Here is a 55,965-nt window from a genome sequence, read left to right as displayed (position 1 = left end):
AATTCCTGTCGATGAGACCTCACCAAAATCAAAGATTGCAAGACCACGACCTTTAGGACGGATACCAAGTCCAAATTTCGCTAATTGCGCATGAAGTGTTTGCCATGTCATTTTTTCGGATTTAAGCAACTTAGGGAGACGCTGATTTATTCTAAAACCCAGCTGTTGCCCCCAGATAAATCAAGGCCTCCAGAGCGTTGCAGGGACGAAAAATCGAATAAATCAGCGCCTCCTTAGCAATTTGCATACGTGGTTCACCACGAGCATAGGAGTGAAGACTTTGTTGATCCGCGTGACGCTCCATGTCAGCAGCCTTCGTTGAAATCTTGCCCTGCTGTTTTGCCTTATTGGAAGCCCACTGAATGATAGGCTTTCCATTTTCATGAACAACGACATTAGGTCCATTGTCGTGTTGCAAGCCGTAACGTAACTCCAGCTCACGCATTGCATAATCCAGACGAAAATAATCACGGTCTGGATACACAGCATTGAACGAATCAGGATGAACTCTGTTTACGGTCATATGGAGATGTACATTATCGGTATCGTGATGAATCGCAAACACGTATTGATGATCTTTCATGCCTACAGCTTCCATGGCGTGAAGACCAGAAGCAAAAGCCTGTTCATCGGTTGGAAATTCGTCAGATGGCCAACTCAAAATAACATGATAAACAGGATCTTTTACTCTAGCATTTTGAGCGGCAACCGCTCTCATTTCAGCTGCTGCTGTCTCAAGGCTCAAACAGTTGTGCTGACAGGAAACGCCTGAAGATGATTTCTCGTTAATTGAGTCACCCAGCAAAATCCCTGATTCAAGTTCGGCTAGAGCTGTTTGCTCATCTGCTCGATCCCTTCGTTGAGTGGCTGAAGCATGAAACGTAATTGCGGTTCGACGGGCTCGGGCTCGTGCCGCAAAGTCAGGATTATTTCTTGTAGCTTGTCGGAGATAACTTGCTGCTGTTGCAAGATGGTTTCGAGCAGCGGCAATGCTTCTTTGATGTTCATCAGAATCTACCTTTTGGAGTTGTTGGTCACCACTTCGGTCAGCGTCTCCTGGAACTTCGTGTTGAGACGTGACATGTCTACGCCCATCGGTATCAAGAGCCCTTCGAGCACTTCCAAGACGCCCTCTGATGGCATCTGCATCAGTAAGGCTAATTCGTCCAGTCGCTCGCAGATTGTCTGCTGCTCTTTCGAGATGCGCTCTAGCAGACTCAAGAATTGCGTTGTCTCTTCGGCTGTAGCCTGGATCGAGCTCATCAGTCAGTTCCTTTTTATCTTCGTCTCGTTGCGTCGCATATTGGACCAAATCCGCAAAGCTGGATTTACCATCAGCCCTGCGCGGTGGGACTTTTGCAAGCATTAAGAACCAATCCTTACGATGGCTTGCTTCAGCTCAACAAGGATCTCTGCCAGCTCCTTGGAATGTCTGCCCCCGCTTTCGTTGTACAGGTGCTTTTGGAGACCACCAAGCCTCCGCAGCTCGTTAAGAATATGCCCGTCAACCTTGCTACGCGTGCGCCTGTTCAACGCAGTGGCAAGCATGAACTGCCCCACACTCTGGCCGCAGTCATGGGCTTTTTGCCTAACGATTTCTTCCTCATCCTGAAAACACCTAATAGGTGGTAGGCGGCCGGTTCGGCGCCGCTGTTCACTCGTGCTCATAAATAGGTCCTTCGCTGTTCAAGGGGTCTCGGGGCGTAGCCCTGAGCAGGGAGGTAGGCCGCGCAAGGGAGTGAAACGACTGCAGCGAGGCCGGTTGTACGTACGCCATTTATGGCGGGAGTACAAACCCTACCCTGTCCTGAATTCTAAACCGCATTTCGTATGCAGGCTATCGTACGGACCTTGACTGCGCAAGAGATGCCCATACAATCAGGGCAAATGCACAATTCGGGGAAAGGCGAATGGCGATCAGCGTTTCGCAGATTGAGATACTGAAAGGAAAGCTTGAGGAGATGCCTCAGGTAGAAGATCCAGATCGAAAAATTTCAAATCTAGAAGCAATAAGGATGATGGCTACGTCAATCCGTGACTTGCAGTCACGGGGATACACCATAGAGAAAATCACAGAGATCCTCAGGGAGAGCGGATTAGAGATCGCTCCAACGACGCTGAAAAGCTATCTCACGAAGGTGAGGGTTTCTCCGGGGAAGTCGAATTCTCGGTCCACCGGTAAACCTCGCCGGAAATCAGTAACCACCAGCAGTGGGGTAAAGAAAAAAGCATCTGAAAAAGCTGCTTCAGAGGTCGAATCCAAACCCGCGAGCAGCACGAGAAATACAACCGGAGTAACTTCGGTTCCACCAGGTAGTTTCAAACCTAAGGAGACGCTGATTTATTGTCAACGCCAACTAAAAAGTGACCCCCTTCCGTGCTAAATCGCCAACTTAGTTTTGACCACCCTCGGGTTCATATTTTCGAGCCGGTTCGGCCCGAGAAGAGTTGGTTCCTGCTTTGCGCTTGTCCTTGAGTCGATAGCTTTCACCTGTCATCTGCACGATATGGGCATGATGTAACAGCCTGTCCAGCATGGCCGCTGTCAGTGTTTGATCATCCGCAAAGGTTCCGGCCCACTGGGTAAACGGCAAGTTACTCGTGAGGATCAGGCTGCCTTGCTCGTAGCGCTTGGCGACAACATTGAAGAACAGGTTGGCTTCATCACGACCAAACGGCAGGTAACCGATTTCATCGATGACCAACAACCCGGGGGCCATCACCACACGACTGAAGTATTCCTTGAGCCGTTCCTGGCGGTGCGCAGCGGTCAGTTGCAGCATCAAGTCAGCCGCAGTGACGAAGCGGGTTTTGATACCGGCCATCACCGCCCGGTAGGCCAGCGCGATGGCCAGGTGGCTCTTGCCTACACCACTAGGCCCCAGGAACACGATGTTCTCGGCACGTCCAACAAAACTCAGTGCTGCCAGCTCCTGGAGCTGTGCCCGAGGGACGCCGGTGGCAAACGCGAAGTCGTATTGCTCCAGCGTTTTCACGGCGGGCAGCGCGGCAGTTTTCAGCAGGGCCTGTCGAGAGCGTTCACTTCGGGCATCGGTCTCGGCAACCAGCAGCTTTTCGAGGAAGTCGGCAAAGCTGTCTTCGCCGCTTGCTGCTTGTTGGGCCAGGTGCGGCCAGTCCACCCCGACGCGCTCAAGCTTTAGCCCCTTGCATAGTTCTGTCAGGCGAGCATGTTGAAGGTTCATGCTCTCACCTCCAGCAGTTGCTCATAAACCGACAGCGGATGCTGCAAGCTCTCGTACGGCAGGACCCGCCCCAGGCGTAGGCCTGGGGCGGGTTGTGGGCGCAGGCTCTGTGTTGGCAGTGGTAATAGTACCTGCTGCTCTTGGGCCAGACGTACCGCCGGTTGAACACCCGTCGTGCCGTGAATCCGCTGATGAGCGACTTCGTCGAGCCATTGGCCGATATGTGCGTTGGCCGTCACCACATCCAGCGTCAGACCCGCACTCTTGAGCGTAGCGGCCAACGGGGTAATGAAACTGCCCTTCAGATACCCGTTGAAGCGCTCAACCTTACCCTTGGTCTGGGCACGGTAAGGGCGGCAGACCTTGGGAATAAAACCAAACTCATCGGCCAGCGCAGCCAATCGGGGATGCCAACGATGCTGGCCCTCCCCAAAAGCATCTCGCTCGGTGATGATGGTTCCGGCGTTATCAAACAATGCCTGCTCGGGCACGCCGCCAAAGTAAGCGAACGCCTCCCGAAGCCCTGTCAGCCAGGCTTCGCTGTCCTCTCGCTCGGAGAAACGGACAAAGCTTGCTCGACTAAAACCAAGTGTCGCCACGAACGCCTTAAGCGGCTGACGGCCTCGTCGAATGGTGGTGAAGTCCACCTGCATCTGCTTACCGGGCAGAGTCTCGAAACGTACCACCGGCTCTTCTGCCTTACGTTTGAAGGGGCGAATATAAGCCTTCAGACGACTGACGCCGCCGCTGTACCCCAATGCCGTGATCTCACGCAGCAGGACGGTCGCCGGAATCCAGTGCGGGCGCGCCGCCTCAATACGCTCGTGCAGGTAGTCCTTGAAGGGGTCGATTTTGCACGGACGTGCGGGTCTCACCTTGTCATTGGGTAGCGACCGGGCCTTTCGCAGGTACTTGCGCACGGTGTTACGCGAAATACCCAGCTCACGGGCGATGAATTTGATGCCATGGCCCTGACGGGCCAACACTTTAATTTCCACAGACTGCTCCTGGGTCAACATATTGGCAGCTCAAAGCCGCCAGTTTTACCCAGGGGGGTCAATTCTAGGTTGGCGTTAGGGGGTCATTTTTACAGTGGCGGTGACATGTAACGCTGGTTGAACATGTCAGTTTGCGTGTTCGCCGGATCTGCCTTCGGGGCATTCAGCGGGTGGCCCAACTGGCGGCGAATCTCGGCAAGCCAAGCTTTGTACGGCGTGTTTTCTCGCTCGCCCCATGGGTATGCATCAGTCAACGCCTTGCGCAGCGCCTTCATGTCGCTCCGGCCCACACGGCGAATCACTTCTGCTACGACCGGTGCTGCTGCATCTGCCCAAGACATGGCCACCTCCACTTTTCCCTCAACTCTCGACGACCAGTAGCGCTGGCACATCTACCCAGTCCGCACGGAACATCCAAAGTCGAAATTCTTCGACAGTTTGCCCGCTTTTGGCGTGTAGTCCGGCAAGCAATCCCGAGAGACGCTGCTCATGGATTTCGTTTTCCTCATCATCTTCCACTGCATAGTCAGCAAAGACGTCGTCCGGATCGAAGACCCTGTATATATGCGACTTATGAAGCCAATGCAGGTAGTCGTGATCCCTCCAGCCTTTGGGGAATTTCGTCGCCAGTTCGCTCCAGTCGGTAATGCTGCAATGGTCGGGGTAGCCGACATCAGCGGGGGTGTAAGCCCAGTAGAGCCGCCCAAGATTCGGGTGGACAGTACTGACAAAAACTTCACTCATGACCGTTTTCCATTCTCGCGTTGCCCCATAGGCATGAGCATCAGCTTCGTCACCAAACAGCATTCGCGTCTGTGTTCCCTTATCATTTCAACCTTGCGCAGGAAGTGGGATATCAGACCTTATGCGCTGCCATCCTACGCAATCCAAGCTGTGCTTGAATGGAGGAGGAGGATTCAAAGCCTCCTTGAGGCAACGATCATGCCTCTCATCATCTACAGCTGCTTTGGCTTCCTTTCGGTGCTCCAGGTAAAACAACAAACCTAAAAGCAGAGCTCCTCCTGCGGCTATATATGCAAGATGTTCCAATAACGCTTTCATTCTTGTCATCCCTTTAGTCATATGCCCTACTCCGCTTCCTTTGCGGCAAGTTTGCTTCGATCAAATTTATTTAAAAAGTTTTCAAACTCCTGCAATAGCAAGTTTGGATCTATCCCTTTTTCACACTTCAATTCTAGCTTTTGACCGGAAAGTTTAATTGTTCCAATTCCAGCTACTGGGCGCGGAACAAATGCCGGTCGACCTTGATTAGAACATGCAGCAATTTTCACGGCAATCTGGCGGAGTGCTTGTTCCTGCTTAGTACCTTTTTCGACCATGCTCAGCACCTGTCTCTCGACGATGTGAACATCCTGCTCCGCTAAATCCACGAACTTTTTAGCGTAGTTGGCAGTAATCAGACCTGGATGCTGATCAAGTACTTGGCGTATCGAAGTCGGGAGCTTCATAAGGTCAAGGCACCGACTTACTACAGAACGGTTGATCCCCAAGCGACGTGCAATGGCGCTTTGGCTCTTATCATTACCATTTTGAAGGTAGCGGTCGTAGCTACGAGCAAGCTCATAGTCAGTCAACTCTTCATGCTCGTTGTCTGCCAGTGCGAGCAACATTGCCATGTCGTCGCTCATTGGCTTCACAACAGCCGGTATCCTGTCCCATCCCAAGATAGTGACAGCTCTCCAACGCCTCTCACCACCTACGAGCTCATGTCTGCCGTTTGGAAGAGGTCTTACAAGAATTGGTTTACCCAGTCCAATTTCACGTATTGACTCCACGAGTAGCGAGATAGCCACCTTGTCAAAGATCATCCGAGGCTGGTATGGCGATACATCGACGCTTGAGACGTCAATATCCTCTAGGGATTGGTCTTTACCTATCCACTCTCCAACCAATGGCTCCTGGGCCTTTTCATCCAGCATTTGGAGCATTGCTGCCCTTCCCTGCGCGCTGGATGGAGTTCCTTCTGGAATCTCTGCTGGCCTGCGAAGGCCAACCACGCCAGTTTTAGGTTTTCCAGGGTAATCGTTTGATTTCATGTGCTGCATCTCCAACATTCAGTGTTGCTAGTAGCAACACGGGTTCTCTTTTGTTGCTACTAGCAACAACTCAGGCCGAAGCAATTTCCCGGATTTTGTTGAGAATTTCCCGGTGTACGCTTCGGACTGGACCAAGACTTTTTGAGGTAGCCCCTTTCCACAGCAGCAGCGGAATGCCGTCATCCAGTGACTTGGCGTACTCCTCAGAGACATAGATTTTTTCTTCCGTTACCCGGCCAGGAAAAAGCTCATTAAGACGGAAAAGATTATTGATTAGAGACGGGCGATTGCGGATAAACATCGTCGGGATCGCGAGCAATTTAGGTGCGTAGCTGTATTCCCGTGCAAATCGGGCGCACCAATCGTTCAGCCGAAGAAGGGCGCGGAATGAAAACTTGTCCATTCGAATCGGACACAGAAGTAAGTCGCTAGCTGCAACTGAATTTTTAGTCAGTCGGGAACCGGCAGGGGCGTTATCGAAGATGATCAGGTCATAGCTCGAAAGATCACAGCCAGGTATTTGGCCGGTTTTGGCCTGTTCAATCCAACGGGCATACCACATATCGGGGTTGTTAGAAGCGTCCAGGGCAACGCCCAAATCCTCGATGTAGGAATCCGCAGGAATCAGGTGAATGCCATCCTCACCAAATGGCTTCTTGATGACCTCATCAAGGGTTTTCGGATCGAATGCACGCATCCGCAACAGAGGACTGATCAGATTGCCGAGGTGGCCGTCTACAAGTCGATCCTGAGGAATACCCATCTCGGTCAGGTCCTCCGGCCCCAAATCAGGGTCGTAGCCCAGCATGCTGGATGTGTCGCCCTGAGGGTCGTTGTCGATGATCAGCGTTTTCATGCCTGCGAACTGAGCAGACAGAGCTAGGTTCACAGCCGTAGTTGTTTTAGCTGTGCCGCCTTTCGGTACAAATGTCGAAGCAACGATTTGGCGCGGAAGTCCTTTCGAATGTCCCAAGCGTCGACGTAGGGCTGCGATAGCGAATAGATCGGCGAGTCCATAAACCCGTGCAGTAGAGGTGCCACGAGGAACACGACGAATCTCAACTCCATTCTCCTCTTCAATATCCTTCAGTCGCCTGGTCGTCAGCCCAAAGCACTCAGCGGCAAACTGTGGAGAAAATGTTAAGGCTCCAAAGTCGACAAAACTCTGTAGCTCCAACTGAGATTCTTCGGTTGAGTTCATGTAAATGCCCTTCTGTAGGTTGAAAATTGATTATAGTTCATGAACACAGCTTGTAAACAGGAGAATTCAGGAATATTATCGTTTTAAGCCATTTGAGCTGAATCGTGTTGTTGCTAGTAGCAACAAACCCGCTCTGCCCAGCTACAAACCGGGCAAGAACGAAACAGCACTAAAAGCTCATTGCTATCTGCCCGCCTTTATCCAAGAAGCTGTCTAGGTTAACGCCGCGCATAGACACAGCCTTGCTCAGCAGCAAGTGGGCCTTGTTGTCGTCAAGATCCATAAGGTATGCATCGTCAATGAGCTCGCTGATCTCATGAGGTTTCAAACCCGCGTCAATGGCCTGGCCCAAAAGTCGCGACGAAAGACGGTCGTACTTCGCCCGTAGGGCAAATTGAGGGTTATCAAGTTGGTTATTTGCCATGAAGAAAGCGTACGAAAATCCCTCGGGGGTTACGCTTCTTGCGTTTTTTGTCGCGAGGCTCCGGCCTCCGTACTTGAGGTGCATTTTGGAACCCTCAACAGGCATGACCGGTGCAACGGGAAGGTCTGCGTTGAAACGGCCCCAGATTAAGGTCTTCTTCGTATAGGGATCTCCAACGTGGCACGGATCGAATGAAAGTCTCCATCCCGGGAGCCCTCCTAATTTTTCGATACGGCCAACTGGATTTTCTACAGCCCACAATGCTGGTTTGTAGTATTCGATTAACCTAAGGGTTTGGTGAACGAGCTCGACGGAGGCTTTGGTACGGCCATCCAGATCCTTACCAACGAAATGCCTGCAGCCTGCACATCCCCGAAAAGCACTTTCGGATGATCCGGTATTTTGGATTTCTGGCCAACCGCGTCTGTGGCCGACAGCTACCCCGGGTGTATGAGGCGCTACGCATGGAAAGGCGTGGCAAAGCGCCAAAACTGTATTTTGCGCAGATGAGCAAAGCGTTCTTGCAGCGGGATCCGTTCAGCTGCGTGCTGTGCGGAGCGCGGATGGTGTACACCGCAGCCATCGCCGGCCTGACGGTGCAGGGCTTGATCAACAACGCTCAAAGCATCGCGCAATTGAGGTACGTGCCGGCCTGATACGGGAGAGGTGCGTCCAAAATCTGGAAAAGGTACAGAAAAGTCGCTTTCAATCCATTTTTCGGCGTGGGTGATGGGTGAAAAAAGCTTTTTGCCGACATCGACGCCACGTTGGCATCACGCAGAGGGTGCCTTTTTAGGAGGATTACCCTGTATAGGAATTATTGAAATTCCTATACATGAACAGGGACTAGACGGTTTGATCGATAAGCCTGGCCGCGGACGTAAGTCATTCTTGCCGCCAGACGCTATGGCTCGAGTGCTTGAGCAAGTGGTTCAACCTCGTATTGGCCAGCCTCGCTGGAGCTGCCGAAGCATGGCGCAAGTCGCGGGTATTTCTCCGGCCAGCGTCCAGCGTATATGGGCTGCCAATGACATAAAGCCGCACCTGACTCGTACGTTCAAGCTGTCCAACGATCCCAACTTCGAAGAGAAATTCTGGGACGTCATCGGATTGTATCTGGACCCGCCAGACAAGGCACTGGTGCTGTGCTGCGATGAAAAAAGTCAGGTTCAGGCCTTGGAGCGTACCCAGCCGGGACTGCCTCTGGGCATCGGCCATATCCGCACGCAATCGCACGATTACATTCGCCATGGCACCGTGACCCTGTTCACTGCGCTCGATTACCTTGAGGGGACGTTGATCAGTTCTATGAACTGAGCAGCCTGCGGCTGCAAATTGTGGGATTTTGAAATCGGTTATCATAGCCGAAATCGAGTCGATCCCTCCTCAGCACAGGCTTACACATGGCGTCAGAGACCAAAAAACGTAAACGGGCGAGCCGGGCAAAAGCCAAGGCAAAGCAGACCCGTCTCCAACGCGCCGGGCATACCACCTTCGTTCCCGATACCGACTTTTTCTTCGATATCGATCCTTTGGGTGATGTCGATCTTTGTAGTTGCTGCCAGACAACGTATCTGAACGACATGTTTCCCGACGCTTCTTGCGTAAGCGTTTCGATGAGAGAAGGGCCAGGCGGATTCGCCATCACCGCCGTCATTCACCACGATGAGGAGCCGCCCTGCTGACGTGGCCTCTGCACCGCCTGCTTACAAACCTCGACCGCTCAAAAACCTCTTCACGGCCAACGGCTGCTGGGCAGATTTGCTGGAGGCCGGCGGTCTGCGCCAAATCGAAGTGGAGTCGATCAGCAAAATGCTCGCCTGCGGCACCTCGATACTGGGCGTCAAACACTACACCTGCGGCAACGACAGCTGCCCGCACGTCAAATACCTGTGCAACACCTGCCATTGCCGGGCCTGTCCTTCCTGCGGCAAAAAGGCCACCGACCAGTGGATCGCCGTGCAAAACAACCGTCTGCCCGACTGCCCCTGGCAGCATCTGGTGTTCACGCTGCCCGACACGCTGTGGTCCCTGTTCTTCTACAACCGCTGGCTGCTTGATGCGCTGTTTCGTCTGGCGGCCGATAACCTGATCTACACCGCCAAGCGGCGCGGTTTGCGCGTCGGGATTTTCGGGGCGCTGCACACCTATGGACGGCGGCTCAACTGGCATCCCCACGTCCACCTGTCGGTGACCGCGGGCGGCCTGGATGAGCAGGGCGTCTGGAAAAATCTGTCGTTCCACAAAGAGGCCCTGCGGCGGCGCTGGATGTGGCTGGTGCGCGATTACCTGCTGGGACAGCCGCTTTCGCAACTGACGATGCCGCCGCCGCTGGCCCACATCCACTGTGAAAACGACTGGCACCGTCTGATACTGACCGCTGGCGGCCAGCACTGGCACATCCACTTGTCGAAGAAGACGGAAAACGGCCGAAAGACCGTCAATTACCTGGGCCGCTACCTGAAAAAACCGCCGATCTCGGGCAGTCGTCTGGCGCATTACACCAACGGGGCCACGTTGAGCTTCACCTACCTGGATCACCGCACACAGACCTATCAGCAGGAAACGCTGAGCCAGGCCGACATGCTGCGCCGGGTGGTGCAGCACATCCCGGAAAAGCATTTCCGGATGATCCGGTATTTTGGTTTTCTGGCCAATCGGGTGTGTGGGAAATACCTGCCGAAGGTGTATGAAGCATTGAAGATGGCGACGCCAGGACCGACACCGAAGCTGTATTTTGTGCAGATGGCCAAAGCCTTTCTAAACGTCGATCCGTTCCGTTGCGTGCTGTGTGGCGCGCGGATGGTATACACGGCGGCAATCAGCGGGCTGACGGTACAGGGACTGGTCCTCAACGCTCAGGCGATCGCGCAGATGAGGTACGTGAAGCCCTGACAGGGGGAAGGTGCGTCCGCACCTAGGCTTCGCGGTGAAATAACCTGCATTAACGCTGATTTATAGGGATTTTCACTGCATAAGTAACGCATCAGCGTCTTCCTACACATCGCTATGAAGGCATGACGCCTCCTTCCAAGCGTCAGCTTGATGCATAGGCATTTTGAAATTCCTATGCATCGAGCGCCAACACCGGCATCAGGAGTGGCTGGACTTCCTCAAGAAAATCAATCGGGAAACGCCCAAGCACCTTCAATTGCACCTGATCGTCGACAACTACGCCACGCACAAACATCCGAAAGTGAAGGCCTGGCTCGAAAATTCCATATCCGACCTCAAGTTCGTGGATGAACATGGTTGAGCGCTTCTTTCGTGACATCACGGTATACCTGCGCGACGGTAGTTTCAGCTCGATTCGCGAATTGGAAAGTTCAATCACCACATTTCTGGCACTGCGAAATGCCCAGCCGACTCGCTACGTTTGGAACGCTAAGGGAGAAGATATTTTGAACAAAATACAGCGAGCCCGCGCGGCAACGACCACGCAGGCATGAGCGAAGTTAATTTTGAGACGGTACACTAGGTGTTCTGCCCCGGAATGAAATGTACAAAATAGCGCTGGTCAGGTCAGACGCGTAACTGGGAGCCTATAGATGTGGTGCGTTCAATCTTACCCGTGGGCAACAAAACCATGATGGAACGCTCAGCATAATGGTTACATTGCTCCACTCAGCACCCAGATCATAAGATCTGGGTGCTGAGTGGACATTGATATGCCAATTATTAGTCACCAGTAACGATAAGGCCCCTGTCCGGCAGCACCGGGCAGGGTGTCGACTCATGAGCCTGTCGCGCGGGTGTCCGAATACTTCTTCAAGTCCTCCAAGTGCGCCAGGCGATTCTCCTTGTTGATGCTCTGGGTGGTGATCCGATCTGGATAGCAACGCATAAACATGTTGGTAAAGTGCTCACCATAATGAATACGCTCATTGGCGCTGGGCTCGAACAACGGATAGGCGGATGCTTCAAAATTAGGCTCATGAAAATAAGCGCAGGCGAAACGTTCGCGGGTATTGAGCTTAACCTTGTGCGGAGTGGAAAGCAGCTGGCCGCCGGTCATGAACTGCAAGATATCACCTGGGAAAACTGTCCACACGCCTGGGGTGGGCGTCACGAAGGTCCAAGGTTCATCGTGCTCAAACATGCCTGCTGAGCTCTCACCAGGCAACCAGTTACGATTACGCTTCTCTCCCTCGACTGGAGGGCGAATATATAAGCCACCAACATCGTCCTGAGCGGCAATTACCAACAACCCATAGTCAGTGTGCGCACCAATTCCACGGGACAGCGTGGATGTTTGGGGCGGGAAGCGTAATACACGCATGTGGTGCCAACCATCGCGAGTTAAGTCGGTGAACGTGTTGATGGGTAGTTCAAAGCCGAGCGCTGTCAGTTTGAGCAACCGTTCGCCCGCTAAACCCAGCTCTTCCATGAAGGTCTTCATGCTTTTCTGATAGGTGTTATTTGGCCATGGCACCGGACCATGGCAAGGCCAGCCGGCTTTTACACGCTGATCGCCTACCGACAAGTCCTTGCAGACAGTGAAGATTTCAGGGAAATCAGGTTTACCAGCTGTGACTTCCTCGCCTGACGCAACATAGCCGCTGTAGGTCAGATCGCTAACGCAGCTACTCTTAAAAGTCAGCGGTTCCTTGCAAAACTGCTTGCTAGCAGCCATTGCTTCCTGCGTTTTGCGATCCTGCTCACTATCGGTCTTGATCTGAAAAATGCCATCTTTTTGCCAGGCTTGGATCAGCGCCCTTCCCAATGAGATATCGGCGGCGCAGCCGGTTACCTCGGTAGGTAACTCGAAAGTCTGTAGGTTGGTCATGCTAGTCTCTTCTTTATCCATATAAAGGGACGGATGCTCATTCCAAACGACGTCGGGAGAACAAAGTCCAAGCGACGGAAAAACACCCCACCTGCTTGGTGCATGAATCATGAGCGTCCCTGCGGCGTTTTTCAAGGTAGTTGTCGCGTCAACCGTCTAACTATGCTGCTTTTTTCTCAACGTCTTGCTCTCGATCCGGGTTTAACAGCACGGTGCCGATCGGTTCCCAGTTGCGTGTCTCCCTCGACCACCGCTCCGGCCTTTTCTCTCTGGCTAGCTCGTACAGCTCATGTCGCTTGGCCAGGATCTGATGATCCAGCCCTCGATGCCGCTCAGCCGGTGTCACGAAGCGGATTCGGCTGTGCCGGTGATCATTGTTGTACCAACGCATGAAATCCCTCACCCAGAGGCGTGCCGCGTCAAGACTGGCAAACCCATCCTGCGGCCATTGCGGGCAGTACTTCAGTGTCCTGAACAGCGACTCCGAGTAAGGATTGTGGTTGCTGACACGCGGTCGCCCACGTGACGGGGTGATGCCCAGTTCATACATCTTGCTTAACAGCGTCACCGATTTCATTGGCGCGCCGTTGTCTGAGTGCAGCACCAGCGGCTCGTGCAAACACTGCTCGCCTATCACACTGCGTTGCAGCAGGGCGGCCGCTTTCTCGCCGCTTTCCATCTCGTAAACTTCCCAGCCAACGGCCTTGCGGCTGTAAATATCCTCGATCAGATAGAGGTAATAATACTTGCCCCTTATGGGTGACGGCAGGTATGTGATGTCCCACGACCACACCTGATTCGGCGCTTTGGCTGCATGTGTCGTCGGTGCTGCATATCGCCTGGGGCGCTGACTACGCCCTCGATGCTGTTGTTGACCTGCGGCCCGCAGGACGCGATAAAACGTGGCCTCCGACGCCAGATAACACCCTTTTTTGTATATACGGCACCAGCCCCAAACAAACAACAATGGAGAGGCGAAAACCCGCGAGGCGATGCAAAGGACATAAATAGTATTGCTTTCAAAACTGCAAATATACGTAACCGAAGCGCGATCACAGGTAATGCATTTGTGGCGTGCGACTATGAGGGTAATAGCAGCGCAGGAATCAGGATGAGTCTTGAAACGTTCAAGGTAGCAACACCTGTGGGAAAAGCTTGGAACAGGGCAGCCTGCGGCTGCAAATCGCCCATTCTTGCGATCGCGTAGCAGCAGAAACATGGATTTGAGCTTTGTCATGAGGCCCATTATTGATCATCATGAAGCCTGCTTACCCACCGTTGCTGCTTCAGATGAGTCCAGCCTACACACCTCGACCACTCAAAAACCTCTTCACCGCCAATCAATGCTGGGCACACCTCCTCGAGGAGGGCGGCTTGCGCGACATTGAAGTCGAGTCCGTCACCAAAATGCTGGCCTGCGGCACCTCGATTTTGGGCGTCAAACACTACACCTGCGGCAACGACAGCTGCCCGCACGCCAAATACCTGTGCAACACCTGCAGCTGCCGCGCCTGTCCATCCTGCGGCAAAAAAGCTACCGATCAGTGGATCGCCAATCAACAGCACCGCTTACCCGAGTGTACCTGGCAACACCTGGTGTTCACATTGCCTGACACCCTGTGGCCGCTGTTCTTTCATAACCGTCACTGGCTCGATGCCTTGTGTCGCCTGGCCGTCGACAACCTGCTCTATGCGGGCCGACGCCGGGGCGTGGAGGTGGGTGTTTTCTGCGCCATCCACACCTACGGCCGGCGACTTAACTGGCACCCCCACATCCATGTCTCGGTCACCTTGGGTGGGATCGATGACGCAGGTGTCTGGAAAGATCTGTCGTTTCATCCATCAGCCTTGCGTCGGCGCTGGATGTGGAATGTACGCCAGTACCTGCTCAGTCAGTGGGAGCACACCACCGTCCCACCTGAAAACGCTCATCTGCAGAGCGAAAATGACTGGCGTCACCTTGTGCTCAACGCCGGTGGTCAGCACTGGCACATCCACTTGTCGAAGAAGACGAAAAACGGCCGAAAGACCGTCAATTACCTGGGCCGCTACCTGAAAAAACCGCCCATCTCGGGCAGTCGTCTGGCGCACTACACCTCCGGTGCCACGTTGAGCTTCACCTACCTGGATCACCGCACCAAGACCTATCAGCAGGAAACGCTGAGCCAGACCGACATGCTGCGCCGGGTGGTGCAGCACATCCCCGAAAAGCACTTTCGGATGATCCGGTATTTTGGATTTCTGGCCAACCGCGTCTGTGGCCGACAGCTACCCCGGGTGTATGAGGCGCTACGCATGGAAAGGCGTGGCAAAGCGCCAAAACTGTATTTTGCGCAGATGAGCAAAGCGTTCTTGCAGCGGGATCCGTTCAGCTGCGTGCTGTGCGGAGCACGGATGGTTTATACCGCAGCCATCGCCGGCCTGACCGTGCAGGGCTTGATCAACAACGCTCAAAGCATCGCGCAATTGAGGTACGTGCCGGCCTGATACGGGAGAGGTGCGTCCAAAATCTGGAAAAGGTACAGAAAAGTCGCTTTCAATCCATTTTTCGGCGTGGGTGATGGGTTAAAAAAGCTTTTTGCCGACATCGACGCCACGTTGGCATCACGCCGAGGGGACCTTTTTCGGCGGATTACCTTGTATAGGAATTATTGAAATTCCTATACATCGAGCGAAGTCTGTGCAAGGACAAGCGGCAAGAATCGCGAATACCTCAAGACCGTAGAAGTCGCCGAACCACTCTATGAAGAACTCGACATTGAAGTTGTTCACGTCACCGAGCTCAGGATCGTCCTGAATGTCGAAGCGATAGACCTGGTAACCGGCCTCTTCCCATGGCCGAGACCATTCACCTGAGGTATCGAAAAGCGAGAGCACCACTTTGTCACTGTTTTGCCTGCCAGCAGCTTGGCTTCTAGCATGATCAATCCATCCCTCTATACGGTCACGGGCATGCGCGGGCTTCATAAACCCCTGAACTTTATCAGCCAAGCGGACTACATCTGCCTTCAATGGATGATCGAAAAGATGGTGAATCCCATTCGAATTTTCAAAAGCTTGAGATTCTTGAAATGCCAAAACCATTGAATCCAAGTCGTACACAGAACCCATGCAATTCGCTCCTAGACCTTTTTCAAAGCAGCACAGCGGTAGCCGCCACTGTCACCAATTCGTAGAGAGAATTCTAACCCATGTGCGTACGCATATACATACGTACGTACGTACGTATAATGGCGTTTGTTGCTAGTAGCAACACTGCATGAGATTTCAAGCTATTTTGCTGCTCTGGTTGTTCGTCTAATCATGTCTCGGTAAGACTCAATTTCCAGATCGACACGCCTTTGCCTGACAGCCTCTTTTGAACACCCAATGATGTTTGCAAGCTCCTGGTCCGGTTGCTGACCCTGCATATGATCGTAAGCCGCAATATCGGGTCGAGGTTGTTGGTACGGAGTTATTCCTAAAGACTGGATGAGTTTTGAGACTTGCTGAAGAGGAACATTGGCCGCACGTGCGAGCATTGTGGCGGGGTAGACGCCAAGAAAAGGTACAAGGAGCGCTAGGGCATCCTGGTGAGGAGGGGGAGGGGAGTACGCAGGTTTGCCGAGCTTGATTCTTCGAGCACGGACAGCTTCAGTAGTGGTTCCAGCCATCTGAGCGATAACTGGATCCGGGACATTTCCCGAAAGCCCGTCGTATCGCTCAAGCTTTGAGTATTTGGGCATACAACTGAATCTAAACCGATAGGCCAGAAATCATTGTTCAATTTTCCACATTTCAGCCAAGGCTTTTTCAATGAGCGCTGAAGCTGTTGTTTTTTGCTTATGAGCTTCGTCGCGCAAGCGTTCGTTGAAATCTGTACGAAGGCTAATAGTCTTATGGGATCGGGTAGGGGCTTCACCCTTTTGGGTTGCAGCGGATGGTTGAGCCTTCATACATGTTCCTCAAAATTGACTGATCACGAGTAGCCATTATACATGTACGCACGTACGCAAATACATACGTACGTACACAAAGTACGACTGCCTACTCAGTTTGCTCTTCCTTGTCGGAACGGTGCTGACCAGATGCTCTACGGTAATCTTGCAGCTGCTGGATGGTGTGGGATAGATTGCGAATCACATAGTCCGGAAACCCCTTTTTACCTGCTAGGTGACGCTGCTCTAGCTCTGCGATTCGAGCAGGGTCTAGCCCTAAACGAATCAGGGTTAGCTCATCACCCAGTTCCAAAGCCCGGTTCGCTTCCAGCATGACGTTTTGAGCCGATTGAAGTTTCTCAATTTCATCTTGCAGGTGCTGGGTGTCATCACGGTCAACAGATCGCAGTGGTATACGCTTCATTTGCAGACTCCTAGACTTCATTCTTCCCCGGTAGCCGCCGGGTGCAGCTCGATTAAGCTGCCTGCTTATTATACGTACGTACGTACGTATGTAAACAACAAGCAAAGAAAAAGGCTGCATCTGCAGCCCCTGAATGTCGGCGATATACGACTAAGCGGGCTTAAATCGCTCCAGCGTTTCAAACCAAGCAGCTTTGTCAGAGGCGACCAGCTCATCGGACAAAAGCTTGGTGTTCCTGGTATAGAACACGATCTTATGAGGCTTACAACTCGTATCCAATGCCATTCTGTAATCAGGTAACGAGTCACGCTTGATGATCTTGCGTACATCAGCCCTGAAATAACGCAGATCTTGCGTAGAACCGCATTTTTGCTGCATTAAGACGATATCTGCCTTCCAAATTGGCTTGTTGCCTACGTGTTTGCGAGCAAGCTCATACAAACGACGCTCCAGGGGCATCCTCAACGCGAAATAGCGCCGGTCAATCGTCAAAACCTCATAGTGGAGGAGGGCTTTGTACATCCAATCTGATATCTGAACGATACCTTCAAGAACACCCTTGCCGTTTCCGGTCTTTTTGGTGATGGTGTAGTCATGTATCCAGCCAAAACCCTTGGTTTGCTCCTCGCCACCGGTGACAATGTTTGTCTCGATCTGCGTACCCTTGAGCCTCCGGAGCATGTCCAGGATGTTCACGTAAGCATTTCCTCCTGGCTCCCTACCTGTGCCGATGAGAAAATCATAAGAGTCAAATTTGACCGTGTTTGAAATCGGCAAACCAGCTTTCCGACCTTCGATAATTTGGGATCCGATAAACAACAGCAGATCTTTGTCGAAAACCGTTGCGGCGCCGATTACGGGAGGAATGATTCGTACGCGCTTGTTGGTACCAGGCTGGTGATACTCGCGGATGGCGGTATCAGGAATTGTGGACAAAGAGAAAAGTGGAAACTCCATACTGGCCAGGTCGTCTTTCACCGGCCACTCAACCATATTGGCCTGGAACATGTCCGTCTGAACGTAAGGGACCAGGTTCGGTTTACGGCCACGTTTGGGTTTCTTTTCGCCTTCATCACTCATAGCTGAATCTTCTTCTCTGAATCACTGCAGTCTACATGGGAACTGAATGGCGGACCGTGCAGCCGCACTCTGTTGAGGTGTCGTCGGGGAATCGCTATCATGGAAGAATCCAGACGCTCCTAGACGAGTTCACCCTGGTAGAAGCCCAGATCGGTAGCCGCCGTCTGGGCTTTGTTTTACCTCGGATCTACAAAGATGAGTGATCCGCTAAAATGACCATCTCGGAGAGCACACAGGTTTCTCCGCGGATTTTAGCCAAAGTACCACGCTGATCACCACGCTCCTTCCTTCCAGCCTCCATTTCTTTGATGTTCTGGTCATAGGTGAAGCTCGATCCTGCCCAGTCGCGAAGTCGAACGAAAGCCCATGCTTCGCCTTCACGATATTCTCGACTGTAAACCGCGCTGGTAACAACATACTCACGGCCGTTTACCTTCACTGTGGGTACAGACGGAACCTTGTCGCCGGCTGAGGAGAACTGCATGCATGACACGGCATTTTCCCACCTGCAATACACCTCAGGAATGACAGAAACGCCGTCACGAAAACTGGGCCGGAAGAAGCAGGAACGCCAAGGCAGAAACTCGGCCCAGTAGCGGCAATCACCAGTACTCAACCATCCGTGAACGATGATTGAACCAACACCTTCCACATAGACGCCTATCACCTTGGATCGAGGTGCAGTACGAACCTTGCATTCCGCACCTGGACCTTCAAAGCTTTTTGCCACGGCGTTCAATTCGAGCCACATGCTGTCATTAAAGTGCGCAACAGCGCGCCACTGAGAAGGCCGCTGATCATCGGTAGATGCTTGAGACAGCGATTGCTCACTAGCCTCAACACCGAGAAGAAAGAAGGCCATCAATTCCTGTGGTACGGAAGAGATGTGTGCACGCGCCTCGGTCACAAGCAATTGATAATCACGGACATTGAAAGAGGGGAAATTCCAAGATCCAGATTCGCTGACAGCGATATCAACACTGGATTCATCAAAGAACAAACCCATTTGTAACTGGTTCATATGATACCTGCTCCTAGAACATTGACCTGGTAGCCGCCAGGTGAGCGTCATGACGAAACTCATAGGACCATGGTATCAAACGTACGTACGTACGTACATACGCAGAGCTAACAAAGACGAATGTTTCTGGTGGTCAGGAAGCTCAGTGTGCCTAACCACTCCCTGTCATGGTTACGAACTGTCACTTGAGACAATCAAAGGATCGATCAAAACAAGCAGGCCGGGGTGCATCTCCCCCTGCGGGGTCGAAACCCCACCAGCAGGTATCTGATTGGCACCATTCTTAACACATGTTGATTTGCTGACCTGGCTCGGCCAGCCTGGTGTTTTCGGTGCTGCAGGTGTCGACGTCGTGAGGGGCGGTTGCAGCGCAACAACAACATTCGAGCGTGTCTCGTTAATGACATGACGGTACTTGGCCACCGTCTGCCTGGTGATCCCTGATAGGGCGGCAATGGTAGCGATCGCTAAAGGTTTAGCCTGGCTATGCAGAGAACGGCACGCAGCGCGGATTTTGGATTCTGTGGCTTTATGACGTACTTCATGGGTACGTTTTGCTGAGAGCTTTTGCCGCTCTGCGAGGGGAATGGATTTGTCCAGCTCCATGACGCCCCTATGACATCTGCTGTTACCTGTGTAGCGATTCCAAGTCCAGCGGCCGACTGATCGGACAGTGGATCTGATCGAGGACAGGGGCAAATCATCACGGAAGGCACCACGACCACCAAACTGATTGCTGTTATGGGCATGTGCGGTAAGACGCTGCATGAAATGGTCGTAGCTACCATGCTCACGCTCGTTGTTGACAATGCTGTATGCAAAAAAACGGAGGTTCTCGAACAGCATGCAATGCCGAGAATGCGACACTGCATCCAGATCCGGCCCTTTGCCCCACGGGGTAACCGGTTCAAGCTCAACGCACTCTGCTAAATCGGCGAGCTCATAGACGTTGCTGTGTAATTCCCTGGTATGCCACCAGGGATGCCCCGGCGTTTTAGCGACGGGGCCACCATGATACTCAGGATCAGCTTTCAACCGGTCAACGAACGCCTTGTAAATGGCTTTCATATAGTGAATTGGCTTGTCCCGGGCGCTATCCGAGGTACACACCGGAATGATCGCGTAGTAGAGGTGGCTAGAGCCTGAATGACGGTTGCGAACGATCAGGTTCGGAGGCGGGAGATTTGCATCGTCCCAAATGAGGGAGTTAGCGTGATCCAAATCAAAGACGAGCCATGAGACACGATCTACCCGATTTACCTGCATGTAGGGATAGCGAATTGCGTGCTCGCGGGGACGCACTCGCATAGCAGTTTTATTGTCGCTGCATCTGGCCAGATACGAAGCCTCCTCAAAGACTCTGTTGAGGGCGGTATCAGCAACAAAAAAACGTGGGTCAACAGGCGTCTGCAGAGCACCAGGTTTACCCTGATTCAAAGCAGATTACCCGTACTGAGGTACAAGGGAATTTCAGCGCGATAAAAATCGCGGTGTACCTTGCACGCAAAGGCGCAGGTGTCCATAATCGAGCTACCTAATCGGTGAGCCTCACGTCGACTATCTGCCAGGATGAGACGTGAAGGCTCTTTTTTTTGCCCGGCGTTCGCCGGGATGCTTGTTCGTACTCTTGTTCTTCAGCCCGAAAGGCCGATCTCCTCAGAGTGGTTTGTTTGGTTTCTAGAGGCCAACGGCATCCACGGAAAAGAGGGGGAGGGGGTCTACATATCCCTGTTAAGCCTCTTAAAAAACACTTCTGTGGTTCTAGATTCCGGCGAAGGCTAGAGCCTGCAAAAGCTTACGTCAACCCTCTGGAACCCGCGTGCGACGTGGCCTCCAGCATTTTTCACCTAGTTATAAAATCTTTTTTTTTGTTAAATCTGTAAAGCAACGTGCGCGTGTTATGCATACCTCATGATCGCTACAGGCCGCGTGGATCTTAACCTTGGGGTTGACGGTGTGTCGGCGATATACGAAAGGGGCGTCGCCGATATACGACAAAAGCGTCGGTGATATACGAAGGGAGGTGTCGGCGATATACGAGTCTATCCACAAGCAAATAAATTTTGTCGCCGATGTACGAACCCCCCTCAAAACACCCTTCCAGAGCATCGGCAAGCCACTCCCCCCCTAATACCCCGGTTCCCCGCGAGCAAACCCCTATTACGCGGGGGCTTTGTCGCCTACCAGCGTATAGAAATGTCGGCGATATACGACTCCTCTAATGAAACGTCGGTGATATACGAATGTCCAAACCGGCGCTTTACCGGCAAAGTGCCACCAGTGGCAATTCCGTATCGTAGTCACCTTGAGAAGGCCGTTATGAACGCGAGCCATGATTTGAGGCTGTCAACATTGAACATTAGCTATTGACCGATTCCGCATCATGGTTAGAATACGGAAAACGGAGGGGATTTAATGACCGAATTGCGAGAGCCTACATCGGACGTTCAGCGCGAAGCTGCAGCAGGCGCCGGCTACGAAGAAGGTCGCACGGAATATGAGAAAGAATTACTCAATCTCGTGAAGACGTTGCACCAGAACGTTGACGCTATTGACCCGATGGTCCAGGAGAAAAAAGACCGCAAGCGCCTCAGCAACATTTCGGGCTCCCTTGCGAAGTCCAACATCGTTTTGACATGGGGTCTCGTTGCATCAATAGCACTCAATGGAATGCTCGGTTGGTTCGCGGTCCATCCAGATCGTCAATATTTTGCAGCTGATGGGACGCGCGTGATTCGTCTGGTACCACTTTCAGAGCCATACCTGAAATCAGCAGACGTAATCCAGTTCGCTCGCGATGCGATCAACCGCTCACTGACCATCAATTTTCAGCAGTACCGCGGCCAGCTGGAGGATGCTCGTGCTGATTGGACTCGCGAAGGCTTTAAGCAATTCCTGGAACAGCTCCAAGCTGGCGGATACCTGGACTCGATCAAGACCAAGCGCATGAACATGACTGTCACAGCAGGTACAGGCGTGATCGTTAGTGACCGGCTTGTCGACAACATCTGGGTTCGGAAGGTAGAGCTTCCAATCGAGATAAAGCTGACCGGGCAGGTAACTGAACAACCAGCTCAGAACTTCATTGCTCTCGTGACTGTAACCCGGATTCCAACACTCGATTCACTTGTAGGCGTGGCCCTTGACAACATCGTCATCAAGCCCCGGTAAGGGAGGACCAATATGAAACCATTTCAGCTTGTAGTGCCGATGCTTGTCTTGGCAATCAACACAGCGTTTGCGCAAGATGCTCAAGCTCCGCAAAGCGGTGCAATGCTCCCTGGAGCCGAGCAACAATCAATGCAGCAACCGCAACCGGGGCAGGGGCAGGGGCAGGGGCAGCAACCAGCACCTCCAGCTCCTGGACAATGGGTGCAAGTGAAAGGCCCGGGAACCCCCGCGAATTTTCCTGCGCAGCCTGGCCAAACAAATGCAAATGTAAATCCGCAGATGCAAAATGCATTTCCGCAAACCAATTACGGCGCTGCGAACTACGCAGTAGGTGGCCAGCCACAGGGCCAGGCACCAACTCAACCGCAGCAGAATGCTGCCCCTCAACCGCAGCAAAATGGTGTTGCGCCCATGCCTCCCTTGGACGCTCCAGAGGGTTCAGCGGATTTTAATGAAGCTATGAAAGTTGTAGCTCCATTCGCTCCAGAACAAATTCGCGAAATGCGGGGAAGCCTTGAGAACACGAGGAAGGCGAAAGCGTATAAGCCCGTCAGAGCCATCCCAAGAATCACTAGCGTTTCTGTCGACCTGAGCCCGGGCGCGTCACTTCCAGTGTTACGTGTAATGCCTGGTGAAATTTCGAACTTGGTTATTCTCGACTCAACAGGCGCACCTTGGCCTTTGGCAATCACACCACGGATCTCCAGAGATGACATCTTCACAGCAGAGTGGATGCAGGGTTCGCACGTAGTTGTGGTCTCAACGACATCCTCCTACGAATCTGGAAACATCGCTCTGTTTCTACAGGGTGCGACGACACCTGTTGTCATAAAACTCGTGACTGGTGAACCTGACAGTGAAGGGGAGAAGTCCAGAATCGTGGATGCTCGCTTGGACGTACGGATACCCGGCCGAGGCCCTTACGCTAAAGCACCGCTGATGGGGCCAGGTAAGATCGCTCTTTAGTAAGTTAGGTGGAATGCTTCTGGGCTACGCTGATTCTGACGACGTTGACCAGTGGGGCTGGGGACGTCTTACGTTCAGGCCCTGCAGAACGCCCAGTCAAATCGAGGGGAAAAAGCCGATAGTCGTGGGCGCTGTGATCTGTTTTTGTAGTTTTACTAAAAGCTACCTGCATTAAGCTGAATAGCTATTTGTAAAATGTATATTATAAAAACATCAATACTCAAACGTGCAGAGGGATGGGTTGCTTTCACTGCAACTGAGTCCGTTCCAAGCTTTCCCCACAGGTGTTGCTACCTTGAGCGTTTCAAGACTCATCCTGATTCCTGCGCTGCTATTACCCTCATAGTCGCACGCCACAAATGCATTACCTGTGATCGCGCTTCGGTTACGTATATTTGCAGTTTTGAAAGCAATACTATTTATGTCCTTTGCATCGCCTCGCGGGTTTTCGCCTCTCCATTGTTGGTTGTTTGGGGCTGGTGCCGTATACACAAAACCTTGCCCTTCCTGATGTTGTTTGATGACGCTGACATCCGGGCACGCGGCAGGAGTAGGAGCGGCATACACCTTGCCCATTAAAAGTGCCAAAGCAACAATGCCTACTGATTTCTTTGAGCGAGCTTTCATTTTACTTTCTCCATCGTGGATCTAAGTTGATTTTATTTTTACAGTGGGTGAGCGAGTTGCTTGCCATGCTTTTAACCGACAGATCACCACCACCGACTTATCTATTCGCTTTTACTTTTACATGTGCCGCGCATGAGTGGTCATCAGTGTCCATCGAGTTCCATTATGCTTTCCAAATATTTAAATAGTCGACAGCGCCTCAATGGCAAAGCTGCGATCAGCGTAAAAAGGTAGGTTCTCTTATCATGTAGCGATTGATCAATCTGAGTCACACCCACCGCATTTGTCACGACACCTATCAGGCTGTGCACGGAGCGGCTCAGGTATCGGCGGAGGGTGCCTGCTTCAAGACGCGTTCCGGTAGTGTGGACGTAGTAATCTCGTCAAGGAACGGAAGACTGGGAGAATAATTTTCCATTCCACATAAATGACGACACCCTTCAAGCCTTTCTAGACGGAATCCCACCCAAGGATGCCCGAGCGGTGGTGGCGCATGGGGAAGTGCCAACGCACACACAAGTATGGCAATACAACGGCGACATCTTCGTGCGCACGCAGCAAGATATTCAAACAGCGTTTGATCAAAGTCTGTCCTCAGGAGATGGAACCAAAGTTTATCGGCTTCCAGCAACTCCGTTCGTAACCCTGTCTCAAATGGGCCAGTCAGTTACCCTCCAACTAGACATCAACTGAGGTCCATATGAGTACTCAAGCTGATATTGGTCGCCAAACCAAAGTTATCGTAGCCGTAGTAGCTGTCGTGCTCATTGGTGGCGGCTATCTGGCGTATACATGGCTGCAAAATCACAATACAAGTAACTCTTCCGTTCGGGGTATCACCACGGACGCAAAAGGCACTAAAACAGAAGAAAGCGAACAATACAGACAGGTACTTAATAGATATAACCAGGCGAACGCGGAACAAGCCGAATCAAACGGTGGTTCGTACATGTCTGTAATGTCAGCACAGTCTGTTAAACCTGCCTCGTCCGGTTCAGGACAGCAGCAGCAACCTCAGCAGGTAAATTACTATTACCAGCAACCCCAGCAACCTCAACAAGTCGTTACTCGGAACAAAGAGTACGACAAGCAAATCGCAGAACAGGTAAAAGGCTTAATGTCCGCTTGGGGAGAGAAGCCCCACGGGTTGGGTAAGTCGAGCGAAGACGCCACTCTTACGCCATCTGCTTATGCTCAATCAATCATGCCAGCATCTATGGCCGGTGCTGGTGGCTCGGTTGCAAGCAATCAACGCGGAGCAAATGGGGCCGCGAGTCAAAAAGAGCCCGACGTAGTGGTAGTACCAGGGTTTACCCTTGCCCCGTCTATTCTCAAGACTGAGATCGACACTGACGAAAACTCGATGGTACGTGCGGAGATCGCAACCGGGCCATTCGCAGGTGCAGTATGTTTCGCCATGGGCTACAAACGTATAAACGAAACGGTAGACATGACGTTTAGCTACATGGAGTGGAAGGGTCACTCATACAAAATTAGCGCAAAAGCCGTTGATCCAGACAGCATGAGAACCGCACTCTCCGGCGAAGTAAACAATCGATACTTCGAAAGAATTATCCTCCCAGCACTTGCTATAGCAATCGGCAAGACAGGTCAACTTTATGAGCAAGGAAGCGCCCAAAATATTATCACCAGCCAAGGTGCTGTCATTTCGACCTATCCAGAAACTCCGAACGGTGCAGCAGTAGCCGGAACCTTTGCGGGTGGTATTGGCCAGCAGGCAGGCAAGGTTCTCGCAAATGACGGCGCAAACATGCCTCAAAAGCAAGTTATTAGACCTTTGGGCTCGACTATCGGTATCCAGTTTATTGGCCCTGTGATGGCTAGTGATGCCCTGGACAAAAATGCCATTCAAGCAAATCAGAAAGAAGAGTTGAATACCCTTAGTCAACCTGCAGGACAGCCAAAGCAACAATATCGCTTGTCACCTAGCGCAACTGGTAGCGGTGATCAAGAAGGTATGAGCAGCGGGTATCCGGGCTTTACACCTGGCCTTGGCCAACCCAACACAATGAACTCGACTCGCTACTGAGTCAGCGCTGAAAGGATGCCAACATGACGACACAGACAGCGGCCGATATTGATGTATTTGCATCACCGGCCCCAAAAGCAGGCGTTGCTCAACCAGAGCCGGATTCGAAACAGGAGCAGGAGCCTTTGCAAAAAAGGAACCAGAATTCGTTTGTAGAAAAAGTGAAGCCATGGCACTTCTTTGTTGTGCTTGCACTTATAGCAGCGGTCTGGATCTTCGCACCTAAGCTGTTCCGCTCGAACTCTACGGTCACGCAAGGGCAACAGTTTGGGGCCCAAAACACAAAAGCTGATTACGGGGCGTATGAACGGCAAAAACCGGTCCAACCGGTTGAGGAACCTGCGAACACAATTCCGCCAGTCAGCCAACAGGTTGAGCTGATTCAGGTTCAAGGCCAATTGGAAACATTTTCTAAAATCACCTCCGAGCTGCAGAGCCAGGTTCGTGAGCTGCAGAGCCAGGTTCCTGAGCTTCAGGCGAAAATCGCAATGCTGGAATCACGGCCGACTGACAATACTTCCAAGACAAAGGAGAGAATCCAGGCGACGCGAAACCAGCCTGCCGTACCCGCCGTCACAACTTCCAAGGCTCTGACTGGATATAGCATCAATACCATTTATACCGATCAAGCTTGGTTGGCACATGACCAACGAACAATAGTTGTTCAGGTAGGTGATGCCTTTGACGGTATCCGCGTTCTTCGCATAGACCCGGTATCCCGCCAGGTTGTCACAAACCTCGGCGTGATCCGCTAGGGAGTAGGGTATGGATCTCGCGAGCATGATTATTGCGGCAGCTAATTCGCTGACCGTAGTTATGTGGGGCCTACTGTGGAGCCTCGGAGCATTGGTTGGCTTCGTGTACGCAGGGACAGTGCTTCGCAGGATGCAGCTCGCCAGTATTCAACCAGGCCGACGCCCAATGTCCGCTGGCGGCACAGTGATGGTGCTGATCATCGGGGCTTTACTCTTTAACCTTTCGGGAACAATCGGAACAGTCTGGACGACCTTTTCCAGCGGTCAGGCGAGCTACGGAGCAATTTCCTGGAGCGGAGCGGACCAGTTCGGTAAGTTCAAAGAAGCTGTAAATGCTGTTCTGACACTCGCGAGTCTTGCTGGTGGATTTTTCTGCTTTAAGGGATTACTGCTACTAAAGAAGGCAAGCATTGATGGAGAGTCTTCCAACGGAGCAGATGATCTAATATGGCGTGCTTTAAGGAGGCGCTGATTTATTCGATTTTTCGTCCCTGCAACGCTCTGGAGGCCTTGATTTATCTGGGGGCAACAGCTGGGCTTTAGAATAAATCAGCGTCTCCTTAACTCACATGATTGCAGGTGCTGGACTGGTTCACGTAGACAAGATGATTGATGCGTTTCAAGAAACATTCAAACTTTACTGGTAAGTCAAAACGGAGCGTTGCTATGAAAATTAAACCTTTCGCAGTAGTTGGTGATGTTGTACGTAAAGCCCACGTACACCTGATCACTAAAACTGACGAATACAGTCAGCACCCAGTACAGCGTCGCATTATGTTGGCAAGCGCCGGCATTACCATGGGAACCATGTTTGTCGCTCAAGCTCATGCAGCAGGCTTTGCAGACATGGGGAACACGGCAGCGGAACAGGGCGATTCACTGAAGGAAAGTTTCGGAAAACTCTTTGCCGTATTGGGGTTTGGCGGTGCTGGCTGGGGTGGCATGAACATGTGGAAAAAAACCCAACAAGGCGAGAACAGCCGAATCACCGGCACTCAAATCTGGGGTCCACTTTTAGGTGGGGCCGCTCTCGGCGCAACTGGTTTCATGATGACTACTGCTGGTGAAACTGTCGGTATCGCTGCTGGCCAGCAGGGCGTTGTACCTGGTTAACAACTTGCAAGAACAGGCAGTCTTAAAGACTGCCTTGGAGGTTTAATGAGCAGCGCAGATATCCAGCCAGACATGGTAGTCCCCGATGTTACGCTCGGCCGTAATTTCGAACGTCCGGCACTACCCGGTATGAGCTTGTCGACTAAGGCAAAGGTTTGGGGTGATAAAGAGCCGAACGCTATTGAGCCTAGTAAAAAAACGTTGAGCCTCGAATTGCGCACTGAAGTTCTACGCGATAGCAAACATCGGTGCTTCTTCTGTGGTTTTCCGTCGCAAAGTCTGGAAATTCATAACGTTAACCACAACCACCAGGACGTACGAAAGGACAATTTGCGGGCTGTAGACTCTTTGTGTCACGGATGGCAGCATCTTGGGGAATTGGGGGAGGGGAACGCTTTTATAGGATACCTTCCTGGACTCGTTGCGCAGGATGTTAACAATCTACAGCGATGCATCTTAGTAGCCTTGGAAACAGGCGACGAATCGACTAAAGCTGATGCTAAGAAATTGTTGAATTGGCTCGCTTCGCACAGACAATATACAGAAGCAGCTTGGGGCACATTTGAACCAAGTGTATTCGCTAGCGCATTAGTGAAAATGGAGGGTGTTGGTGCTGATGTTCATGCCGTTGTATTTAGAGATCTTGCGGTGATATTCAACCCTGGTACCTACAGCGCAAACGCAAAACAATGGGCTCAAGATGCTTACAAATCTTCACCTACAGCATCTTGGCCAAATGTGCATCACAACATAATGAATGCGCCAAGCTGAGGGGAAGGGTATGGGAGTTCTGGAGAAATGCGTAGATGCAGTTGAAGGTGCGATTGAGTACCTGGCACGACATCTAATTAATAAAGACATGACAAGCTACTGCGAACTGATGACCGCAGTAGGTGTGACCGATGAAGACATTCGGCGTTCTCCAGATCTGAAGGACCCGTACACTTTGGTCAACAATGGATATTCACTCCTGACCGTTTTTGACCTGCAAGGCACATTTCAGATGCTTTCGGAGGCCGAGTTTGCAGCAATGATTGAATCATTGCGAGTACGCATGACTGGATACATGAAACGTTATGGTCATTCGCTGACATTCTCCTTTGAGCGTGATCCCGAGCGCGCTAAGGAGACGCTGAACAATTAACCCGTTCGCACCGTCCCCATTTCCAAGCCGGTTTTTTTCAACCTGCCGGCCTTATTTTACGTTTCTCGAGCAGATTTCTGCCCTCATTTTGCTGAAAGGCGGGCCAGTCCCGCCTTTCAGACGGATTTATCCTGCCGTCTGTTGTAAATACCGCTTGGCCAGCATCAGATTGGCCAACCCAAACAAACTGAACAACTGCGCTGTATTCTTTTCCAGCCCACGGTAGCGAACCTTGCGATGATTGAAGCGCACCTTGATTACCTGGAAGGGGTGCTCGACCTTGGCACGCAGTTGCGCCTTGGCATATTCAATTTTGCGCTTGACCCGATACAGCACGCTGCCTTCGCCGTGCTGCTTGTAACTGCTTGGCCGTTCTGCAATCGACCAGATAACGTCCCGTTCAGCATGCTCCGGTCGCTTGGCCGCACCGGTGTATCCAGCGTCACCCGAAACATAGGTTTCGTCACCGTGAAGCAACTGGCCAACCTGGGTGACATCCGCCACGTTAGCGGCCGTCCCTACTACGCTGTGCACCAGCCCCGACGTGGCGTCTACACCAATGTGGGCCTTCATCCCAAAGTGCCATTGATTGCCTTTCCTGGCCTGATGCATCTCAGGATCACGCTTGCCTTCTCGGTTCTTGACCGAGGGCGGCGCGGCGATCAGAGTAGCGTCGACGATAGTGCCTTCCTTGAGCAGCAGCCCCCGGCTGGCCAGATGCTGGTTAATCGTTTCAAACAGCAGCCGGGTTAGCTGATGGACTTCCAGCAAGCGGCGAAAACGCAGCAAGGTGGTGGCATCCGGTGCAGACTCGCGACCCAGGTCGATACCCATAAAACCGCGGATGGCCTGGCTGTCGTAGACGGCATCTTCGCAACCTTCATCGGAGAAACCGAAACACTGCTGCACGACGTACATGCGCAACATGCGCGACACCCCTATCGCAGGGCGTCCGCGCTTGCCTGCGGTGTTGCTATAAAACGGCGCCACTTGCGCCTCCAGCAGGGCCCAGGGCACCAACTGTTCAAGGTCAGCCAGGAAGCGATCTCGGCGAGTCTGCTTTTTCTTGCCGGTATATTCGAGTTCGGAGAAGGTCTTCTGCACGCGCGTAACGCTCACGGAGAGGGAGGCTGTTGAAGGAACTTAGTGTGCCAAGGGTGGGGACAGTTGGCTATTTTTGCAGCGCCTCCCTAAAGACGAGTTAATGCGCCTTGCGGAGCCATTACTCAATACAGCTCGACGTATTGGTCTCGAAACTGAGGACATCATTCTAGACCGAGTGTTGCGTAATTACCCTCTGTGTTCCTGGGAGCAGAACATTCTCGTTGTGTACACTCACCTTAGCGCTATGAGTTCAGAAGAACAAAAGCGTGAGATGAATACACTTACCAAGAGTTTGGCAAAGCACAACGTTCCACGGACGCAGTTCGGTCAAAATCCTGCATTCGCTTTATCTGCCTTGAAATATCGACACGACACTATGGTCAAGCGTTTGCAGGATGATTTTGCAAACTGCGGTGTCGACGGCCAAAAAGGGATCATGATGAAGCCTCTAACTGCGCACGAGGCAGTGAAGCGCGTCAGAATCATGATTAACCGCGAAGGTACTTCCCAGAAATTCCGTCCTTCCCTACCTGGTGATCGTCACATGCCGAGTGGGCCTGAGCACGCTGACGATTATTCGGATCTCGTGGCTCCACGTTTGAGCTATCAGATTTGCAGCAATAATGTCGAACCGGATGGAAACTACATTCGTACCGACAGACTCTGGCACGGGTCCTTCGGTATGGAATTGGGTCCACAGGATCCGCTTCCATTTAAAGAACTGTTCGGTGCGGTCGATCAGGTGGTTCCATGGCGAATTCGCTTTGACCTGAATCCTTGCGGGCTTAATGAAGTACGTATGCGTCGCATGGTTGCAGGGTTTGTAGGCCTTTTGCCAAGTAACCGCTCGATCCGTGAATCCTTTTCTGAATTGGAAAGTCTTCAAAAGGAGGAAGCCGTCCTTTCAATGAAAGTGTCTGCTTCGACGTGGGCAGAAGACAAAGACACCGTTAAGCAGCGCATGTCCTCCTTGGAGAAGTCTCTTCAATCGTGGGGCACATGTCAGGTAAACCAGAACCACGGCGATCCGATGGCAGGCCTTGCTTCAACCATCCCTGCATTCACTACCAAGAACACAGCGAACAGGTTGCTGCCTCCACTTCAAGATGCCTTAGCTATGCTTCCCCTGCAACGACCTGCAACCCCGTGGGCTGAAACTGGCTCATGGATACTCAGGACGCCTGAGGGCAAGATTTTTCCTGTAGGTTTGGGCAGCAGTATCCAAGACACTTGGATCGAGCTGTTTTCAGGCATACCTGGTTCTGGTAAATCTGTAACTGTAAACACCATGAACAATGCCGCGATCCATCGGCCGGGTGCGATTCAATTGCCGCTGATGACCATTGTGGACGTTGGTCCGTCTTCATCCGGACTGATCCAGGTCATTAGAGACTCACTTCCTGACCATCGCAAAAATGAAGCTGTGTACCTCAAGCTGCAGAACAGCGTTGATTACGCAGTTAACCCCTTTGACACGCAGCTCGGTGCTCGCGAACCCACTACTCGTGAGCGCGAATTCCTCGTCGATTTTCTGAACCTGCTTTGTACCGATACCGATATCGGCCGCGCTCCTGCAGAAGTTTCACGTGTCAACGAGCGTCTACTGACGCTGGTTTACGATGACAGGGCCGAAAACGGGGCAAACCAATACGAACCTGAAGTCGTTCCGTTGGTAGACAAGATACTTTTAGAAACCGGTATTCTGGCTGAGCATGACGAGAAATGGTGGTCCACTGCTACCTGGTACGAAGTGACCGACATGCTGTTCGCTGCTGGCTATATTCAAGAGGCAACAATTGCCCAGCGCCAAGCTTCACCGGTGCTGTCTGATTTCAACGCAATGCTGAATAACGAAAGTATTCGACAGATGTTTGGATCTATCCAAACTAAAAGTCATGAGCCTTTGCTTAACTATATGTCGCGTTGCTTTGTGGTAGCTACCACCAGTTTCGCTTTGTTTTCCGGGCGTACCCGTTTTGACCTTGATGCAACAACGCGTGTTATTTCTATAGATCTTAATGACGTCATCGGTTCCAAAACTGCTGAAGGGGCTATTAAGACCTCATGCATGTATCTTTTTGCTCGACAGTTAGCTGCCAAAAATTACTTTCTGCGTAAAGAAGAGTTGGTGAAAGTCGTTCCTGAGCTGTATGCGGAATATCACATCAAACGTGCAGACGATGTGGCCTCGCAACAAAAGATTATCGCCTATGATGAATGGCACAACACCGACGGCCTTGAAGCGCCGGTTCAAACAGTTATTAAAGATGGACGTGAAGGTCGTAAATGGGGCATCCGAATTATCGCGATCTCGCAGTTCATGAATGACTTCCCTCAACCGCTTTTGGACGCATCAACGTCGGTATACGTTCTGCGCGGCGGCAACCGTAGTGATGAGAAGGTTCTTCGTGATTCCTTTCAGGTGTCCGACCAGACCATCAGCGAGCTTCACCGTAAATGCGTCGGGCCAACTGAAGAAGGCGCGAACATGCTCGCCATCTTCAAAACCAACCAGGGCACCATCACGCAGATCCTCACGAACACCACGGGTGCGTTGGAGTTGTGGGCTTTTTCGACAACCCAACAGGACGTTTCGCTGCGAACAGCGCTGTACAGCCGACTGGGCTCAATGACGGCACGTAGGGTTCTCGCCGCTAGATTCCCCCTCGGTACCGCGAAAACCTACATCGAGCAGCTGGAGCTGAAGGCGGGCGCAGAACAAGCGAAGTCTGTTGTCATGAACCTCGCTGACGAGATGACCGCCGAGTACTGGGCAAGCCGCAAAGCAGGAGCAAATATTTAATGAACGTACTCAAGTTTTCCCCCCTTGCACTTGCAATGCTGACGGTTGGAATGTTCGCCTCTAAGCCAGCTTACGCGATTTGCGACGGTTGCGTGGTTGGTGCTGTGGAAACAGCCAACCTCAGCATCACATTTGCTGTGAACGCGACAACTGCTGCAGTAGGGGCGATGGCCACGTCAGTGAATGCAATGCTGTACCAAGTCGGTACCGCTGTGACTCAAGGCAGTAGCAAAGTCGCAAACACAGTCGAAACCGCGGCTCGCGTGGATCGGGAATTCGCAGCGACTCAGGAAAAGAATCGACGCTATGAGGACGCACGTCAGCGGTACTACGTCTCCAACGCAATTTGCAGTGAATCAGCTTCCGGAGGCGCAATCGACGTCAAAGCTGGTGTTGCTGCAATAAAAACAACCATGAGGTCTGGAGGCGGCGGCAAAACCGAAAACCGCAAAATTGCTCAAGCATTGACTTCGCCGGCCGCGCCCAGCGAGGTCGATTCCATGCGTTCTGCAAGCATTCACGCTGATTACTGCGACACAGATGACTATGCCGCGTACGGCGGTGCCAGCGCGTGCCCGAGTGTTTCAACAACAATGCCCGGGGCTGACAAGCGTCTTGATTCCGTAATGATCGGCGCCGGTCCTAATGGTAAGAGTGCAGATCTCACCTTCTCCCAAGAGCAGACTGACGCAGCGCAGATGTACACCCAAAACTCAGCGCGGAGATCGATCGGCAGTCAGCTGCGCAAGGGCGAAGCTGAAAGCGAAGCCGGCTCGCAGTACATCGGGCTCATGAATCAGTACAACTCGATCCTTTCGGCTGCTACGGATCCGCAGGACCAGCTCGTTGCTGATAGCCAACCCAACCCAGCGACCAAGGATTTGCTGGTAGACACACTCAAGTCGTCCTCGGCCCAGGCCTACTACGCCAAAACTGCGTCACCTCAAGCAAAAGCGACAGGCACGATGTCGGCCAGGGAATTTGAATCGTTTGAGGTTGGACGCCGGTATGCCAATACCGAGTACCAGGCAGACTTGCAAAACATGGAAGGGGACAACCTGCTCCGTGAGCAAATCCGCGTGCAGTCCCAGACCAATTGGTTGCTGCTTGAGCTGCGTAACGACGTCCAGCGCGGGAACGTGATCAACGGATTAAATCTCGCAAGCGGCGCACGTTCAGAGTTTGAGCCCATATTGAGCCAAAAATATCGCGCTGTATCGGGCCACATGGGAGGCAGCAACTGATGACGGAACAACAGCCATCCAAATCGAGGCAGGCGGCTTCAATAGCGCTGCGCATCATTCTCCCATTCTGGTCAATGAGACAGACCGTGCGGCTTGCTAAGGAGACGCTGATTTATTCTAAAACCCAGCTGTTGCCCCCCAGATAAATCAAGGCCTCCAGAGCGTTGCAGGGACGAAAAATCGAATAAATCAGCGCCTCCTTAGCTTCTGCAGACATTTCTTTGATATGCGTCCAATTCTCTTTGGTTTTAGCTGCTTCCTGCTTAGGGAGGCGCTGATTTATTCGATTTTTCGTCCCTGCAACGCTCTGGAGGCCTTGATTTATCTGGGGGGCAACAGCTGGGTTTTAGAATAAATCAGCGTCTCCCTAAGCAGGCTTTGTTGCACAGTGATATCGACGAGTCTACTGAACGTAAGCCGATGTCGTTCGAGGAAGCGATAGCCAACCGTGAACCAGGTGCAATGTCTGTTGAGCAACTGCACCTTTTCTTCTTGCGCCGGAAGCGCGCTGCGCTTTTCGCTGGCTCAATATTTTGGTTGCTGGGGCTGATCGGTCTCACCATGGGGCTCATCAACGGTTCGACGAAAACGGTCATACAAAGCCTACTGTCGATTGCGACTGCATCACCTCTGTTATTCGCGCTCGCATTAAGCGCTCAATTTCGGATGTGGCAATTGACTACCCGTCGCCTGTCTGCGGCAGAGCGCGGCGGGTTCAACGATTTTAAAATCGAAAACCCAGACTGGTTGTTGAAGACGCTGAATCCCCAAATCGGCAAATCCAGCGGAGCTCGGCTATGAAAGCAATCGCGAATAAAAGCTTTTGGCTCTTGGTAGCCTGGTTGGTTTCTGTGCCTGCTCGGGCAGCGGATGGAACAACCATCAGCGAAATTGCTGCAGCTGCGAAAAGGACAGGCGATAAGTCCCGAGAAGCACTGGTGTCGATTTACGGGAATGTGGTCAACAACCCATTGGCAGGGGGAGACACCAGTGGCGATACCATCCTCGCTAGCATCTTCTCGGTATTCAACGGCGCACTGTTGGTGGTTGGGGCGATTTGGGCTTGCTACATCGTTTTTAGAAAGCTAACCCGGACTGCTCATGACGGGTCAGTTTTCGATAAACAGCAATCAAGCATCTGGGGGCCGGTACGGCTTGTCTGGGGCTTGGTGTCGCTGGTACCAACAGCAAGCGGCTGGTCGCTATCGCAACTGCTGATGTTGTGGGGTGCCTCTGTGATGGGTATTGGCATTGCTAACCTCGGCGTCGATAACGCGATGGAAGCTTTCACTGACGGCACGTCGATGGTAGTTCAACCTGTGATGCCGTCGACGGTAGGACTCGCGCATAGCGTTTTCGAGGCAAATCTTTGCCTGCACGGTATCAATGCAGGGATAGCTCAGGCCCAAGCAAGCGGCGCTCTGGTTACCCAAAATGGATACGTCCAGCAGTCTGCAACCCAAAGTGGATTCATACTCAAGAATTCAAGTTTTGTCTGTGGTGGGGCAGACATTCAAGGCGATCTGGAGCCTCAGGCGGTATCAACTAATTGGTTTGGCGGCACCATTGATGTGTCGGACATACGTCAAGCTCACCTTGCGGCGCTTCAGGCCATGCAGGCCTCTCTGAGCACTAGCGCGCAAAACTTCGTCAACGCGGTGATCCAACGACAATCAGGGCAAACTAATTCCCTCCCTGATGTGGAGATGGCAGTTCAGTCAGCAGCGCAGGCATACGAGAACTCCGTCAACAGCGTCGCAGCTACCAAGCAGGGCAACATTGGCGAGCTGGCCAGCAAGATGAACTCAAGCATCAAAGAGGGTGGATGGTGGACTCTGGGTGCCTGGTACCAGACGTTCGCCCAAGCAAACACTAAGCTGTCAGATGCTATGGCAGCAAAAGCATCTGTGTTCGGCATGTCCTCTGGTGGGGATCCTGCAATTGTGAACGTCTACGCCTCCTCAATGGCGGCGTACAAGGCTCAACAGGAAACCTCTACCTGGACAAGCACCTTGGGTACTCAATCCAGCGGTGACTACTCCAAAGGGGCTGGAGGGGCCGATGCGGGTAGCATTATTGGCAGTATTTTTTCCGCGCCAGGTCAACGGATCGTCAACTACCTGGTCGACGTCAATGCCGGCGGCGAAGGCATGGGTCAGCTGAATCCTCTGATCAAGATGAAAAACCTCGGCGATTACACAATGGTCGCGGCCGAGACAGCCCTTGGTGGCTACGTAGCTGCCAAAACTCTTGAAAAGGTCAAGGAGGGCTGGAGTGTTGCCGGTGCGTTCTCGAAAGTTGCGAACGCAGTCTCATCCGTGGGCGATGCACTTTCCGGCGTCCTTGGCGCTGTAGGCCCCTTCATCATCATGCTCATCATCGCCTTGTTTATCCTGGGCGGCACACTCTCTACCTATTTGCCGATGGTTCCTTTCATCATTTGGTTTGGAGCTGCTGTTAATTGGCTGGTTGTGGTTGGCGAGGCTGTTATCGCAGCACCACTCTGGGCTATCACTCACCTGAACGGTGAAGGCGATGGGATGGGGCAAAAGACAACCCACGGCTACATCTTTCTGCTGAATGTGATGGTCCGACCGATCCTGATGGTTCTGGGTTTCTTTCTGGGCGGTGCAGCTCTGATCGCAGGCGGCACACTGCTGAACCAGTTGTTCGGTGTCGCATTAGGAGGGTGTAGACAAAATAAATTAAACTTTCACTCCCTTGTCTGAATAGCCCTCAAGCCATGCCTAAAACCGGACGTCCTCGCTCGATTGCCGCCGAGCACTATCCCGTGCTGGTGAAACTCGCTCATGCACAGCCCTATTCCAGCCAGGCCGAATTGGCGCTCGTATTCTTCGCCGAAACCGGTATCACTGCGCATCCCGACACCTTTGCAAAAGCGTTGAAAATGGCAGGGATTACGCGTGTAAAGCAGCGGGCCAAGGGAAGTTTTCAGTCACCTGAACCTAATAAAGCCTATGGCTACAATGAAACCCACCGCCGCCAACTGCCGGAGCAGCTATATCCGAGTTGCTTGACAGATACCGAGTGGGCACTGGTCGCCGACCTGTTTGAAAGCCAGGGCGGACGAGGAGTGCCACCGCTTCACTCTCGGCGCACGTTGCTGGAAGCCTGTTGCTATGTCGTACGCACGGGGTGCTCATGGCGAATGCTACCCCGCGATTTTCCTCATTGGGACAATGTCTACAAAACGTTCCGCCGGTGGAGCGCTCAAGGCAAGTTCGAGCAAATGCATGATCGCTTGCGAGCTCAATGGCGTGAGCGGGAAGAACGCGCTGACAGCCCGTCAGCAGCGATCCTGGATTCACAGTCGACCCGCAGTTCTCCTCAAGGCGGTGACAGCGGCTACGACGCAGGCAAAAAAGTGAAGGGGCGTAAACGAAGTCTGATTGTCGATACATTGGGCCTGCTGCTGGCTGTCAGTATCAGTGCTGCAAGCGTGCAGGATCGTGACGCGGCGGATGATGCGGTGGCGTACTCGAAGGAAAAATATCCGTCACTGAGCACGCTTTTTGTTGATAGTGCGTACGCAGGAAAATGGGCACAGCGCACCCATCAACTGCACGCTATCGATGTTCAAGTGATCCGTGGCCCGAATAACAGAAGAACAGGGCAATGGCACTCTGAACAAGGCGATCTATTTTCCGTGGAGCCTGTTCAGACTGGATTTGTGGTCATGCCCAAGCGATGGGTAGTGGAGCGAACTCATGCCTGGAATGAGAGAGCTCGGCGACTGATCATGCATCATGATCGCCTTTTTGCGGTAAGCGAGGCATGGGTTTGGTTGGCCGAGGCTCGAATACTCGCGCGCCGACTCACTACATGATTTTGTCTACACCCTCTAGGTATCCTCTGAAAAAGCCCATTTTTTTGGAGAGGAACCGGGCTGGAGCGCCTGTATTTACTGGCTTCGACTTTTGAAGAAAAGGCTTTTTCAGACCTTCCTTAGAGGGTGTAGACAAAATAAATTAAACTTTCACTCCCTTGTCTGAATAGCCCTCAAGCCATGCCTAAAACCGGACGTCCTCGCTCGATTGCCGCCGAGCACTATCCCGTGCTGGTGAAACTCGCTCATGCACAGCCCTATTCCAGCCAGGCCGAATTGGCGCTCGTATTCTTCGCCGAAACCGGTATCACTGCGCATCCCGACACCTTTGCAAAAGCGTTGAAAATGGCAGGGATTACGCGTGTAAAGCAGCGGGCCAAGGGAAGTTTTCAGTCACCTGAACCTAATAAAGCCTATGGCTACAATGAAACCCACCGCCGCCAACTGCCGGAGCAGCTATATCCGAGTTGCTTGACAGATACCGAGTGGGCACTGGTCGCCGACCTGTTTGAAAGCCAGGGCGGACGAGGAGTGCCACCGCTTCACTCTCGGCGCACGTTGCTGGAAGCCTGTTGCTATGTCGTACGCACGGGGTGCTCATGGCGAATGCTACCCCGCGATTTTCCTCACTGGGACAATGTCTACAAAACGTTCCGCCGGTGGAGCGCTCAAGGCAAGTTCGAGCAAATGCATGATCGCTTGCGAGCTCAATGGCGTGAGCGGGAAGAACGCGCTGACAGCCCGTCAGCAGCGATCCTGGATTCACAGTCGACCCGCAGTTCTCCTCAAGGCGGTGACAGCGGCTACGACGCAGGCAAAAAAGTGAAGGGGCGTAAACGAAGTCTGATTGTCGATACATTGGGCCTGCTGCTGGCTGTCAGTATCAGTGCTGCAAGCGTGCAGGATCGTGACGCGGCGGATGATGCGGTGGCGTACTCGAAGGAAAAATATCCGTCACTGAGCACGCTTTTTGTTGATAGTGCGTACGCAGGAAAATGGGCACAGCGCACCCATCAACTGCACGCTATCGATGTTCAAGTGATCCGTGGCCCGAATAACAGAAGAACAGGGCAATGGCACTCTGAACAAGGCGATCTATTTTCCGTGGAGCCTGTTCAGACTGGATTTGTGGTCATGCCCAAGCGATGGGTAGTGGAGCGAACTCATGCCTGGAATGAGAGAGCTCGGCGACTGATCATGCATCATGATCGCCTTTTTGCGGTAAGCGAGGCATGGGTTTGGTTGGCCGAGGCTCGAATACTCGCGCGCCGACTCACTACATGATTTTGTCTACACCCTCTTAGCGAATGCTCAGTTCGACTCGACCACTGGGCTGTTCTCGATCATTTTCTTCCTGACCATCTACTGCTCGATGAGCTTGAACCTGGTCCATAGCTGCTTCAACCTGATCATGATTGTCCCTGACCAAGTGATCAACTGGGTAGGTGGCCACGCATCTGCAACCATGGGCCGTGATGATAACGAGAAGATGAAAAATGCCATGAATGTGTTCGGCAGTAAGCTGGAACATCTCGTACCACGTCCTGGACCTCAAGGAGGACCGAACAGAGGGACAAAAGCAGGTGACGGTATAAAATCTTAGGAATGACGAACGGGGCCTTTTGGCCCCGTTATCAATAGGGCTTTGACCTGTCAAGAGGTCGTGGTAGAATAAAATCATAGATTCCGTATCGTATACCTGATACGAAAGATGGAGATCATTATGAACATTGCATGGTGGATTCTTCGGCCTTTTTACCTGATGGGGCTGGTGCCGGTCGTACCGGTCGCCTTGATCGCATGCTTCGATTACCGCCGTGACCCTGAGGTTGCAGGCATGCTGATCGTGGCTGGATTGTTGTACGTAGCGCTTGGGTACTTTTTGCTTGCTGTCGTGCCAGGTATGTTGCGACGACGCCTGGAGCGCAAGGTAGACAGCTTCAAACGTGCAGGTTTCAAGCCTCGCTATGAAGCTGTTTCCGTTGCCTACAACCGCTACGTAGGTTTCGATCCGGTGGCTAAGCAGGCCTTGTACGTCGACATCAGCACCGGTGGCGTGATGATGGATTTCGATAAGATCGATAGCTGGGAGATCAGTCCCGACAATAGCCCTCATCCGTTACTCAGACTCGTTACAACCCTTCCAAACCTGCGTGAGATTGGTGTGAGAATCAAACGTCCAGGGGCTTGGAAGTCCGATATGCATACTTTGTTCGGATGAGCTGCACGAACGATCTACTCAAAGGAATGGAGCTTTCCATGAAGTTTAAACTGACTGCGCTGTCTCTCGCAGCCTGCTGTCTCATGGTCGGATGCGACAAGCCAAATACAGAACAAGCGCCTAGCGCAGCCTCCTCGGGTTCATCACTGCTGAACAGCCCTAAAGTCAGCAGAACGAGAGATTCTAATACTCCAGTCGAGCCTCAATTTCAGAGACCGGCTGACGCCTCGGTCCCCCTGAGTGGGTACGTAGACCTAAACACTCTTCCTGGGGGTCAGGCACTCACGTACCTGGTGCTGGCCAAGTCTCCGAGCGGCACGACAACCGACCAGAAATTGGGCTGGTTATCTGCGGACTATCAAGCCACCTCTGACGCGTTTAAAAGACGTGACATCGAAAAGGCTAAATGGCCGGCGATACAGGAGCAGCTGAACGAGTACGGCAAAAACGACTACTACTCTCTCCCGATAAAAGCCGCTTCGGTAGCTGAGGGTATGGGTTTGCAAAACGTCATGGTTGGCCCATATGACTTCACCAATTCTTCATTTCCGATCACCAGCTATGGCCAATATTGCTGGGCGAACCCGGTGCGCAATACTGCCGGGATGAACCTGCAGATCAAACCGTCTGGGTTCCCCTGCAGCATAAGAGTCGAAGACCAGGATAGAGCCCGGGAGATCGAGCAGGCGAGGGCGCAGGGCTCCCTCGATCTCAGGGGTACGTTGTACCTGTACATTCCGATTTCATCCGGAATGACTGCCACTGGTGAAGTTGTGCACGGCGTCATCGAGCTGCGCGATCGTCTGTCTTCAAAAGTGCTGACGACCGTCAATTTGTGATGGCCACCGTATAACTCGGAGTTGCATATGAAGAAATTAGTGCACCGCGAGCCTTGGTGGGAGCTTCCTCCTAAGCCAGGGCAAAATGAAACGGATTGCAGTTGGGGCTACCTGGAGCAATACGACGACGGCTCGTTCAACTTCGACAATACGCAAAGGCCCAGCGATGACGAGATCCGTAATCGCAAAGGCTGCAGATCAAACCCAAATCGTGAAGGCGTCACCACTCAGAACGATTGAGCAATTTGAAAGGAGGCACCCATGAGTGCATTGAGCGTTCCAGATTGGCAGGCAGTCCTTAAGGATATCGCAGACCAGAAACGTCACAGGCTGACCGGAAGTGAATACAAGGAGTTGGTGGGGTTGATCGATGCCCAACCCAAGGACGTGGAGCACCTGGTGCAGACGAGAAAGCTCATTGCCCAGTTGGCACAACACCAAGGGCCGGAGGCCCCAGCTCCGTTTCGGGACCGTGGCCATAACCTTGCGTTCCAAGTTGAGTCGTTGCCGGCAGCACCTGCAGAAGGCGACGAACGTCTCCGCGAGCGAGTAATCGCTGGTGAACGGGTTTTCGCATCCCGTGAATTCAAACACACCTCCGAAGCCGCGCAACTCAACGAGCGAGGGGAGATGGGGCGCCTGGTGCACGGACACCGCCTCGATGTCATGCACAAAACTGACGGGCCTGGTGATCGGTTCGACGTGTTCCTCGTCAAAACCGCAACTCATATTCCATACAGCACCGGAATTCCCGGGAAGCCGGTAGACGGTGAGCGAACGGCGCACGGTCAGTTCCACTCATTCGCCGAGGCAGGCGCAAGCATCGATCAGACGGTAGGGGTTAAACGCCATTCTGAGCTGATTCGTGAACGCCAAGCCGAACACGGCATTCACTTCAAAGAAGCTCCACCGGCAATTCCTAAAGCACCCCGGCCAGCGTAGAAACCACCTATCAAACCAAGACTACAGCTACTTCATTAACGATTCGTAAGGAGGGCCACACCATGGCGCGAGGTGTAAACAAAGTCATTCTTGTCGGTACGTGTGGCCAGGATCCCGAAGTTCGCTACTTGCCTAACGGTAACGCCGTGACCAACCTGAGTCTGGCAACCAGCGAACAGTGGACCGACAAGCAGTCCGGTCAGAAAGTCGAAAAGACCGAATGGCACCGTGTATCGATGTTCGGCAAAGTCGCCGAAATCGCTGGCGAATACCTGCGCAAGGGTTCGCAGGTCTACATCGAAGGCAAGCTGCAGACCCGAGAATGGGAAAAAGACGGTATCAAGCGTTACACAACTGAAATCGTCGTCGACATGCAAGGTACGATGCAGCTCCTCGGTGGACGTCCTCAGGGTGACCAACAAGCGCAGGACGCCACGTAATCAACAGCCGCATCCGGTCCCGCAGCAGGCAGCGCCCGGATCAGCTCCGGACTTTAACGAAGACAAAATACCGTTCTGAATGTAGGCTTTTGAACAAAGGAGTTACCACATGGAAGATAGTGAAGCAGACATACCCGCGTTCCTTTTCTACTTGCTCTTTTTTGCAGGATCGTTTGGCCTTGCTGGCAATAATTTGTTCAATGACAACCTTTTCCGCTGGCTTTTTTGGTGCAGCGTTTTGATGACGGTCATTGGCGGCTTGGGAACAGTTTTGAGACTCGGCCTGGCGGCAGCTGCTGAAAAAAAAAGCTGGGCCCAAAGTGAAGACAATCGGCTCGCCGCCGCTGAAACGGGAAAATCGGAGTGACGACTAAAACCTTCAGTCAGTGGCTATATGAGGATGGGCGAAAGGAAGCCCTGCAGGACGTGTATTTCGACGATCAGATGGGTCCTGGGAGCGAGTTTTTGGACTGGGCTCAGTCTGTTTACAACGCGATGCAGAAGCCCTTCAGTCCAAGTGAACCACGTCCACGGATCTGGCCATTTACTGAATGAGCGGTAAGTAAAACGCTCATCATTTAACTCTCTCAAAATTGCCAGTGGCGGTTTTCTTGTCGGCCTCGGATATCTGCTTTATGTAAGCGGCAACCCGAGTGGGTGAGACACCTGCAAGCATTGCGATCAAATTGTTTGGTACCAATCCAAAGAGGTGCCGGTACTGCTCCAATTTGGAAACTCTTCGGTAGGGCTGAACCCTGAGGAAAAGCCGGCGCTGCTCGACAACTGAGATTGGTACGTTGACTGCGCGGCTAATCTTAGAATTAGACATTGATCCAAGCAATGATTCGAACCCAAGCCAAGGGCCGTGAAAATCATGCCAACCGGGCTGTTGGCCTGGTTGAGGATCAGCAGCCAAAACGCGATGCAATCCAAATGCCTCCCGTATCGATGCGATGCTCTCCACGTCGACGCCAGAGAGCCTGGACACGTCTTCATCTGGTACCAGTCCCAAAAGCTGTCTGAAGGGTCTCACAGGGTGACCCAAAGGTAGTCTTTGACGGCGCTGCAGGGGATCAGGACGCAAAAATGGAGCTAAGCCCTCAGTGCGTCGATAGGTTGTGACGCTCTTCACCGATGCCCCACATATCCGGGCGATGGTCAGATCCGAGTTATCATCAAACATATGGCGATAGGGTTTGATCAACTGATTGATCGACCAGACCTCAATGCAGAACAACTCGCGCCGGTGACTAATGACCTTTACCGAGGTGCCGACCAACCCAGCAAGCTTCCTGTCGGTCATCGTTCCTAATTTGCAGTCATACCACCTGGCTAAACCGATCTTCCCCCAGTTGACCATGGCTTACCGGTTCTCGATGTCGGCCAAGGTCTGCGCGAAGGCCTGATCGAGCAAGCTTGGTTTCTTCTTCCAAGGCCTTTTCTCAGGTTCTGGCTCTGCAGCATAAAGTGTCACCGCTTCAGGGTTAGCCTGCAGGTGACGCTCAAACTGCTCCTGCAGCTGCTTTCGCAATTCTTCCTTTGTCACAGATAGATCCTCGTCTTCATCAAGGGGGCTACACCTGGGCCAGGTCCTTGCCTGCAAAATCGCACACCTCAATTCCAGAATGCGCGCTGGTCCCATCCAGGAGAGAAACCCATAATTGTCTCGTCCAACCCAGCTTTTTGTAGAGCACCTGCAGGGCAGCTCTGTACAACAGATTTGAATCGCTGCTTCCAATTAGAGGTGGGGTCGATCACTCTCAATAGCGCAACCAGAGTCACGGCACGAGCAGCAACTCGTCCTCGATCCGCATGGCTTGGGAATTCGGCTTTCAAAGCATTCACTTGTAAGGGCGCGTTCACCAGGTTGTTTTTGTTCCATAGCCGAGAATGGTGTGCACAAACATTACGCAACATGTTGATGCTTTTGAACCAAGTGACAAGCACCTTCTCGTCAAAACCAAAAGCTGTAGCGATTGCCTTCCTGTGAGTAATTTGCAGATTTGCATACAGGTGGGATAGAGGGCCAAATGTGACAGCCTCAAGTATCGCCCAGATCGGCGCATGCGGAGGGGTGTGATAGGTCTTGAGGTAGTGGTCAACTGGCTGGTGTTTAACGGTGTTCGGGTCGCAGACAGCCTTCATGAAGGCTGTGTGGCCAGGTGCGTTAGCAAAATGCATCGCATCCAAGTAGAAGTGCGGACCAGCGGCAGGATCCGGAGCAAGTGTGTTCGTTATCGCGGCACGCAAGGCCACCTCTATGCGTTCGACTGCATCAAGACAGATAAGCCTCAAACGCCTGTCGAAGTCGTACAGTGCCATGACGTCATCGAACTCGACGGACGGATAAAAAATCTTGGTATGGCTATTCTGTAGCGGACGCATGTAGATCAGTAACCGGTAGTAACCGATAAGATCGAGCGAATGCAGCGCCTTTGCTTGATCAGGGACAGCTAAGCCCTTGGCAAGAAGGTGTGCGAGCAGTTGAGGCGTAGTTTTCGCCTGTTTTGTGTAGGCTATGCTTGGGGCCATGAGAGCTTCCTGCTCACTTTTCTACAGGCAAAAAGAAACCCCCTGGTGCGCAGTGCAGGCCTAAGCCCGCCCGAGGCGTGGAGGTTGTGGTTGCTGGTAATTCTACGCATAGATGACACGAGCGTCAACTTAGGGCACCTGCAGACGTTACAAGTCCGTCCCGTTCGAGTTCAGAGCATCCATGGAGCTGGGGCTAGATAGGGTGACTTGTCGCCCATGATGGCTCCAGCCAGCAAGCCAAAGGCGCGGTAGCCGCTTGATTGCCGGCATGGGCTCTACCAGCCCGCGTAGTGTGTGACCAAGTGCCCCCATGCCGGCAATGCTGCGTTGTCACGCAGGACGGTCATCGCCTCGGCAGCACTGATCTTCGTGGGGCAACCAGTGAGGTAGATCTTGTCTTTGCTCTGGTTGTACAGCCGCATGATGGTCAAGACCATCACCTTCTGAAGAGGGGTCATTGCGCGGTAGGCTCGACGCAGCTCTTTAATGTCGGCAGGGATCACGGCCCAATCGCCTGCCCAATCAATGCCTCGTGGCCGTAGGCTGTAGTGGTCGCCATTGCCTGCTGAGTCGAAGCGCATGAAACAGTTGTTCAGGTCATATGTATTGACGATGTTCCAAACAGCTTTGCCAAAGATCCGCGCCCGGGCGTCTGAGCCTTCAAACGAAGGCGGAGTACAACCACACGCCATGGCTAGCGCCGCGTGTTCGGTGTAATCCATTGAGGGAACCTTATCCACCATATCCCGAAGCAAATAACCTGGGAATCGCCCAGCCGCGAAAGTTTCGTTCACCGCTGCGTAGGCTGCTAGCGCGGCAGGCATTTGCGAATGATGAACATGGGACTTGCTTGCAGTATGCACGTCCGTGAGCTCCCAAACATTCGGAGATGCCTGATGAACCCCTAGCCCGTTCAAAAGCTCAATCGCGTCAGCGGCATAGTTCGAATTTGCGATCATTTTTTCTTCCACGGTCAAAGGTATTTCAGTCGTTTGCGGGTCTGGTCGTATATCTCTTCACCAGCATCACGGGGGGGTGATTGTCATTTCCACGCCGCCGTCCCATTCGGCTAACACTTCACCTCCGCACGCAGAGCAGGCTGTAGTGATCTCCGCTGTCAGCTCCATCAGATGCAGCTGTCCAGCATGGCCACAGCCAGCGCAGTGGTAAACGTAAAGTACGAGTGGTGCGGGAGTGTCAGGTGACACAACGACCCAGCATTTCGCGCCGTCATAGTCGTTGCCACCTTCAGCGAGGAAGACATGGCCATCCTCGTCCACTGCATAGACGCCTGGCCGCTCATGATAAGCATCACGCAAGCAGTCTTTCCAGCCATAGACCGCACCTTGCCAGAGCAATACAACGCCACCCTGGTGTTCCTGGTTGCGTGTGCGCCACTCTGTAGCAATACCGCATAGCAGATCAGTCAATTGACTCATGCTTACCTCCTACGAAGCTGCAGGTGATGCCAATACATGCAAAAGTTTCCCAAACGCAGCCTCCAATAGGTGAGCTTCCGAAGGGTTATCTAGAATGGCACGGCACTGGTCTGGCCCTACAAGTCGCAGCGCCTTAACAAGCGCTTGGTACTCAGCTTTGTCAAAGCGACTTGCGCCTGCATGCGGGATCTCAGTGTCCCCCACAAGCGCGGCTGCAATTGTTACGTAGGGGTAGCTACTCACGATCATTTTCCTCTAACTTAGTGCGGGTAGCGGTGACGTGCTTTGGCGCGCTTGTTCGCTTCCTGAATAATGCCCGGTGTCGCCATCCAGGCCAGCCCGGTGAAGATCACCGCGACCAGCACTACAATGCCGAACCACTGTGAGTCAGTCGAGAACAGGTACAGTGAGGCTACCGCGCTAACACACATGCCCAGTGTCTGAATTGGAGCAACCTTCAGAGCTGAGATCGCCTCATCCATTGGGTTTCTTTTCATCTGGCTTTCCTTTACTTATTAGATCGGCGAACAAACCTTCATATTTGAAGCTGACCAGAGCATGCAAATCGCGCTTTTCGCTATCGTTGCATTTGGCTTTGGAGTCCTCGTAGTAATAGAGGGCGCTTGATTTGAGGTCGCCAACTATGTCCACCCACGACACGTCATACCAGCATCGCTCCTCACCCGGGTCTGCGTCGTACTGAGCCTTCAATTGAAAACGACTTATGGCCTTCCACTTGAAAGTGCCGGTGCTGGGTTCAAATTGGTAAAGAAGTCCAAGCTTGTCGCTGAGATTTTGCAGCGCCTCTTGCGGGGTAGCCCCAGTTGAAGACGGGAACAGTGGGTTATCGCCGAGAAACGCCATTGCTTCAGTCGCTTCAAAGTTGCCACCGTCAAGCATGCCAAACAGAAAGTCGGTCGCAGAACGATGGGCGACAATCGCTCGGAAGCCACCGCCATAACGCTGATCTTCCAAACCCAGATGGTCTTGAGTTGCCTCAAGGTACTTGTTCAGTGCATCCAATTCCATGCCGTTTACCTGCTAGATCATGTGGGCCTAAAACGGAACTCATCTACGTCCACGGCCCCGGTTGTGCCAGGGTTGGATGTGCCAGTTCATTAACACGGGTCTGCAGGAGGAAGCCTTAAGCTTTTGTTTTCAGGTAAGGCCCAGACCAATTTCTTTAGCATTGGGTGCCAGCGCAGCTGGTAGCTGTAGCGCCCGTGATAACGACTGTTTTTGGGCCCAACGACCTCTGTGAACTCGTTGCCGACACGAGCCATTCGCTGGCCATCAAATGGACCGCCAATTACAAGCAGCTTCTGGCTCTCATCACGCACCATGTGATTCATTTGTCCTGAATGACGCCACAACTGAGACAACCATATCCGTCATCAGCAACAAAATCGAAATACCCAAAAATGCAAAACCCAGTTGACTCACCCAACGCAAACCCGTCTGTTGGCCTGTTTCGAGCAAGCCAATTGCGATACCTAGGGAGACGCTGATTTATTCTAAAACCCAGCTGTTGCCCCCAGATAAATCAAGGCCTCCAGAGCGTTGCAGGGACGAAAAATCGAATAAATCAGCGCCTCCCTAGAGGATGCTCAGATTGCTACATCTGCAGATCTGACACGGACTGTTCAACTGGTGGCAATCAAAGAAATTGCGAATGTCAATGCCTTGGCGGATGGCGGGAGCGTCCCAATAGCTTTAGCTGGACTTACCGTCATCTACGGAGAAAACGGGGCTGGGAAGTCGGGTTACTCCAGGGTATTTAAGCATGCATGTCGTGCCAGAGATCGGCGCGAGCCCATACTTCCCAACGCAAACCTAGACCCAAAAAATGTCGGCGTCGCCCAAGCCGTGTTCGAGGCTGTGATTGACGGTGTGGCTACCGACCTTCATTGGCAATACGGTGTATCGGCACCTGAACCGCTTTCGGACATATCCATCTTTGATACCCACTGTGCCCGTGCTTACATCGATAATCATGGAGACTTTGCTTACGCCCCATACGGGCTGGATATCTTGGAGGGATTGGCTAGCGTCTGTAACAAGCTCAAACTGCGTGCCACACAAGAGAAAACGGCGAATGCTCCGAGTGATGCAGCATATACCGCGCTTGCGAAAGAGCGGACTGCGGTCGCCGCTGTACTAAATGGCATTCCAACCACAACCAAACCTGAGCATATTGAGACCTTGGTCACGCTCAGCCAGATAGAGCAAGATCGATTTACCCTATTGAGCAAAACTCTTGCCGAGGCTGATCCAAAGCAAAAAGCTCAGGCATTGCACCAGAAGGCGGCGCGCCTGTCGGGGTTAAAAGACCGCATTGCGACAGCTGTTTCGCTGATCGACGATGAAAAGGTCAACCTGCTTAAGCAACTTATTGATAAGTCGAAAACGGCCAAAGCAGCAGCAGATCTGGCTGCTGCTGAATTCAAACAGACCCCGGGGCAACTTGCTGGTACTGGTGGTGAAGAATGGAAGGTGCTGTTTGAAGCAGCACAAGTTTTCGCGAAAGTGAGCCACCCTGACCATGAGTTTCCAAGGTTTCCTGAAGACGCTGCTTGCCCTCTTTGCCAGAACAGGGCAGCCTGCGGCTGCAAATCGCCCGTTCTTACGATCGCGTAGCAGCAGAAACATGGATTTGAGCTTTGTCATGAGGCCCATTATTGATCATCATGAAGCCTGCTTACCCACCGCTGCTTCAGATGAGTCCAGCCTACACACCTCGACCGCTCAAAAACCTCTTCACCACCAATCAATGCTGGGCACGCCTCCTCGAGGAGGGCGGCTTGCGCGACATCGAAGTCGAGTCCGTCAGCAAAATGCTGGCCTGCGGCACCTCGATCCTGGGCGTCAAACACTACACCTGCGGCAACCACAGCTGCCCGCACGTCAAATACCTGTGCAACACCTGCAGTTGCCGCGCCTGTCCATCCTGCGGCAAAAAAGCTACCGATCAGTGGATCGCCAATCAACAGCACCGCTTACCCGAGTGTACCTGGCAACACCTGGTGTTCACATTGCCTGACACCCTGTGGCCGCTGTTCTTTCATAACCGTCACTGGCTCGATGCCTTGTGTCGCCTGGCCGTCGACAACCTGCTCTATGCGGGCCGACGCCGGGGCGTGGAAGTGGGTGTTTTCTGCGCCATCCACACCTACGGCCGGCGACTTAACTGGCACCCACACATCCATGTCTCGGTCACCTTGGGTGGGATCGATGACGCAGGTGTCTGGAAAGATCTGTCGTTTCATCCATCAGCCTTGCGTCGGCGCTGGATGTGGAATGTACGCCAGTACCTGCTCAGTCAGTGGGAGCACACCACCGTCCCACCTGAAAACGCTCATCTGCAGAGCGAAAATGACTGGCGTCACCTTGTGCTCAACGCCGGTGGTCAGCACTGGCACATCCACTTGTCGAAGAAGACGAAAAACGGCAAAAAGACCGTCAATTACCTGGGCCGCTACCTGAAAAAACCGCCCATCTCGGGCAGCCGATTGGCGCACTACACCTGCGGGGCCACGTTGAGCTTCACCTACCTGGATCACCGCACCAAGACCTATCAGCAGGAAACGCTGAGCCAGACCGACATGCTGCGCCGGGTGGTGCAGCACATCCCGGAGAAGCACTTTCGAATGATCCGGTATTTTGGATTTCTGGCCAACCGCGTCTGTGGCCGACAGCTACCCCGGGTGTATGAGGCGCTACGCATGGAAAGGCGTGGCAAAGCGCAAAAACTGTATTTTGCGCAGATGAGCAAAGCGTTCTTGCATCGGGATCCGTTCAGCTGCGTGCTGTGCGGAGCACGGATGGTTTATACCGCAGCCATCGCCGGCCTGACCGTGCAGGGCTTGATCAACAACGCTCAAAGCATCGCGCAATTGAGGTACGTGCCGGCCTTAGACGGGAGAGGTGCGTCCAAAATCTGGAAAAGGTACAGAAAAGTCGCTTTCAATCCATTTTTCGGCGTGGGTGATGGGTGAAAAAAGCTTTTTGCCAACATCGACGCCACGTTGGCATCACGCAGAGGGGACCTTTTTCGGCGGATTACCTTGTATAGGAATTATTGAAATTCCTATACATGAACAGAGTTAACTGTATGGACTGGTCCTCAACGCTCAGGCGATCGCGCAGATGAGGTACGTGAAGCCCTGACAGGGGGAAGGTGCGTCCGCACCTAGGCTTCGCGGTGAAATAACCTGCATTAACGCTGATTTATAGGGATTTTCACTGCATAAGTAACGCATCAGCGTCTTCCTACACATCGCTATGAAGGCATGACGCCTCCTTCCAAGCGTCAGCTTGATGCATAGGCATTTTGAAATTCCTATGCATGGACGCACAGTTAACGGCGTGCCGCCATCACCCGTCAACTCAAGCCGACCAACTGCGCAAAACGCATGCCTTCATTGAAGGCAAACAGCGGCCATATAGGTTCTGATATTTATGCGAAGCCAGCGCGCACACGCGCCCGGTTGAGGACTAGGGCGACTTGTCGCCCTGGGCCTCAGAATCCGGGTCAAGCGCCCGTAGGGTGGCCGTAGGCCAGGGCAGGGCAGCTTCATCGCCCTGGGCCGCTTAGACGGCTGATCCACTTTGTCACAGTCACAGACCATACGCGCCGTGCCGAAGGCACGACTTGCGCGTGCATTACTGCTTTATGAGGTGGGTTCCCACCGCGTAAATCCCTGTTTTTCCTGAAAGGGGAAACTGAAGGGGGGATAAAATTTCATTTATTTCAAACCCGCAAGTGCGCCACCTCCGGCGTGGCCACAAAGAGCCGTTGGCACAGCCAAAAAACGGCACAACCAGCACTGTCGTGCGGTCCTTGCGATGCCTGGCCATAGGGTCACCAACCTCCCTTAAAACGCAGGCGTGACAATGCCTCCGCGTGAGCGGATGCAGTTTTCGGACAAAGTGGGGGCCTGTTAGGCTTTTTTGCTCCTCGACGCTAAGAGCCTATCCAGCGCACTGGACACGGTGTTGCTCACTGGCGGCGATGTGCTGGAGTCCGCGACATCTTGCGTATCCGGTACGCCCGCCTCCCGATTTTCCTTGGCCTGCCAGCGCTGACGCGAAGTTTCACGGCGCTGGAGTTCCAGAGAGTGCTTTTCCATGTCCGCCAAGCGCTGTTGCCCTATGTCGCGCAGCTGAGCATCGCGACGCTTCTTGGCCGACTTCTGCACGCGTTCATGAACATAGGCCAGGCCAAGGTCTTTCCAGAAAAGCTTGGTGAAGCGGATCAGGACGCGGGTGCGCACCAGGTGCAGACCGTTATCGTCCTTCTCGTCCAGGCGAATGCGCTCAATACGGCGGTACACATACCCCGCATCATCCAGGGTTTTCATCAGGCGACACAGCGCCGGTGCCGAGATACCGGCATCCTCGGCAATGCCACACTGAGTGTTCAGCACATAACGGCCATTGTCGGGGTCGATGTAGCCCAGCACGCTGGTGGCCAGGTCCAGGCGCACCAGCAGCTGCTCGGCCACGCGCTCGATGGCCAGGAACTTCTCTCGCCGGGTACGCCGATCGCCATGAACGCCATCCAGGCGGCGCAGGTATTGGCCCCGGTAGCTGTCCATGTTGCTCAGGCGCTCGTAGGCCGAGCGGATCAGGGGATTTTTAAGCTGTTGTTCAGAGAGATTACGGGGAGCCGCGTAACGGGCAGGCATTGCCCGACCGGGGCGACGTAAAGCGGAGTGAGGGTCAGAAGGGGGGAGCCTGACAGCCTTGAGGTGCCTCATGCTTCACCGCCTTGGCCATGAAGGCCATGCGCAACGGTAAAACGTGTCAGGTATTGGTGATGCTGGGGGTACAGGTCTGCCTTTAGGGAAGGTCTGAAAAAGCCTTTTCTTCAAAAGTCGAAGCCAGTAAATACAGGCGCTCCAGCCCGGTTCCTCTCCAAAAAAATGGGCTTTTTCAGAGGATACTTAGAAGGGGCACAGCCTGCTGAAGAATCTTTTCCATAAGTCCACCGTTCAGCGGTGAACTGAAGGCTTCACTTTTGACGACTTGCACAAAGCCGCAGTGAACGCCATAATCAGCTCACGTTATGTGTGTTGAACAGGTGATCCGCTTGCTAACGGCCTGTTCAGGATTTTCCAAAAAGCCCCGCCGGCAAGCGGGGCTTTTTGGTTTCTGCAATTCGTGAATCTACATCGTCGCTTTCCTGCAAATAAAACTGTGCCGGATAGTAGCATGGGAGCCTCGCTTTTCGCGTTACAAAATCCGTTGCTTTCAACAAGCTAGGTCAGTCATCAGCACGTGGTAGGGCGCAGTTGACCCAGGACACGCAGGATTTCGTTTTCAAAGGCCACTTTTGATTCGAAATCGCCCAGCTTTGTATGGCGTTCTGCAACGCACCTCAGCAAGCCCGGCAGATGACCGTACTGGGGAGGCTCATTGCCGTTCGTGACTAGGTAGCTTTTGTGGTACTGCGCGGCGATATAGCCCTGCGTCTCCAACGAACGCAGCGCTTCGCGCACCGGCATACGGCTGACCTGGAAGGCATTGGCAATGGCTTGATGCGTAAGGGGTTCACCCGGTTCAAGCCGCCCATCAATGATGGCTTCGCGAAGCGCCACTTCAATTGCCTCCCGGGGCAGCGCTACAGGCCGTGCAATGCCGAGGGCTATGGTTTCAAGCACGTGCTGCGCGTGTAGTTTCTGCGTTTTGCGGTTACTCATTTACAGCTCCTTTTTACGCATGCGACACAACCCTGCGCCGGCGCATCGGTATCGGCGCGGCACAGGGTTGCGGTCTATTAATCCCAGTCGAACGGCGCCGGCGAATAAGATCCGTCGTCGAAATAGGGCGGTGCCTGGTCGTGGCGTGGTGGAACAGCCGTTGTGGCTCTAGGTGCAGGCGCCTTGCCCTTTACTTTCGGTGCCCTGGCCGGATCGATGTGCTGCGCCTGGTAGGCCTGCAACCGCTTGCTGCCGACGGTCAGATCCAGCGCCGTGGACGATTGCGCCACGTAGCCGCTTCCGCGCTTGGGCACATGCTCCAGCGCTGTGTGCCATAACAAGGTGCTGCGCACTGCCGCTCCAGGACGGCGACGCCAGATCAGCCGCCACTCTTCTCCCAGCTCGTTCAAGACGACCAACGTCGGATCTGTCAGCACCAGGTTTTCAAGGTCTGAACGGCCAGGCTTCATCGCCAGGTGGTACAGGATCTGCTGCACGCGGTCCGCGCGCGGATAGCTGCGCCGAATGCGGGCAGGTGCACCGGCCAACAAGGTGTCCAGCGCTGGCGGAGCCACCTCGATGAAACGGTTGATCCGGATCGCTTCCTTGGACAGCTTGTCAGCATCGTGAATGTACAAGGAGCTGCCGCGAATCACTTGTCCGTTGAACAGCGTGATGTTTTCCCCCTCCTTGAGCTGCTGCACTTCCTCGACGCGGACTTTCTTCTCATCTTTCAGGCTCAGTGTGTCTGCTTCCTCCCAGCTGGCACCCATTATTCCGGCCTGACGCACCATACCGCTCATCACTGGCAGGTACTCGGTACCGGCCATCAACTGCAGTATTTCGAGAGTGTCCTTGGGGTCCATGATCTTGCCGGTGATTCGGACCCCCATGTTCCCGATCAGCGTCCACACCTTGTCGCCGGCCGCCGACTTGAGGCGCTGCGCCTCTTGGCTGGCCAGGAGCAGGCAAAACCCCAGGGAACGTACCTGCGTGGCCAGCTCGCCCAGCTTTTCGGTGTAGTAGGCCCCGACCTCGTCGCAGATCCACAAGAACGGAAAGCGGTCCTTGTACTTGCGGATCACCAGGATGTCTTCGGGTTTGCCCTCCAGTTTCTCCCCCAGATCCTGGCTCAGGATCATGGCCAATTGCGACACGTACAGACGCCCAAGGGTCGCGGCCTCGGTCGAGGAGATTTCCAGCGCAGGAATCAGGACCACCAGGATACGATCGTTATGCACCACGTCCTTGAGGTCTATGTCGCCGGCGTCACGGGCGAACACATGGCCGTAGGTGTCATTGAACAAGGCCAGCATGCGGGTGAACTGCTGGATCAGAAAACCATGCTGATCCAACGCGGTGGTCGCCCATTCCTCCGGCGAATCCACCTTGGCCAGGTCAAAACCGGACAATGTGCCCAGGTAGTTTTTCAGGGGTAACTGGGCGTCTTCATGCCATTGCTGTTCCACCGACTGGATGTAGAGCTTGGCAATGGCCCGCAACGGCAAATGCGCCTGGATCGTGCGCTGGGACATGACCGTGCCTTCACGCCGGCACTTGTACACCAGGGAGAACACCAAAGCCTGAATCATGGCCCGGGCTTTCTCTTGCCAGCCCGCATCGTTGCCCGCAGGGGGCAACATCGAATCCATCAGGTTGATGATGTAGGTTTCCTGAGCAATACCAAACGCGTTGACGGTATTGGTCTGCCCTCTGCTTTTGTTGTCCTCGAGCAGTTCCTGCGCCCTGGAGCGGCCCCCGGTGATGAAGTTCATCATCCGAACGTCGTCTTCACGACCAAAGCGCCGGGCCAGGGACACGATCGCGGCGGCCACATCATTTTGGGCCTTGCCGTCCGAATAGATCAGGCCCTTTCCATAGCCCAGCTGGCCCAACACGTACCCCAGCAGTGCTTCGGTTTTGCCGGCACCGGTTGTACCGAACATCAGAATATGGCGGGTCATGTCATCCAGCGACAGCCACAGTTCACGCCCGGCGTCCCGACCGCGCAGGTACCCCATGTACAGGATGCCCGCTGCCTTGAGCATCACCGTGCGCATGGCCGTGACCGGCAAGAAACCCAGCAGCTTGCCCGTCACCTGGCGTTGCGTCGAAGGGTCGAGGCAGTCCATGTCTGAAGGCATGCGCATGGGCATCTGCCAGGGTTCGAGCAGCATGACAGGTGACCAAACCAGCAAGGCCGGCAGACTGAGCCACAGGCTGACCGGGTACAGGACGCCTCCCACCACAGACCCGGCAAGGCCCAGCGTCAGACTACCGGGGCCCATCAACCACTCAGCCAGTGCCGAGTGGTAAACCCGCCGATTTAGACGCGTGCGTTCGACGGCGTAGTCATTGGGGCGCATTCGACACCTCCTGAACCTGGCGGGCAGGTTGCTCATCGAGGAAGGCTTTAAGCCTGATCGGGTCACGCAACAGCGTCTGCGGCACATAGCGCCCATCGTCGCTGATCACCCAAGGCGTGCCCGGTATGCGATACGCCTGATAGGCCGTCTGGTTGATCCCCAAGGCCTTTTCTGCCACATCGCACGTGCCTGCTGGTTGCGCCGCTTTCACTTCCACCCCTTCCGACGCCGGCTTTAACTGGGGTTTCCCAAGGTTTACACCCTCGGGGGCTGCATCAAACAGGCGATCCCACGCGTTTTTGCGCTGCTCAGGCGGCAGGCACAGCACGGGCGTAATGGCGGCGATCGACTTTTCCTTACCAATCACCGGCACAGGAAACACCACCACGTTGAAGGCGTCGGAGAGCGTGTTGAGGGACGACTCCAGACGCTGGCAGTTCGGACAGCCAGGGTCCGAAAAGACATACAGCGTGCGCGCGTGACCGCTGGAATAGTCAACGGTGAACAGCTTGCGCTCGGCAGCGTTGTGCAGCTTTTGAGGGAGTGTGGC

General features: G+C 53.3%; 57 protein-coding genes and 7 pseudogenes (2 of these 64 running past the window's edge). 30 read left to right on the top strand and 34 right to left on the bottom strand.

Annotated features, from left to right (window positions below; translation table 11 throughout):
• The 5 genes from BLT55_RS28970 to mobA form a co-directional block, all read right to left on the bottom strand.
• Positions 1–129 carry the start of an LPD7 domain-containing protein gene (locus tag BLT55_RS28970; RefSeq protein WP_208601294.1) on the bottom strand. 948 nt of this gene lie to the left of the window's left edge, so 129 of the gene's 1,077 nt are visible here — the first part of the coding sequence; its start codon is at positions 127–129; its stop codon lies off the left edge, out of view.
• Between the two features lie 22 nt (positions 130–151).
• Positions 152–805 (bottom strand): relaxase/mobilization nuclease domain-containing protein, encoded by a 654-nt coding sequence (locus BLT55_RS28965; RefSeq protein WP_074801813.1) that lies wholly within the window; start codon positions 803–805, stop codon positions 152–154.
• 20 nt (positions 806–825) lie between these two features.
• Entirely contained in the window at positions 826–1,008 is a 183-nt protein-coding gene (locus tag BLT55_RS28960) for a hypothetical protein (RefSeq protein WP_055002160.1), read from the bottom strand.
• Between the two features lie 6 nt (positions 1,009–1,014).
• The gene (locus tag BLT55_RS28955) at positions 1,015–1,263 is read right to left on the bottom strand and encodes a hypothetical protein (protein WP_055002159.1); all 249 of its coding nucleotides are present in this window, start codon (positions 1,261–1,263) and stop codon (positions 1,015–1,017) included.
• 102 nt (positions 1,264–1,365) lie between these two features.
• The gene (gene mobA / locus BLT55_RS34460; protein WP_055002158.1) at positions 1,366–1,668 is read right to left on the bottom strand and encodes a plasmid mobilization protein MobA; all 303 of its coding nucleotides are present in this window, start codon (positions 1,666–1,668) and stop codon (positions 1,366–1,368) included.
• A 242-nt stretch (positions 1,669–1,910) separates the two neighbouring features.
• Here mobA and BLT55_RS33060 point away from each other — a divergent pair, with 242 nt between their 5' ends.
• Positions 1,911–2,384, top strand: a complete 474-nt coding sequence (locus BLT55_RS33060; RefSeq protein WP_139206494.1) for a hypothetical protein — start codon at positions 1,911–1,913, stop codon at positions 2,382–2,384.
• Positions 2,385–2,393: 9 nt separating this feature from the next.
• On the opposite strand, the gene istB is transcribed toward BLT55_RS33060, so the two are convergent.
• The 7 genes from istB to BLT55_RS34235 form a co-directional block, all read right to left on the bottom strand.
• Positions 2,394–3,203: an IS21-like element ISPsy4 family helper ATPase IstB gene (gene istB, locus BLT55_RS28945; RefSeq protein WP_055000987.1), complete on the bottom strand. Its 810-nt coding sequence runs from the start codon at positions 3,201–3,203 to the stop codon at positions 2,394–2,396.
• Positions 3,200–4,222 (bottom strand): IS21-like element ISPsy4 family transposase, encoded by a 1,023-nt coding sequence (gene istA / locus BLT55_RS28940; RefSeq protein ID WP_055000988.1) that lies wholly within the window; start codon positions 4,220–4,222, stop codon positions 3,200–3,202. Before istA ends, istB begins: the two co-directional genes overlap by 4 nt.
• Before the next feature lie 68 nt (positions 4,223–4,290).
• The gene (locus BLT55_RS28935; protein ID WP_054998563.1) at positions 4,291–4,542 is read right to left on the bottom strand and encodes a hypothetical protein; all 252 of its coding nucleotides are present in this window, start codon (positions 4,540–4,542) and stop codon (positions 4,291–4,293) included.
• Between the two features lie 19 nt (positions 4,543–4,561).
• On the bottom strand, positions 4,562–5,008 hold the full coding sequence (locus tag BLT55_RS28930) for a hypothetical protein (protein WP_223862853.1): 447 nt from the start codon (positions 5,006–5,008) through the stop codon (positions 4,562–4,564).
• A gap of 281 nt (positions 5,009–5,289) precedes the next feature.
• The gene (locus tag BLT55_RS28920; protein WP_223862852.1) at positions 5,290–6,258 is read right to left on the bottom strand and encodes a ParB/RepB/Spo0J family partition protein; all 969 of its coding nucleotides are present in this window, start codon (positions 6,256–6,258) and stop codon (positions 5,290–5,292) included.
• 70 nt (positions 6,259–6,328) lie between these two features.
• Positions 6,329–7,459, bottom strand: a complete 1,131-nt coding sequence (locus BLT55_RS28915) for a ParA family protein (protein ID WP_054998567.1) — start codon at positions 7,457–7,459, stop codon at positions 6,329–6,331.
• 169 nt (positions 7,460–7,628) lie between these two features.
• Positions 7,629–7,883: a hypothetical protein gene (locus BLT55_RS34235; RefSeq protein ID WP_223862851.1), complete on the bottom strand. Its 255-nt coding sequence runs from the start codon at positions 7,881–7,883 to the stop codon at positions 7,629–7,631.
• A gap of 365 nt (positions 7,884–8,248) precedes the next feature.
• Here BLT55_RS34235 and BLT55_RS33055 point away from each other — a divergent pair.
• The 5 genes and pseudogenes from BLT55_RS33055 to BLT55_RS28885 form a co-directional block, all read left to right on the top strand.
• Positions 8,249–8,539, top strand: a pseudogene (locus tag BLT55_RS33055) (IS91 family transposase); the annotation flags it as partial.
• A 181-nt stretch (positions 8,540–8,720) separates the two neighbouring features.
• Positions 8,721–9,194, top strand: a pseudogene (locus tag BLT55_RS28905) (IS630-like element ISPsy32 family transposase); the annotation flags it as partial.
• Positions 9,195–9,286: 92 nt separating this feature from the next.
• Positions 9,287–9,568, top strand: coding sequence for a hypothetical protein (locus tag BLT55_RS28900; protein WP_057424767.1), 282 nt, complete (start codon positions 9,287–9,289; stop codon positions 9,566–9,568).
• On the top strand, positions 9,549–10,778 hold the full coding sequence (locus BLT55_RS28895) for an IS91 family transposase (RefSeq protein ID WP_074801690.1): 1,230 nt from the start codon (positions 9,549–9,551) through the stop codon (positions 10,776–10,778). The genes BLT55_RS28900 and BLT55_RS28895 overlap by 20 nt, the downstream gene beginning before the upstream one ends.
• Before the next feature lie 178 nt (positions 10,779–10,956).
• A pseudogene (locus BLT55_RS28885) lies at positions 10,957–11,332 on the top strand (transposase); the annotation flags it as partial.
• A gap of 284 nt (positions 11,333–11,616) precedes the next feature.
• Here the strand turns inward: BLT55_RS28885 and BLT55_RS28880 are convergent.
• Positions 11,617–12,669, bottom strand: coding sequence for a 2OG-Fe(II) oxygenase family protein (locus BLT55_RS28880; protein ID WP_004661945.1), 1,053 nt, complete (start codon positions 12,667–12,669; stop codon positions 11,617–11,619).
• 160 nt (positions 12,670–12,829) lie between these two features.
• A pseudogene (locus BLT55_RS28875) lies at positions 12,830–13,612 on the bottom strand (IS3 family transposase); the annotation flags it as partial.
• Positions 13,613–13,926: 314 nt separating this feature from the next.
• On the opposite strand from BLT55_RS28875, the gene BLT55_RS28865 reads away from it, so the two are divergent.
• Positions 13,927–15,156: an IS91 family transposase gene (locus BLT55_RS28865; RefSeq protein ID WP_074801837.1), complete on the top strand. Its 1,230-nt coding sequence runs from the start codon at positions 13,927–13,929 to the stop codon at positions 15,154–15,156.
• 117 nt (positions 15,157–15,273) lie between these two features.
• Here BLT55_RS28865 and BLT55_RS28860 read toward each other — a convergent pair whose 3' ends face one another.
• The 6 genes from BLT55_RS28860 to BLT55_RS28835 all read right to left on the bottom strand — a co-directional run bounded on the left by BLT55_RS28860 (position 15,274) and on the right by BLT55_RS28835 (position 20,548).
• Positions 15,274–15,780 carry a hypothetical protein gene (locus BLT55_RS28860; RefSeq protein ID WP_181133725.1) on the bottom strand — a complete coding sequence of 169 codons (507 nt, stop codon included), beginning with the start codon at positions 15,778–15,780 and terminating at the stop codon, positions 15,274–15,276.
• 644 nt (positions 15,781–16,424) lie between these two features.
• The gene (locus tag BLT55_RS33050) at positions 16,425–16,604 is read right to left on the bottom strand and encodes a hypothetical protein (RefSeq protein WP_139206493.1); all 180 of its coding nucleotides are present in this window, start codon (positions 16,602–16,604) and stop codon (positions 16,425–16,427) included.
• Between the two features lie 91 nt (positions 16,605–16,695).
• Positions 16,696–17,010 (bottom strand): hypothetical protein, encoded by a 315-nt coding sequence (locus tag BLT55_RS28850; protein WP_004666716.1) that lies wholly within the window; start codon positions 17,008–17,010, stop codon positions 16,696–16,698.
• Positions 17,011–17,160: 150 nt separating this feature from the next.
• Positions 17,161–18,090 (bottom strand): replication initiator protein A, encoded by a 930-nt coding sequence (locus BLT55_RS28845; protein ID WP_055001373.1) that lies wholly within the window; start codon positions 18,088–18,090, stop codon positions 17,161–17,163.
• 187 nt (positions 18,091–18,277) lie between these two features.
• On the bottom strand, positions 18,278–19,111 hold the full coding sequence (locus BLT55_RS28840; RefSeq protein ID WP_055001374.1) for a hypothetical protein: 834 nt from the start codon (positions 19,109–19,111) through the stop codon (positions 18,278–18,280).
• 171 nt (positions 19,112–19,282) lie between these two features.
• Positions 19,283–20,548, bottom strand: a complete 1,266-nt coding sequence (locus tag BLT55_RS28835) for a replication initiation protein (protein WP_074801808.1) — start codon at positions 20,546–20,548, stop codon at positions 19,283–19,285.
• A gap of 978 nt (positions 20,549–21,526) precedes the next feature.
• On the opposite strand from BLT55_RS28835, the gene BLT55_RS28830 reads away from it, so the two are divergent.
• Positions 21,527–22,282 carry a DotI/IcmL family type IV secretion protein gene (locus BLT55_RS28830; RefSeq protein ID WP_055001376.1) on the top strand — a complete coding sequence of 252 codons (756 nt, stop codon included), beginning with the start codon at positions 21,527–21,529 and terminating at the stop codon, positions 22,280–22,282.
• Between the two features lie 12 nt (positions 22,283–22,294).
• A complete protein-coding gene (locus tag BLT55_RS28825; RefSeq protein ID WP_055001377.1) occupies positions 22,295–23,248 on the top strand; it encodes a DotH/IcmK family type IV secretion protein in 954 nt (317 codons plus the stop codon).
• A 213-nt stretch (positions 23,249–23,461) separates the two neighbouring features.
• On the opposite strand, the gene BLT55_RS28820 is transcribed toward BLT55_RS28825, so the two are convergent.
• Positions 23,462–23,875 carry a DUF3757 domain-containing protein gene (locus tag BLT55_RS28820; RefSeq protein ID WP_003348573.1) on the bottom strand — a complete coding sequence of 138 codons (414 nt, stop codon included), beginning with the start codon at positions 23,873–23,875 and terminating at the stop codon, positions 23,462–23,464.
• A 423-nt stretch (positions 23,876–24,298) separates the two neighbouring features.
• Between BLT55_RS28820 and BLT55_RS28815 the strand changes: the two genes are divergently transcribed.
• The 7 genes from BLT55_RS28815 to BLT55_RS28785 all read left to right on the top strand — a co-directional run bounded on the left by BLT55_RS28815 (position 24,299) and on the right by BLT55_RS28785 (position 28,937).
• Positions 24,299–24,568 (top strand): DotH/IcmK family type IV secretion protein, encoded by a 270-nt coding sequence (locus BLT55_RS28815; protein WP_082438160.1) that lies wholly within the window; start codon positions 24,299–24,301, stop codon positions 24,566–24,568.
• Between the two features lie 7 nt (positions 24,569–24,575).
• Positions 24,576–25,925, top strand: coding sequence for a conjugal transfer protein TraO (gene traO, locus BLT55_RS28810; RefSeq protein ID WP_055000539.1), 1,350 nt, complete (start codon positions 24,576–24,578; stop codon positions 25,923–25,925).
• Positions 25,926–25,948: 23 nt separating this feature from the next.
• Positions 25,949–26,680: a hypothetical protein gene (locus tag BLT55_RS28805; protein WP_055000540.1), complete on the top strand. Its 732-nt coding sequence runs from the start codon at positions 25,949–25,951 to the stop codon at positions 26,678–26,680.
• A gap of 10 nt (positions 26,681–26,690) precedes the next feature.
• Entirely contained in the window at positions 26,691–27,152 is a 462-nt protein-coding gene (gene traQ / locus BLT55_RS28800) for a conjugal transfer protein TraQ (protein ID WP_223862857.1), read from the top strand.
• A gap of 140 nt (positions 27,153–27,292) precedes the next feature.
• The gene (locus tag BLT55_RS28795) at positions 27,293–27,793 is read left to right on the top strand and encodes a DUF6750 family protein (RefSeq protein WP_223862856.1); all 501 of its coding nucleotides are present in this window, start codon (positions 27,293–27,295) and stop codon (positions 27,791–27,793) included.
• A 45-nt stretch (positions 27,794–27,838) separates the two neighbouring features.
• On the top strand, positions 27,839–28,564 hold the full coding sequence (locus BLT55_RS28790) for an HNH endonuclease signature motif containing protein (protein WP_074801796.1): 726 nt from the start codon (positions 27,839–27,841) through the stop codon (positions 28,562–28,564).
• Between the two features lie 10 nt (positions 28,565–28,574).
• Positions 28,575–28,937 (top strand): hypothetical protein, encoded by a 363-nt coding sequence (locus BLT55_RS28785; RefSeq protein ID WP_150342856.1) that lies wholly within the window; start codon positions 28,575–28,577, stop codon positions 28,935–28,937.
• 126 nt (positions 28,938–29,063) lie between these two features.
• Here BLT55_RS28785 and BLT55_RS28780 read toward each other — a convergent pair whose 3' ends face one another.
• Positions 29,064–30,041, bottom strand: coding sequence for an IS5 family transposase (locus BLT55_RS28780; RefSeq protein WP_007247761.1), 978 nt, complete (start codon positions 30,039–30,041; stop codon positions 29,064–29,066).
• A gap of 244 nt (positions 30,042–30,285) precedes the next feature.
• On the opposite strand from BLT55_RS28780, the gene BLT55_RS28775 reads away from it, so the two are divergent.
• The 6 genes from BLT55_RS28775 (at position 30,286) to BLT55_RS28750 (ending at position 39,219) form a co-directional block, all read left to right on the top strand.
• The gene (locus BLT55_RS28775; RefSeq protein ID WP_167359987.1) at positions 30,286–32,844 is read left to right on the top strand and encodes a conjugal transfer protein TraU; all 2,559 of its coding nucleotides are present in this window, start codon (positions 30,286–30,288) and stop codon (positions 32,842–32,844) included.
• Positions 32,844–34,088, top strand: a complete 1,245-nt coding sequence (gene traW / locus BLT55_RS28770) for a conjugal transfer protein TraW (RefSeq protein ID WP_074801790.1) — start codon at positions 32,844–32,846, stop codon at positions 34,086–34,088. The genes BLT55_RS28775 and traW overlap by 1 nt, the downstream gene beginning before the upstream one ends.
• A gap of 381 nt (positions 34,089–34,469) precedes the next feature.
• Complete coding sequence (locus tag BLT55_RS33645; protein ID WP_147464754.1) at positions 34,470–34,889, top strand: hypothetical protein; 420 nt, start codon at positions 34,470–34,472, stop codon at positions 34,887–34,889.
• On the top strand, positions 34,886–36,817 hold the full coding sequence (locus BLT55_RS28760) for a DotA/TraY family protein (RefSeq protein ID WP_223862833.1): 1,932 nt from the start codon (positions 34,886–34,888) through the stop codon (positions 36,815–36,817). The genes BLT55_RS33645 and BLT55_RS28760 overlap by 4 nt, the downstream gene beginning before the upstream one ends.
• Before the next feature lie 14 nt (positions 36,818–36,831).
• Positions 36,832–37,935, top strand: coding sequence for an IS5-like element ISPsy19 family transposase (locus tag BLT55_RS28755; protein WP_004663854.1), 1,104 nt, complete (start codon positions 36,832–36,834; stop codon positions 37,933–37,935).
• Positions 37,936–38,115: 180 nt separating this feature from the next.
• Positions 38,116–39,219 carry an IS5-like element ISPsy19 family transposase gene (locus tag BLT55_RS28750; protein WP_004663854.1) on the top strand — a complete coding sequence of 368 codons (1,104 nt, stop codon included), beginning with the start codon at positions 38,116–38,118 and terminating at the stop codon, positions 39,217–39,219.
• A 16-nt stretch (positions 39,220–39,235) separates the two neighbouring features.
• On the opposite strand, the gene BLT55_RS33785 is transcribed toward BLT55_RS28750, so the two are convergent.
• Positions 39,236–39,466 carry a hypothetical protein gene (locus tag BLT55_RS33785; protein WP_074801776.1) on the bottom strand — a complete coding sequence of 77 codons (231 nt, stop codon included), beginning with the start codon at positions 39,464–39,466 and terminating at the stop codon, positions 39,236–39,238.
• A gap of 192 nt (positions 39,467–39,658) precedes the next feature.
• On the opposite strand from BLT55_RS33785, the gene BLT55_RS28740 reads away from it, so the two are divergent.
• The 6 genes and pseudogenes from BLT55_RS28740 to BLT55_RS28715 all read left to right on the top strand — a co-directional run bounded on the left by BLT55_RS28740 (position 39,659) and on the right by BLT55_RS28715 (position 42,744).
• Positions 39,659–40,156 (top strand): hypothetical protein, encoded by a 498-nt coding sequence (locus tag BLT55_RS28740; protein WP_054999044.1) that lies wholly within the window; start codon positions 39,659–39,661, stop codon positions 40,154–40,156.
• 293 nt (positions 40,157–40,449) lie between these two features.
• A complete protein-coding gene (locus BLT55_RS28735) occupies positions 40,450–40,995 on the top strand; it encodes a hypothetical protein (RefSeq protein WP_223862818.1) in 546 nt (181 codons plus the stop codon).
• 27 nt (positions 40,996–41,022) lie between these two features.
• Positions 41,023–41,235, top strand: a complete 213-nt coding sequence (locus BLT55_RS28730) for a hypothetical protein (RefSeq protein WP_074801773.1) — start codon at positions 41,023–41,025, stop codon at positions 41,233–41,235.
• A 21-nt stretch (positions 41,236–41,256) separates the two neighbouring features.
• Positions 41,257–41,937: a hypothetical protein gene (locus tag BLT55_RS28725; protein ID WP_054999042.1), complete on the top strand. Its 681-nt coding sequence runs from the start codon at positions 41,257–41,259 to the stop codon at positions 41,935–41,937.
• Between the two features lie 62 nt (positions 41,938–41,999).
• A pseudogene (locus BLT55_RS28720) lies at positions 42,000–42,456 on the top strand (single-stranded DNA-binding protein).
• 30 nt (positions 42,457–42,486) lie between these two features.
• A complete protein-coding gene (locus tag BLT55_RS28715; RefSeq protein WP_054999041.1) occupies positions 42,487–42,744 on the top strand; it encodes a hypothetical protein in 258 nt (85 codons plus the stop codon).
• Between the two features lie 207 nt (positions 42,745–42,951).
• On the opposite strand, the gene BLT55_RS33780 is transcribed toward BLT55_RS28715, so the two are convergent.
• The 7 genes and pseudogenes from BLT55_RS33780 to BLT55_RS28675 form a co-directional block, all read right to left on the bottom strand.
• Positions 42,952–43,737: a hypothetical protein gene (locus BLT55_RS33780; RefSeq protein ID WP_074801767.1), complete on the bottom strand. Its 786-nt coding sequence runs from the start codon at positions 43,735–43,737 to the stop codon at positions 42,952–42,954.
• A 3-nt stretch (positions 43,738–43,740) separates the two neighbouring features.
• Positions 43,741–43,923: a hypothetical protein gene (locus tag BLT55_RS28700; protein WP_054999046.1), complete on the bottom strand. Its 183-nt coding sequence runs from the start codon at positions 43,921–43,923 to the stop codon at positions 43,741–43,743.
• A gap of 68 nt (positions 43,924–43,991) precedes the next feature.
• Positions 43,992–44,909: an Abi family protein gene (locus BLT55_RS28695; RefSeq protein WP_054999039.1), complete on the bottom strand. Its 918-nt coding sequence runs from the start codon at positions 44,907–44,909 to the stop codon at positions 43,992–43,994.
• A gap of 275 nt (positions 44,910–45,184) precedes the next feature.
• The gene (locus BLT55_RS28690) at positions 45,185–45,880 is read right to left on the bottom strand and encodes a hypothetical protein (protein ID WP_223862819.1); all 696 of its coding nucleotides are present in this window, start codon (positions 45,878–45,880) and stop codon (positions 45,185–45,187) included.
• 225 nt (positions 45,881–46,105) lie between these two features.
• A pseudogene (locus tag BLT55_RS28685) lies at positions 46,106–46,348 on the bottom strand (antirestriction protein ArdR); the annotation flags it as partial.
• Positions 46,349–46,608: 260 nt separating this feature from the next.
• Entirely contained in the window at positions 46,609–46,779 is a 171-nt protein-coding gene (locus BLT55_RS33640) for a hypothetical protein (RefSeq protein ID WP_167359986.1), read from the bottom strand.
• Positions 46,780–46,822: 43 nt separating this feature from the next.
• Positions 46,823–47,377 carry a hypothetical protein gene (locus BLT55_RS28675; RefSeq protein ID WP_054999035.1) on the bottom strand — a complete coding sequence of 185 codons (555 nt, stop codon included), beginning with the start codon at positions 47,375–47,377 and terminating at the stop codon, positions 46,823–46,825.
• Positions 47,378–47,998: 621 nt separating this feature from the next.
• On the opposite strand from BLT55_RS28675, the gene BLT55_RS28665 reads away from it, so the two are divergent.
• On the top strand, positions 47,999–48,985 hold the full coding sequence (locus BLT55_RS28665; protein WP_208601292.1) for a hypothetical protein: 987 nt from the start codon (positions 47,999–48,001) through the stop codon (positions 48,983–48,985).
• Positions 48,986–49,035: 50 nt separating this feature from the next.
• Positions 49,036–50,259 (top strand): annotated as a pseudogene (locus BLT55_RS28660) (IS91 family transposase); the annotation flags it as partial.
• A gap of 1,029 nt (positions 50,260–51,288) precedes the next feature.
• On the opposite strand, the gene BLT55_RS28650 reads toward BLT55_RS28660, so the two are convergent.
• From BLT55_RS28650 to BLT55_RS28635, 4 genes are all read right to left on the bottom strand, one after another.
• Entirely contained in the window at positions 51,289–52,035 is a 747-nt protein-coding gene (locus BLT55_RS28650) for a hypothetical protein (protein WP_074801764.1), read from the bottom strand.
• A gap of 585 nt (positions 52,036–52,620) precedes the next feature.
• Positions 52,621–53,049 carry a GntR family transcriptional regulator gene (locus tag BLT55_RS28645; RefSeq protein ID WP_054999715.1) on the bottom strand — a complete coding sequence of 143 codons (429 nt, stop codon included), beginning with the start codon at positions 53,047–53,049 and terminating at the stop codon, positions 52,621–52,623.
• Positions 53,050–53,126: 77 nt separating this feature from the next.
• Positions 53,127–55,415, bottom strand: a complete 2,289-nt coding sequence (gene trbC / locus BLT55_RS28640) for an F-type conjugative transfer protein TrbC (RefSeq protein WP_074801761.1) — start codon at positions 55,413–55,415, stop codon at positions 53,127–53,129.
• Positions 55,402–55,965: the 3' portion of a thioredoxin fold domain-containing protein gene (locus tag BLT55_RS28635; RefSeq protein WP_054999971.1), read on the bottom strand. The gene runs 531 nt beyond the window's last position; only the last 564 of its 1,095 coding nucleotides appear in the window; its start codon lies off the right edge, out of view; its stop codon occupies positions 55,402–55,404. Before BLT55_RS28635 ends, trbC begins: the two co-directional genes overlap by 14 nt.

Origin of the sequence: Pseudomonas cannabina, from assembly GCF_900100365.1 — a bacterium.
Classification (GTDB): Bacteria; Pseudomonadota; Gammaproteobacteria; order Pseudomonadales; family Pseudomonadaceae; genus Aquipseudomonas; species Aquipseudomonas cannabina.
The sequence above is the reverse complement of the archived record's forward strand: the minus strand, read 5'-3'. Positions and strand labels throughout refer to the sequence as shown.

What these genes read in the sequence shown, in the direction of transcription:
- BLT55_RS28960 (WP_055002160.1), bottom strand. Translation starts at nt 1,008, where the DNA reads ATGAACATCAAAGAAGCATTGCCGCTGCTCGAAACCATCTTGCAACAG.
- BLT55_RS28955 (WP_055002159.1), bottom strand. Translation starts at nt 1,263, where the DNA reads ATGAGCTCGATCCAGGCTACAGCCGAAGAGACAACGCAATTCTTGAGT.
- mobA (WP_055002158.1), bottom strand. Translation starts at nt 1,668, where the DNA reads ATGAGCACGAGTGAACAGCGGCGCCGAACCGGCCGCCTACCACCTATT.
- BLT55_RS33060 (WP_139206494.1), top strand. Translation starts at nt 1,911, where the DNA reads ATGGCGATCAGCGTTTCGCAGATTGAGATACTGAAAGGAAAGCTTGAG.
- istB (WP_055000987.1), bottom strand. Translation starts at nt 3,203, where the DNA reads ATGAACCTTCAACATGCTCGCCTGACAGAACTATGCAAGGGGCTAAAG.
- istA (WP_055000988.1), bottom strand. Translation starts at nt 4,222, where the DNA reads ATGTTGACCCAGGAGCAGTCTGTGGAAATTAAAGTGTTGGCCCGTCAG.
- BLT55_RS28935 (WP_054998563.1), bottom strand. Translation starts at nt 4,542, where the DNA reads ATGTCTTGGGCAGATGCAGCAGCACCGGTCGTAGCAGAAGTGATTCGC.
- BLT55_RS28930 (WP_223862853.1), bottom strand. Translation starts at nt 5,008, where the DNA reads ATGCTGTTTGGTGACGAAGCTGATGCTCATGCCTATGGGGCAACGCGA.
- BLT55_RS28920 (WP_223862852.1), bottom strand. Translation starts at nt 6,258, where the DNA reads ATGAAATCAAACGATTACCCTGGAAAACCTAAAACTGGCGTGGTTGGC.
- BLT55_RS28915 (WP_054998567.1), bottom strand. Translation starts at nt 7,459, where the DNA reads ATGAACTCAACCGAAGAATCTCAGTTGGAGCTACAGAGTTTTGTCGAC.
- BLT55_RS34235 (WP_223862851.1), bottom strand. Translation starts at nt 7,883, where the DNA reads ATGGCAAATAACCAACTTGATAACCCTCAATTTGCCCTACGGGCGAAG.
- BLT55_RS28900 (WP_057424767.1), top strand. Translation starts at nt 9,287, where the DNA reads ATGGCGTCAGAGACCAAAAAACGTAAACGGGCGAGCCGGGCAAAAGCC.
- BLT55_RS28895 (WP_074801690.1), top strand. Translation starts at nt 9,549, where the DNA reads ATGAGGAGCCGCCCTGCTGACGTGGCCTCTGCACCGCCTGCTTACAAA.
- BLT55_RS28880 (WP_004661945.1), bottom strand. Translation starts at nt 12,669, where the DNA reads ATGACCAACCTACAGACTTTCGAGTTACCTACCGAGGTAACCGGCTGC.
- BLT55_RS28865 (WP_074801837.1), top strand. Translation starts at nt 13,927, where the DNA reads ATGAAGCCTGCTTACCCACCGTTGCTGCTTCAGATGAGTCCAGCCTAC.
- BLT55_RS28860 (WP_181133725.1), bottom strand. Translation starts at nt 15,780, where the DNA reads ATGGGTTCTGTGTACGACTTGGATTCAATGGTTTTGGCATTTCAAGAA.
- BLT55_RS33050 (WP_139206493.1), bottom strand. Translation starts at nt 16,604, where the DNA reads ATGAAGGCTCAACCATCCGCTGCAACCCAAAAGGGTGAAGCCCCTACC.
- BLT55_RS28850 (WP_004666716.1), bottom strand. Translation starts at nt 17,010, where the DNA reads ATGAAGCGTATACCACTGCGATCTGTTGACCGTGATGACACCCAGCAC.
- BLT55_RS28845 (WP_055001373.1), bottom strand. Translation starts at nt 18,090, where the DNA reads ATGAGTGATGAAGGCGAAAAGAAACCCAAACGTGGCCGTAAACCGAAC.
- BLT55_RS28840 (WP_055001374.1), bottom strand. Translation starts at nt 19,111, where the DNA reads ATGAACCAGTTACAAATGGGTTTGTTCTTTGATGAATCCAGTGTTGAT.
- BLT55_RS28830 (WP_055001376.1), top strand. Translation starts at nt 21,527, where the DNA reads ATGACCGAATTGCGAGAGCCTACATCGGACGTTCAGCGCGAAGCTGCA.
- BLT55_RS28825 (WP_055001377.1), top strand. Translation starts at nt 22,295, where the DNA reads ATGAAACCATTTCAGCTTGTAGTGCCGATGCTTGTCTTGGCAATCAAC.
- BLT55_RS28820 (WP_003348573.1), bottom strand. Translation starts at nt 23,875, where the DNA reads ATGAAAGCTCGCTCAAAGAAATCAGTAGGCATTGTTGCTTTGGCACTT.
- traO (WP_055000539.1), top strand. Translation starts at nt 24,576, where the DNA reads ATGAGTACTCAAGCTGATATTGGTCGCCAAACCAAAGTTATCGTAGCC.
- BLT55_RS28805 (WP_055000540.1), top strand. Translation starts at nt 25,949, where the DNA reads ATGACGACACAGACAGCGGCCGATATTGATGTATTTGCATCACCGGCC.
- traQ (WP_223862857.1), top strand. Translation starts at nt 26,691, where the DNA reads ATGGATCTCGCGAGCATGATTATTGCGGCAGCTAATTCGCTGACCGTA.
- BLT55_RS28795 (WP_223862856.1), top strand. Translation starts at nt 27,293, where the DNA reads ATGCGTTTCAAGAAACATTCAAACTTTACTGGTAAGTCAAAACGGAGC.
- BLT55_RS28790 (WP_074801796.1), top strand. Translation starts at nt 27,839, where the DNA reads ATGAGCAGCGCAGATATCCAGCCAGACATGGTAGTCCCCGATGTTACG.
- BLT55_RS28785 (WP_150342856.1), top strand. Translation starts at nt 28,575, where the DNA reads ATGGGAGTTCTGGAGAAATGCGTAGATGCAGTTGAAGGTGCGATTGAG.
- BLT55_RS28775 (WP_167359987.1), top strand. Translation starts at nt 30,286, where the DNA reads ATGAGTTCAGAAGAACAAAAGCGTGAGATGAATACACTTACCAAGAGT.
- traW (WP_074801790.1), top strand. Translation starts at nt 32,844, where the DNA reads ATGAACGTACTCAAGTTTTCCCCCCTTGCACTTGCAATGCTGACGGTT.
- BLT55_RS28760 (WP_223862833.1), top strand. Translation starts at nt 34,886, where the DNA reads ATGAAAGCAATCGCGAATAAAAGCTTTTGGCTCTTGGTAGCCTGGTTG.
- BLT55_RS28755 (WP_004663854.1), top strand. Translation starts at nt 36,832, where the DNA reads ATGCCTAAAACCGGACGTCCTCGCTCGATTGCCGCCGAGCACTATCCC.
- BLT55_RS28750 (WP_004663854.1), top strand. Translation starts at nt 38,116, where the DNA reads ATGCCTAAAACCGGACGTCCTCGCTCGATTGCCGCCGAGCACTATCCC.
- BLT55_RS33785 (WP_074801776.1), bottom strand. Translation starts at nt 39,466, where the DNA reads ATGTTCCAGCTTACTGCCGAACACATTCATGGCATTTTTCATCTTCTC.
- BLT55_RS28740 (WP_054999044.1), top strand. Translation starts at nt 39,659, where the DNA reads ATGAACATTGCATGGTGGATTCTTCGGCCTTTTTACCTGATGGGGCTG.
- BLT55_RS28730 (WP_074801773.1), top strand. Translation starts at nt 41,023, where the DNA reads ATGAAGAAATTAGTGCACCGCGAGCCTTGGTGGGAGCTTCCTCCTAAG.
- BLT55_RS28725 (WP_054999042.1), top strand. Translation starts at nt 41,257, where the DNA reads ATGAGTGCATTGAGCGTTCCAGATTGGCAGGCAGTCCTTAAGGATATC.
- BLT55_RS28715 (WP_054999041.1), top strand. Translation starts at nt 42,487, where the DNA reads ATGGAAGATAGTGAAGCAGACATACCCGCGTTCCTTTTCTACTTGCTC.
- BLT55_RS33780 (WP_074801767.1), bottom strand. Translation starts at nt 43,737, where the DNA reads ATGGTCAACTGGGGGAAGATCGGTTTAGCCAGGTGGTATGACTGCAAA.
- BLT55_RS28695 (WP_054999039.1), bottom strand. Translation starts at nt 44,909, where the DNA reads ATGGCCCCAAGCATAGCCTACACAAAACAGGCGAAAACTACGCCTCAA.
- BLT55_RS33640 (WP_167359986.1), bottom strand. Translation starts at nt 46,779, where the DNA reads ATGTGTGTTAGCGCGGTAGCCTCACTGTACCTGTTCTCGACTGACTCA.
- BLT55_RS28675 (WP_054999035.1), bottom strand. Translation starts at nt 47,377, where the DNA reads ATGGAATTGGATGCACTGAACAAGTACCTTGAGGCAACTCAAGACCAT.
- BLT55_RS28650 (WP_074801764.1), bottom strand. Translation starts at nt 52,035, where the DNA reads ATGCCTGCCCGTTACGCGGCTCCCCGTAATCTCTCTGAACAACAGCTT.
- BLT55_RS28645 (WP_054999715.1), bottom strand. Translation starts at nt 53,049, where the DNA reads ATGAGTAACCGCAAAACGCAGAAACTACACGCGCAGCACGTGCTTGAA.
- trbC (WP_074801761.1), bottom strand. Translation starts at nt 55,415, where the DNA reads ATGCGCCCCAATGACTACGCCGTCGAACGCACGCGTCTAAATCGGCGG.